The 46,543-nt window shown below is 74.7% G+C and carries 43 protein-coding genes and 1 pseudogene; 16 read left to right on the forward strand and 28 right to left on the reverse strand.

Annotation, left to right across the window (positions count from 1 at the left end; translation table 11 throughout):
* Nucleotides 1–183 (forward strand): hypothetical protein (locus H0H10_RS01100; protein WP_223179210.1); only part of this gene is annotated, 183 nt, incomplete at its 5' end.
* A 92-nt stretch (nucleotides 184–275) separates the two neighbouring features.
* Nucleotides 276–476 carry a hypothetical protein gene (locus tag H0H10_RS01105; RefSeq protein ID WP_223179211.1) on the forward strand — a complete coding sequence of 67 codons (201 nt, stop codon included), beginning with the start codon at nucleotides 276–278 and terminating at the stop codon, nucleotides 474–476.
* Between the two features lie 58 nt (nucleotides 477–534).
* Here H0H10_RS01105 and H0H10_RS01110 read toward each other — a convergent pair whose 3' ends face one another.
* The 12 genes and pseudogenes from H0H10_RS01110 to H0H10_RS01165 all read right to left on the reverse strand — a co-directional run bounded on the left by H0H10_RS01110 (nucleotide 535) and on the right by H0H10_RS01165 (nucleotide 13,474).
* Nucleotides 535–1,431: a glycosyltransferase family 2 protein gene (locus H0H10_RS01110; RefSeq protein WP_188178879.1), complete on the reverse strand. Its 897-nt coding sequence runs from the start codon at nucleotides 1,429–1,431 to the stop codon at nucleotides 535–537.
* Entirely contained in the window at nucleotides 1,428–2,354 is a 927-nt protein-coding gene (locus tag H0H10_RS01115) for a glycosyltransferase family 2 protein (protein WP_188178880.1), read from the reverse strand. Before H0H10_RS01115 ends, H0H10_RS01110 begins: the two co-directional genes overlap by 4 nt.
* Nucleotides 2,351–3,436 carry a glycosyltransferase family 9 protein gene (locus H0H10_RS01120; protein WP_223179212.1) on the reverse strand — a complete coding sequence of 362 codons (1,086 nt, stop codon included), beginning with the start codon at nucleotides 3,434–3,436 and terminating at the stop codon, nucleotides 2,351–2,353. Before H0H10_RS01120 ends, H0H10_RS01115 begins: the two co-directional genes overlap by 4 nt.
* Complete coding sequence (gene rfaE2 / locus H0H10_RS01125; RefSeq protein ID WP_188178881.1) at nucleotides 3,433–4,809, reverse strand: D-glycero-beta-D-manno-heptose 1-phosphate adenylyltransferase; 1,377 nt, start codon at nucleotides 4,807–4,809, stop codon at nucleotides 3,433–3,435. Before rfaE2 ends, H0H10_RS01120 begins: the two co-directional genes overlap by 4 nt.
* 8 nt (nucleotides 4,810–4,817) lie before the next feature.
* Nucleotides 4,818–5,417: a D-sedoheptulose-7-phosphate isomerase gene (locus H0H10_RS01130; protein ID WP_188178882.1), complete on the reverse strand. Its 600-nt coding sequence runs from the start codon at nucleotides 5,415–5,417 to the stop codon at nucleotides 4,818–4,820.
* Complete coding sequence (locus H0H10_RS01135) at nucleotides 5,417–6,634, reverse strand: glycosyltransferase (protein WP_188178883.1); 1,218 nt, start codon at nucleotides 6,632–6,634, stop codon at nucleotides 5,417–5,419. The genes H0H10_RS01130 and H0H10_RS01135 overlap by 1 nt, the downstream gene beginning before the upstream one ends.
* Entirely contained in the window at nucleotides 6,631–7,581 is a 951-nt protein-coding gene (locus tag H0H10_RS01140; protein WP_188178884.1) for a glycosyltransferase, read from the reverse strand. Before H0H10_RS01140 ends, H0H10_RS01135 begins: the two co-directional genes overlap by 4 nt.
* Nucleotides 7,578–8,567, reverse strand: a complete 990-nt coding sequence (locus H0H10_RS01145; RefSeq protein WP_188178885.1) for a glycosyltransferase family 9 protein — start codon at nucleotides 8,565–8,567, stop codon at nucleotides 7,578–7,580. Before H0H10_RS01145 ends, H0H10_RS01140 begins: the two co-directional genes overlap by 4 nt.
* 575 nt (nucleotides 8,568–9,142) lie before the next feature.
* Nucleotides 9,143–9,676: pseudogene (locus H0H10_RS01150) on the reverse strand (D-glycero-alpha-D-manno-heptose-1,7-bisphosphate 7-phosphatase); the annotation flags it as partial.
* Nucleotides 9,673–10,692 (reverse strand): glycosyltransferase, encoded by a 1,020-nt coding sequence (locus tag H0H10_RS01155; RefSeq protein WP_188178886.1) that lies wholly within the window; start codon nucleotides 10,690–10,692, stop codon nucleotides 9,673–9,675. The pseudogene H0H10_RS01150 and the gene H0H10_RS01155, both read right to left, overlap by 4 nt.
* Nucleotides 10,689–12,329, reverse strand: a complete 1,641-nt coding sequence (locus H0H10_RS01160) for a carbamoyltransferase family protein (RefSeq protein ID WP_188178887.1) — start codon at nucleotides 12,327–12,329, stop codon at nucleotides 10,689–10,691. The genes H0H10_RS01155 and H0H10_RS01160 overlap by 4 nt, the downstream gene beginning before the upstream one ends.
* Before the next feature lie 167 nt (nucleotides 12,330–12,496).
* Nucleotides 12,497–13,474: an NAD-dependent epimerase/dehydratase family protein gene (locus H0H10_RS01165; protein WP_309141700.1), complete on the reverse strand. Its 978-nt coding sequence runs from the start codon at nucleotides 13,472–13,474 to the stop codon at nucleotides 12,497–12,499.
* Between the two features lie 130 nt (nucleotides 13,475–13,604).
* Between H0H10_RS01165 and H0H10_RS01170 the strand changes: the two genes are divergently transcribed.
* Genes H0H10_RS01170 through H0H10_RS01180 form a run of 3 tightly spaced genes read left to right on the forward strand, consistent with a single transcriptional unit; the run spans nucleotide 13,605 to nucleotide 15,639 of the window.
* Nucleotides 13,605–14,390 (forward strand): polysaccharide deacetylase family protein, encoded by a 786-nt coding sequence (locus H0H10_RS01170; RefSeq protein WP_188178888.1) that lies wholly within the window; start codon nucleotides 13,605–13,607, stop codon nucleotides 14,388–14,390.
* A gap of 60 nt (nucleotides 14,391–14,450) precedes the next feature.
* Entirely contained in the window at nucleotides 14,451–14,891 is a 441-nt protein-coding gene (locus H0H10_RS01175; RefSeq protein ID WP_188178889.1) for an SRPBCC family protein, read from the forward strand.
* Between the two features lie 46 nt (nucleotides 14,892–14,937).
* Nucleotides 14,938–15,639: a bleomycin resistance protein gene (locus tag H0H10_RS01180; RefSeq protein ID WP_188178890.1), complete on the forward strand. Its 702-nt coding sequence runs from the start codon at nucleotides 14,938–14,940 to the stop codon at nucleotides 15,637–15,639.
* Nucleotides 15,640–15,667: 28 nt separating this feature from the next.
* Here H0H10_RS01180 and H0H10_RS01185 read toward each other — a convergent pair whose 3' ends face one another.
* From H0H10_RS01185 to H0H10_RS01205, 5 genes are all read right to left on the reverse strand, one after another.
* A complete protein-coding gene (locus H0H10_RS01185; protein ID WP_188178891.1) occupies nucleotides 15,668–16,819 on the reverse strand; it encodes an XdhC family protein in 1,152 nt (383 codons plus the stop codon).
* 50 nt (nucleotides 16,820–16,869) lie between these two features.
* Nucleotides 16,870–18,336, reverse strand: coding sequence for an NCS2 family permease (locus tag H0H10_RS01190; RefSeq protein ID WP_188178892.1), 1,467 nt, complete (start codon nucleotides 18,334–18,336; stop codon nucleotides 16,870–16,872).
* Nucleotides 18,337–18,550: 214 nt separating this feature from the next.
* Complete coding sequence (locus H0H10_RS01195) at nucleotides 18,551–20,935, reverse strand: xanthine dehydrogenase family protein molybdopterin-binding subunit (RefSeq protein WP_188178893.1); 2,385 nt, start codon at nucleotides 20,933–20,935, stop codon at nucleotides 18,551–18,553.
* 2 nt (nucleotides 20,936–20,937) lie between these two features.
* Entirely contained in the window at nucleotides 20,938–21,513 is a 576-nt protein-coding gene (locus H0H10_RS01200) for a (2Fe-2S)-binding protein (RefSeq protein WP_188178894.1), read from the reverse strand.
* Nucleotides 21,513–22,403: an FAD binding domain-containing protein gene (locus H0H10_RS01205; RefSeq protein WP_188178895.1), complete on the reverse strand. Its 891-nt coding sequence runs from the start codon at nucleotides 22,401–22,403 to the stop codon at nucleotides 21,513–21,515. The genes H0H10_RS01200 and H0H10_RS01205 overlap by 1 nt, the downstream gene beginning before the upstream one ends.
* Before the next feature lie 368 nt (nucleotides 22,404–22,771).
* Between H0H10_RS01205 and H0H10_RS01210 the strand changes: the two genes are divergently transcribed.
* Nucleotides 22,772–24,481 (forward strand): PucR family transcriptional regulator, encoded by a 1,710-nt coding sequence (locus H0H10_RS01210; protein WP_188178896.1) that lies wholly within the window; start codon nucleotides 22,772–22,774, stop codon nucleotides 24,479–24,481.
* 135 nt (nucleotides 24,482–24,616) lie between these two features.
* Here the strand turns inward: H0H10_RS01210 and H0H10_RS01215 are convergent, their stop codons facing one another.
* The gene (locus H0H10_RS01215) at nucleotides 24,617–24,871 is read right to left on the reverse strand and encodes a zinc ribbon domain-containing protein (protein WP_309141701.1); all 255 of its coding nucleotides are present in this window, start codon (nucleotides 24,869–24,871) and stop codon (nucleotides 24,617–24,619) included.
* 206 nt (nucleotides 24,872–25,077) lie between these two features.
* Here H0H10_RS01215 and H0H10_RS01220 point away from each other — a divergent pair, with 206 nt between their 5' ends.
* The gene (locus tag H0H10_RS01220; protein WP_188178897.1) at nucleotides 25,078–25,866 is read left to right on the forward strand and encodes a hypothetical protein; all 789 of its coding nucleotides are present in this window, start codon (nucleotides 25,078–25,080) and stop codon (nucleotides 25,864–25,866) included.
* A gap of 15 nt (nucleotides 25,867–25,881) precedes the next feature.
* Here H0H10_RS01220 and H0H10_RS01225 read toward each other — a convergent pair whose 3' ends face one another.
* From H0H10_RS01225 to H0H10_RS01240, 4 genes are all read right to left on the reverse strand, one after another.
* Nucleotides 25,882–26,511 (reverse strand): Rv1733c family protein, encoded by a 630-nt coding sequence (locus H0H10_RS01225; protein ID WP_188178898.1) that lies wholly within the window; start codon nucleotides 26,509–26,511, stop codon nucleotides 25,882–25,884.
* Nucleotides 26,512–26,826: 315 nt separating this feature from the next.
* Nucleotides 26,827–27,663 carry a rod shape-determining protein gene (locus H0H10_RS01230; protein ID WP_188178899.1) on the reverse strand — a complete coding sequence of 279 codons (837 nt, stop codon included), beginning with the start codon at nucleotides 27,661–27,663 and terminating at the stop codon, nucleotides 26,827–26,829.
* Entirely contained in the window at nucleotides 27,660–28,052 is a 393-nt protein-coding gene (locus tag H0H10_RS01235) for a TraR/DksA family transcriptional regulator (protein WP_188178900.1), read from the reverse strand. Before H0H10_RS01235 ends, H0H10_RS01230 begins: the two co-directional genes overlap by 4 nt.
* 49 nt (nucleotides 28,053–28,101) lie before the next feature.
* Nucleotides 28,102–28,431 carry a TraR/DksA C4-type zinc finger protein gene (locus H0H10_RS01240; RefSeq protein ID WP_188178901.1) on the reverse strand — a complete coding sequence of 110 codons (330 nt, stop codon included), beginning with the start codon at nucleotides 28,429–28,431 and terminating at the stop codon, nucleotides 28,102–28,104.
* 314 nt (nucleotides 28,432–28,745) lie between these two features.
* Between H0H10_RS01240 and H0H10_RS01245 the strand changes: the two genes are divergently transcribed.
* The 4 genes from H0H10_RS01245 (at nucleotide 28,746) to secD (ending at nucleotide 33,501) form a co-directional block, all read left to right on the forward strand.
* Nucleotides 28,746–29,699, forward strand: coding sequence for a HAMP domain-containing sensor histidine kinase (locus tag H0H10_RS01245; protein WP_188178902.1), 954 nt, complete (start codon nucleotides 28,746–28,748; stop codon nucleotides 29,697–29,699).
* 41 nt (nucleotides 29,700–29,740) lie between these two features.
* Nucleotides 29,741–30,466: a response regulator gene (locus tag H0H10_RS01250; RefSeq protein ID WP_373566781.1), complete on the forward strand. Its 726-nt coding sequence runs from the start codon at nucleotides 29,741–29,743 to the stop codon at nucleotides 30,464–30,466.
* Between the two features lie 124 nt (nucleotides 30,467–30,590).
* Complete coding sequence (locus H0H10_RS01255) at nucleotides 30,591–31,001, forward strand: hypothetical protein (RefSeq protein ID WP_188178903.1); 411 nt, start codon at nucleotides 30,591–30,593, stop codon at nucleotides 30,999–31,001.
* A 166-nt stretch (nucleotides 31,002–31,167) separates the two neighbouring features.
* Nucleotides 31,168–33,501 (forward strand): protein translocase subunit SecD, encoded by a 2,334-nt coding sequence (gene secD / locus H0H10_RS01260; RefSeq protein WP_188178918.1) that lies wholly within the window; start codon nucleotides 31,168–31,170, stop codon nucleotides 33,499–33,501.
* 36 nt (nucleotides 33,502–33,537) lie between these two features.
* Here the strand turns inward: secD and H0H10_RS01265 are convergent, their stop codons facing one another.
* Nucleotides 33,538–34,356: a GntR family transcriptional regulator gene (locus H0H10_RS01265; RefSeq protein WP_188178904.1), complete on the reverse strand. Its 819-nt coding sequence runs from the start codon at nucleotides 34,354–34,356 to the stop codon at nucleotides 33,538–33,540.
* Between the two features lie 169 nt (nucleotides 34,357–34,525).
* Here H0H10_RS01265 and H0H10_RS01270 point away from each other — a divergent pair, with 169 nt between their 5' ends.
* Nucleotides 34,526–35,371, forward strand: coding sequence for a (2Fe-2S)-binding protein (locus tag H0H10_RS01270; RefSeq protein ID WP_188178905.1), 846 nt, complete (start codon nucleotides 34,526–34,528; stop codon nucleotides 35,369–35,371).
* Between the two features lie 190 nt (nucleotides 35,372–35,561).
* Nucleotides 35,562–36,608, forward strand: coding sequence for a DUF2637 domain-containing protein (locus H0H10_RS01275; protein WP_188178906.1), 1,047 nt, complete (start codon nucleotides 35,562–35,564; stop codon nucleotides 36,606–36,608).
* Between the two features lie 78 nt (nucleotides 36,609–36,686).
* On the opposite strand, the gene H0H10_RS01280 is transcribed toward H0H10_RS01275, so the two are convergent.
* The 3 genes from H0H10_RS01280 to H0H10_RS01290 all read right to left on the reverse strand — a co-directional run bounded on the left by H0H10_RS01280 (nucleotide 36,687) and on the right by H0H10_RS01290 (nucleotide 40,625).
* Nucleotides 36,687–37,106: an ATP-binding protein gene (locus H0H10_RS01280; protein ID WP_309141703.1), complete on the reverse strand. Its 420-nt coding sequence runs from the start codon at nucleotides 37,104–37,106 to the stop codon at nucleotides 36,687–36,689.
* 145 nt (nucleotides 37,107–37,251) lie between these two features.
* Nucleotides 37,252–38,994 carry a pyruvate dehydrogenase gene (locus H0H10_RS01285; protein WP_188178908.1) on the reverse strand — a complete coding sequence of 581 codons (1,743 nt, stop codon included), beginning with the start codon at nucleotides 38,992–38,994 and terminating at the stop codon, nucleotides 37,252–37,254.
* Nucleotides 38,995–39,068: 74 nt separating this feature from the next.
* Nucleotides 39,069–40,625, reverse strand: a complete 1,557-nt coding sequence (locus tag H0H10_RS01290) for a protein phosphatase 2C domain-containing protein (protein ID WP_444875689.1) — start codon at nucleotides 40,623–40,625, stop codon at nucleotides 39,069–39,071.
* 970 nt (nucleotides 40,626–41,595) lie between these two features.
* On the opposite strand from H0H10_RS01290, the gene H0H10_RS01295 reads away from it, so the two are divergent.
* From H0H10_RS01295 to H0H10_RS01305, 3 genes are all read left to right on the forward strand, one after another.
* Nucleotides 41,596–42,579, forward strand: a complete 984-nt coding sequence (locus H0H10_RS01295; RefSeq protein ID WP_188178910.1) for a helix-turn-helix domain-containing protein — start codon at nucleotides 41,596–41,598, stop codon at nucleotides 42,577–42,579.
* A gap of 34 nt (nucleotides 42,580–42,613) precedes the next feature.
* Nucleotides 42,614–43,096, forward strand: a complete 483-nt coding sequence (locus H0H10_RS01300) for a DUF456 domain-containing protein (RefSeq protein ID WP_188178911.1) — start codon at nucleotides 42,614–42,616, stop codon at nucleotides 43,094–43,096.
* Nucleotides 43,097–43,309: 213 nt separating this feature from the next.
* Nucleotides 43,310–44,245, forward strand: coding sequence for an FG-GAP repeat domain-containing protein (locus tag H0H10_RS01305; RefSeq protein ID WP_309141702.1), 936 nt, complete (start codon nucleotides 43,310–43,312; stop codon nucleotides 44,243–44,245).
* A gap of 77 nt (nucleotides 44,246–44,322) precedes the next feature.
* On the opposite strand, the gene H0H10_RS01310 is transcribed toward H0H10_RS01305, so the two are convergent.
* Nucleotides 44,323–44,859, reverse strand: a complete 537-nt coding sequence (locus H0H10_RS01310) for a methylated-DNA--[protein]-cysteine S-methyltransferase (RefSeq protein ID WP_188178913.1) — start codon at nucleotides 44,857–44,859, stop codon at nucleotides 44,323–44,325.
* Nucleotides 44,856–46,247 (reverse strand): DNA-3-methyladenine glycosylase 2 family protein, encoded by a 1,392-nt coding sequence (locus H0H10_RS01315; RefSeq protein WP_223179222.1) that lies wholly within the window; start codon nucleotides 46,245–46,247, stop codon nucleotides 44,856–44,858. The genes H0H10_RS01310 and H0H10_RS01315 overlap by 4 nt, the downstream gene beginning before the upstream one ends.
* Nucleotides 46,248–46,543: the final 296 nt, after the last annotated feature.

The raw sequence follows: 46,543 nt of genomic DNA on the forward strand, positions 1-46,543 counted from the left end.
CCCCGTTCCCCGTCGTGGCCGGTGACGCAGGGGCACGGCGCACGGCGCGCCGGCCGCTGGGCCACCGAGCGCCGGGGCTCCGCGGGCCCGTACGGCGCGGACGAGCTGGTCGCGGCCCTGGGGCTGCGACCCGCCGTCCAGGGCCCGGACGGCGGCCACCCCGTTCCCCGACGTGGCCGGTGACGCAGGGGCACGGCGCGCCGGCCGCTGGCCGGCGGGGCTCCGGCGTTTGCGGTTCGGGGCCTCGGGGACCCGGTCGGCAGGAGGTGATCACCGTGCCCGAGCCCGGAAGCAAGAAGTACGACACCCGGCGGGCCAGGCTCCGCAAGGAGGCCGAGCGGTCCGGGACGTCCGACCAGGACGCCAACCGGGCGGCCAACGAGGAGCTTCAGGAAGGTGACGAATGGCGCAGCCGTGGTCCGCGGACCGAACGCGGCCGGGGACCCAAGGGCGAGCGCCCGGGGAGTTCCGGCTGACCGGCCTCCCCCGTCGGCCCCGCGTCCCCTCGGCGCGGGGCCGGTCCGTGCGGGCCGGTCACCCCGTGTAGGTGCGGGCGGTCGAGCGGCGCTGGGCCGGTTCCAGCAGACGCAGGCGGGCCTCGACCTCCGCGGGCAGCACCCGGCGTTCGCGCAGGACCCACGGGAGGGCGGCCGTCGCCTCGGCGAAGGCGCGCAGGGACGCGGTGTCGCGCGGGACGGTGCGGGCCAGGTGCAGGGTGCGGCGCAGCGCGACGCCGGCCGGGCGGCGCAGCCAGGTGAACCACAGCGTGTTGCGGATGCCCTGTGCCCGCCGGAGCGTGGCGTCCCGCACGACGGACGGGTGGTGGTGGATCGTCAGCTCGTCGGCGTAGATCAGCCACCAGCCGTTCGCCGCCAGGTCCGCCGCGAGCAGTTCCTCCTCGCCGCCGAGCCACAACCGGGGGTGGAAGCCGCCCGCGGCCCGGAAGGCGTCGGTGCGCAGCACGGTCGCGGCGGCCAGGAAGGATCCGAGCGCCGGTCCCGGCAGCCACTCCGGGCCGGGCACCGGTGAGTCGCGCAGCTCCTGGACGATGGGGTCCTCGGTGCCGTCCGGTTCGACGACGATGCGGGCGGTGACGGAGCCGACCGCGGGGTGGCGGTCGAGCAGGTCGGCGGCCCCGGCCAGCGATCCGGGCGCCCACCAGGAGTCGTCGTCGCAGAAGGCGACGTAGGGGGTGCGGACCTGGCGGACCGCCAGATTGCGGCCGACGGCGCCGAGGTTGCGGCCGGGGCGCAGCAGCCGTACGCCGGGGTGGTGGCGGGCGACGGCGGAGGCCGTGCCGTCGGTGGAGGCGTTGTCGGTGACGATCACCTGGGGTTTCTCGGGGAGTTCGGCGAGGCGGTCGAGGGTGTGCAGGAGTTCCGCGCGCCGGTTGTGGGTGATGACGACGACGGTCGTGCGCGTGTCGGTCATGCGGTCGCTCCGTCCAGGAGGCGGGCGGCACTCTCCAGGTACGGCGGCAGGGGTCTGCGGGCGTGCAGGGCGGCGGGCAGGCGGGTGAGGGCCTCGCGCAGGGCGCGGCGGGCGTGCGGGTCGGTGCGGGCCTCGGCGGCGAGGGCGCGGGTGCGGGCCAGCGCGTGCGGCAGGGAGCGGCGCAGCCAGGCGGTGAGGAGTTCGTTGCGGCGCACGACGGCCGGGCGGCCGGTCCGCGGGCCGGGGTCCGGGTGGTGGTGGGCGACCACCTCGGGGCAGTGGGTGACGCCCCAGCCGCGGGCGGCCAGGTCGTAGGCGAGGAGGGTCTCCTCGGCGCCGAAGAACAGCAGGGGGTGGTAGCCGCCCGCGTCGAGGTACGCCTCGCGGCGGACGACGGCGGCGCAGCCGAGGAAGCCGAGCACCTGGGTGCCGGGCAGGTCGGTGGCCGGGCCGAGGGGTGAGCCGGCGAGGACGTCGTTGAGCGGGTCGGGGGCGTCGGCGGGGCCGACGAGGGTGCGCGCGGCGATCAGGCCGAGGCGGGGATGTTCGTCGAACAGGCGTGCGGCGGTGCTCAGGGCGCCGGGTGCCCACCAGGAGTCGTCGTCGCTGAACGCCACGTACGGGGTGTGCAGGGCGCGGACGCCGTGGGTGCGGGCGAGGGCGCCGCGGTTGAACGGCAGGGAGAGCACGCGGACCTTCGGGAAGTCGCGGGCGAGCATGGCGCGGGTGTCGTCGGTGGAGGCGTTGTCGGCGACGAGGACGTCGGGCCGTTCGGGGAGCGCGAGCAGGTGCCGCAGGGTGACGGCGAGGCTCGCGGCGCGGTTGCGGGTGGCGATGACGACGCCGACGGGGGCGGTCCTCGCGGGGGCGGCGTGGGCTCGTTCACGGGTGGTCGACGGACCGTGGGTGGTGCCGTGGTTCATGGTGCCTCGCTAGGGCCTGTCCGGCGGATCAGGTCGCAGGGAAGGGCGGATGCCTCGCGTACGGGGGTGAGCGGGTCGCGGGTGGGCGGGCGGCCGGGGGTGAGCGGGCCGGGGGTGCCGAGTGCGTCCGGGGCGTCGAGTGCGTCGAGTGCGCCGAGCGCGTCCAGGACGTCGTCGGTGCCGATGCGCAGCAGCGCGGGGTCGGTCTCGTGGCCGTGCGGGTCGCCGTCCGGGCCCGGGTGCCACAGGGCACGGTGGCGGGGGTGTGCGGGCGGGCCCCAGCGGCTGGGGGGCACGGGGCCGAAGAGGGTGACGGAGGGCGCCGCGTGGGCGACGGCGAGGTGGGCGATGCCGGTGTCGCCGCTGACGACGGCACGGGCGCCGGCGACGAGGGCGGAGAGCCGGTCGTAGGGCAGGCCGCCGCCGAACACGTCCGTGCCGGGCAGGCCGGCGAGCTCGGCGAGGCGGGCCACGAGGTCGTCCTCGCCCGCTCCTCCGGTGACCACGACCCGGTGGCCGCGGGCGCGCAGCGCCCCGGCGACGGCCGCGTACCGCTCGACGGGCCAGCAGCGCGAGGGGGCGCCCGCGCCGGGGTGGAGCACGACGGCGCCGGGGGCCGGGGAGGGTGCGGCGGGGCGCGGCAGCCGCAGGTCGGACGGGTCGGCGTCGATGCCGTACGCCCTCAGGAGCCGGCACCAGCGGTCGCGCTCGTGCTCCTCCGCGTACCAGGGCGGGCCGTCGATCTCCGGCGTCCCGGGGTGGGCGAACGCCAGTAGCCTGCGCGGGCGCAGGCGGCTCAGCAGGCGGTGGCTGGGCGGGCCGTTGCCGTGCAGGTCGACGGCGACGTCGGGGGGCGGGCCCGTCCAGTGGAGCCTGCGCGGCACGCTCCGGCCGGGTCCGGCGGCGGGCAGCAGCCGGTCCACGGCACCGCTGGCCGCGGCGACCGGCGCGAGCTCCGCGGGCGCGGCCAGCACCAGCTCGTGGTCCGGGTGGGCGCGGCGCAGGGCCCGCAGGGCGGGCACGCCCGCCAGGAGGTCACCGAGGCCGAGGGCACGCAGCACGAGGACGCGGCCGCGGGTCATCGCGCTCCCTCCGCCGCCCGGGCCATCAGGGCCGTGGACGAGCGGCCGTCGAGGTACGGCAGCAGGACGGCCTGGCCGCCCCACTCCTGGAGCAGCGCGGCCTCCGGAAGGTCGGCGCCCGCGTAGTCGCCGCCCTTGACCCACACGTCGGGCCGCAGGTCGCCGAGGAGCCGTTCGGGCGTGTCCTCGTCGAAGACGGCGACGGCGTCTACGCAGGCGAGGGCGCGCAGTACGCGGATCCGGTCGGCGAGGGGGTTGACGGGGCGGCCCCCGCCCTTGCGGCGCCGTACCGAGGCGTCGGAGTTGACGCACACCACGAGGCAGTCGCCGAGCCGCCGCGCGGCCTGGAGGAGGCCGACGTGTCCGGCGTGCAGCAGGTCGAAGCAGCCGCCCGCGGCGACGACGGTGCCGTGCTGGGCGCGGACCCGGGCGGCGAGGGCGTGCGGGTCGTCGGTGTCGGGCGAGGGCGCCGCCGGGCGGGAGTCGGCGCGCGGCAGGGCGCCCGCTCCGCCCGCGGCGACGAACGCGGTCGCGGCGCCGACGGCGCCCTCGATGGCCTCCCCCACCAGCGCCCCGTCGGCGAGCAGCCCGGCGGCGGTGGCGGCGAACCGGTCCCCGGCGCCGCAGGAGTCGCCGTGGTGGGAGGCGGGCGCCGGGACGAGCAGCGGGTGTTCGCCGTAGGACAGCAGGGCGCCGCGGGAGCCGAGGGTGACCGCGACGGCGGCGGCCCGCCAGTCGCGTACGAGGGTGGCGGCGCTGTGCGCGGCGGCGCGCAGGCCGCCGCCGGGCCGGCCGTCCTGCGGGGCGAAGCCGTGCGCCTCCTTCTCGGCGGGCGTCACGAGCCGGGTGCCCGGCACCGGCGGGCCGCCGCGCGGGTGCGGGTCCCAGACCAGCGGCGGGCGGGCGGCGAGGACGTCCCGCAGGGCGTCGGCGGCGCCGCGGCCGTAGTCGGAGACGAGGACGGCGCGGGCGGAGCGCAGTGCGGCACGGGCCTCGTCGGTGGCCTCGCGGGCCCGGCCGCCGCCGCGGTCGAGGCGGAGGACCGGGCGGTCCTGCGCCAGGACGCGGGTCTTCTCGGGCAGCGCTCCGGTCAGCGGGAGCGGCACGAGCGTCAGCCAGGGTTCGAGCAGTTCGCGCAGGGCGTGACTGGCCGGGTCGTCGCCGGCGCCCGCGATCAGCGTGACCTCGCGGCCGTCGCGGGCCGCGAGGTAGGCGGCGAGCGCGGCACCGCCGGGCCGTACGCGTTCGGCGCACTCCGGCACGACCGTGACGACCGGCACGGGCGCGTCCGGTGCGAGCCGGTCGGCGGAGCCGGTCAGATCGCGGTCCAGCAGGGCGTCGCCGACCACCACCAGCGGGGTCCTGTCAGCCATGCGTCGCGTCACCTCCGCGTCCCCTCCCCCCGTCCGCCCTGTTCCAGCGCGGCGTCGAAGGCCGCGCACACCATGTGCACCGCGACCAGGTGGATCTCCTGGACGGTGGCCGTGGTGGGCGCGTCGACGCACAGGGACTCGTCGCTGCCCGCCATGAGGGGGTTGGGGGCCGGACCGGTCAGCGCCCACACCCGCATCCCGGCCGCGCGGCCCGCGTCGGCGGCGGAGAGCAGGTTGGCGCTGGCGCCGCTGGTGGACAGCAGCATCAGCACGTCGCCGGGGCGGCCGTGCGCGCGGACCTGGCGGGCGAACACCTCGTCGACGCCGTAGTCGTTGGCGATCGCGGTGGTGCTGGAGGTGTCGGCGTGCAGGGCGATCGCGGAGAACGGCGGCCGGTCGTCCCGGTAGCGGCCGACGAGTTCGGCGGTCAGGTGCTGGGCCTGGGCGGCGCTGCCGCCGTTGCCCGCGGCCAGCAGCCGGCCGCCGCCGGTCAGGACGGCGGCGAGCCGGTCGCCCCAGTGCTGGGTGATGTGCGCGGAGGCGCGGAAGGCGCCCAGCGCGCTGAGGAGTTCGTCGCAGTGCCCGACGACGGGCGGGTGCACGGTCATCACGCCACCTCCTGCGCCAGCGCGTGGTCGGCGAGCGTCAGCCGGTAGACCTGCTCCGCGCCGTCGGCGACGCGCCGCCAGGTGTAGTGCTTGAGGACCCGTTCACGGCCGTTGTGGCCGTACTGGCGGCGCAGCCGCTCGTCGGCGAGCAGTTCGCGGGCGGCCTCCGCGATGGCCTCGGGGTCCTGCGGCGGCACGAGCCGGCCCGTGGTGCCGTCGGCCACGGAGTCGCGGTGGCCGCCGACGTCGGTGGCGAGGACGGGCACGCCGCACGCCATCGCCTCCAGGGGCACGATGCCGAACGGCTCGTAGACCGGGGTGCACAGCACCAGGTCCGCGCTGCGCAGCAGGCCGGGCATGTAGTGCGGGTCGGCCGCGCCGAGCAGCCGGACCCGGTCGGCGACGCCGAGGCGCCCGGCGAGCGCGGTCAGGCGCCGGGCCTCGGGGTCGGCGTCCAGGCCGTCGGCCGGGGGGCCGCCCACGATGAGCAGTTCGGTGTCGGGGATCTTGGCCAGGGCGTGGACGGCCTGGTCGTAGCCCTTGCGGGGGACCAGCCGTCCGCAGGCGATGAGCCGGTGCCGTTGGCGTCGCGCGGGGGTGCGGCGGGTGTCGGCCTCGGGGTTGAAGTGCCGGGCGTCGACGCCGCAGGGCACCACGGAGACCTGCCGGGGAGGGACGCCCATGTCGCCCAGTTCGACGACCTCGTCCGTGCAGGTGGCCAGGACCCGTTCACAGTCGCGGCCGATCTGCCGTTCGATGGCGACGCGCTCGTACGGGCTGGTGTCCCGCATGCCCTGGTGGCGCCGCTTGACGGTGCCCAGGGCGTGGAAGGTCTGCACCAGGGGGATGCCGTGCGGCTGCACGCCGATCCGGGAGGCCAGGCCGGACATCCAGAAGTGGGCGTGCACGACGTCGGGCCGGTCGCGGCCCCAGGCGCGCGCCAGATGGGCGCCGAAGGCCGGCATGTGCGGGAACAGCTCGTCCTTGGGGATGATCTCCGCGGGTCCGGCCGGCACGTGCTCGACGACCCCGCCGCCCGGCAGCGGTACCCGGTCGGGCAGGTCGAGCGAGTCGCGGCGGGTGTAGACCGTGACGGCGTGGCCGCGCCTGGCCAGCTCCTCGGTGAGTCGGGCCACGTAGACGTTCTGTCCACCGGCGTCGACGCCGCCGAGCGCGGCGAGAGGGCTCGCGTGCTCGGACACCATGGCGATCCTCATCGGGTCACCTCCTTCAGCAGCCGCTCCCAGTCGTCCAGGAAGCGGGACAGCCCGTAACGGGACAGGGCCGCCGCACGGGCGCCGTCGCCGACCGTGCGCGCGTGCAGCGGATCGGCCATGAAGTCCCGTACGGCGTCGGTCAGGACGTCGATGCGGTTGGAGACCACACCGGCGCCCGGGGGTACGGCCTCGGTCACCTCGGTGGTGGCGAGCGCGACCACGGGCATGCCCAGGTGCATGGCCTCCAGCAGGGACAGGCCGAGGGAGGTCCAGCGGACGGGGTGGACGTACACGCGCCGCCGGGCCAGCTGTGCGTGCAGCTCGCTCTGGACGACGTCCCGGGTGCGGCAGCGGTCGGGCGCGACGCCGAGGTGGGCGGCGAGTCCCCCGGTGCGCATGCCGAACACGTCGAGCGGGGCGGCCCGGGCGAACTCGGGCAGCAGGTCGGTGCCGGTCGTACGGCCGCGCCGGACGGGGTCGTTGACGACGACGGCGGCCCGGTCGAGCTCGCCGGTCCAGCGGTGGCCGGGGTCGACGATGCCGTGCTCGACGACGGTGGTGGGGGCGGAGCCGTTGTCCCACATCAGCCGGTTGAAGTGGGTGACGTGGACGAGGGTGACGCCCGGGATGCCGGCGGCCGGGTGGCGGGTGTGGGGGACGTCGCCGTCGGGGGCGTTGTGCTCCAGGTACACCAGGGGCGGGCGGCGGCCCAGCCACCGGTCGACCAGGGCGAGTTCGTGCGGGCGTTGCAGCACCACGAGGTCGACGTGCTCGTCCCGCAGCCGCTCCGGCGGCACCTCGACGACGGAGTCCGGCCAGTCCCAGGTGCGGGCGCGGCCGAGGCCGTCGGGTCCGCGGTCGGGGGTGACGGGGACGAGGTAGGTGTGCGGGCCCTGCACGAAGGCCGTGGTCCACGACCCGTGCACGTGCCAGATGAGGATCCTCATGCCTCCCCCAGGAGTTTCTCGACGGCCGTGACGACGTCGGTGGCGGTCACGGTGTTCAGACAGGGGTGGCCGGGGACGGGACAGTCCCGGGCCCGGCTGCCGGCGCAGGGCGCTTCCTGGTCGCCGAGCAGCACGTAGGGGACGCCGTACGGCCGCCAGCGCTCGGCGGGCACGACCGGGGCGAACAGGGACACGACCGGGGTGCCGACGGCGGCGGCGAGGTGGGCGGGGGCGGTGTTGCCGGTGACGACGGCTCCGGCGCCGGCGAGGACGCCGGCGAGTTGCGGTGCCTCGGTGCGGCCACCGAGGTCGGTGCCGTGGTCGCCCGCGACGTAGGCGGTCAGGTCGCGTTCGCCGGGGCCGCCGGTGACCAGCACCCGGTGCCCCGCGGCGGCCAGTTCGCGCACCGCTTCGGCGCTGCGCTCGGGGCTCCAGGCGCGGGCGGGGACGCTGGCGCCGGGGTGGAGCACGACGTAGGGCCCGGGGCCGGTGAGGGCGGTGGTGCCGGGCGGGGGCAGGACGCGCAGCCGCCCGTCGTCGGGCCGGGGGAAACCCGCGGCCTCGGCGAGGTCGAGCGCGGCCTCCGTCTCGTGGGCGTGCGGGGCGCGCCGGTGGCGCAGGTCGAGCAGGGAGCCGGGGTAGTCCACGCTGTCCGCGGCGATGTACGGGACGCCGGCCAGCCGCAGTACCAGGGCAGTGGGCAGCGGGGACTGGTGGAAGGAGGTGAGGATCAGGGCGGCGTCGGCGTCGATGCGGTCGACGAGGCGGTCGATGTCCGCGCGGTCGACGCCGGGGGGCTGGAAACCGCCCCACGGCGCGTCCCACACGAGGATGTCGTCGACGCCGGGCAGCAGCCGGGCGGCGGGGGCGCCGCGCGGTCCGCACAGCAGGGTGACGTGGTCGGCGCGGGCGGCGACGGCCCGGACGGCGGGACCGGCGAGGAGGACGTCGCCGAAGCTGTCCAGACGCGTGACTAGGGCTTTCATCGCGGCCTCCCGCGGCTGCCCCCGACACCCGGACCCACGACCGGCGCGGCACCACCCCCACCGGCGGCACACCCACCCCAGCCGGACAGGGAGCCACGCCGCCCACCACCACCGGCAGAACCGGCCGAGCCACCCCGACCACCACCGCCGGCCGAACGACCGTCGGAACCGGCCGCAGAGCCGCTTCGACCACCGTCGCCGGCAGCCCGCCCCTCCCACCCGGCGGGCCCGCGCCGACCACTGCCGCCGCCGGCGGCGGAGTCCCACGCGTCCGAGGCACCGCGCCCAAGCGCCCCACCACCGGCAACGGGCCCGCCCCGGCCGGCACCAAGCTCACTCCCTCCGCCAGGGGCGGCACCGGAGACCCACGCCGCCGGCCACCCGGCCACATCCGCCCGATTGCCACCGGCGGCAGGCCCGCCGCCGCCCGGCCCGGGGCCCGGCGCGCACCGGTCCGTGGCCCGGCCGTCGGCGGCACCACCGGTGGCAGGCCGGCCGCGGTCGGACCCGGGGTCGTCCGTGACATCCCCCGTGTCCGGGGTGCGGGTTGGCTCGACGGGGTGACCGGTGGGTGGTGGGGTGTCCTCGGGCAGTCCCTGGAGCACCGTGCGTACGGCGGTCGGCAGGTCGGGGGCCACGTGGTCGGCCGCGGCGGTCTCCTCGGGGCGGGTCTGCGGGTTCGGGACGAGGATGCCGTGGGCGCCCGCCCGCCTCGCGGCCTCCATGTCGGCGCCGATGTCGCCGATGACGACGCAGTCGGCGGGGGCGGCGCAGATCCGTCCGGCGGCCCACAGCACCAGGCCGGGCTGCGGTTTGCGGCAGTGGCAGCCGTCGTCGGGGCCGTGCGGGCAGACCGCCCACACGTCGAAGGCGCCGAGCAGGTCGTCGACGCGCCGGTTGACGCGGCGGACGTCGGCGGCGGTGAGCAGTCCGCGCGCGATGCCGGACTGGTTGGTGACGACGCCGGTGCGAATGCCGCGCTCGCGCAGCAGGGCGAGTGCCTCGCGGGCCCCCTCGACGGGCCGTACCCGCTCGGGGTCGCCGTTGTAGGGGACGTCGTGGACGAGGGTGCCGTCGCGGTCGAAGAGCACGGCCTTGACGGGGCTCATGCGACCACCTCCCGCCACGCGGGGGCGCGCCGGTGCCGCCACATGCCGCGCAGCCGGTGCCAGGTGGCGGCCGGCGGGATGAGGACGCTGGTGACCAGCATGGTCGTCACCTCGTACCGGGTGCGCGGCCCGGGCGCGATGCGGGCCCATGCGAACTCGGCGGTGCCCGTGGCCCAGCCGAGCCCGGCGAGCGCGGCGGCCCGGGGGCGGCCGGCCGCGGCGAGGGCGACGGCGGCGGCGCCCGCGGCGGTGACGGCGACGTGGCGGCGGATGCGGCCCCGGGGGGCGACCGCCTTGTGCCACCAGTCCGGGCCGTGCAGGCGGCGCATGAGCGCGTCGTCGGCGTTGCCCCGCTGCTGTTTCAGCGACACCCAGCGGGAGGCGGGGCGTACGGGGTGGCGGGTGGTGCGCCGGCCCTGCCGGATGCGCCAGCCCGCGTCGAGCACGCGCAGCGCCAGGTCGGCGTCCTCCCGGAAGGCGCGCGTGAAGCGTTCGTCGAAGCCGCCGACCTGCTTGAGCGCGTCGGTGCGGTAGGCCATGTCGGCGGTGATCCAGCGGGCCCGCGCGAGCCCGGCGGTGCCGCGTTCCCAGTCGGTGGGGCGGCGTTCGCCGGGCAGCGGCACGGCGATCACGCCCTGGACGGCGGCGGTGTCGGGGGCGGCCTCGGCGAGGTCCTGCACCAGCTGGTCGCGCCAGTGCGGGCCGACCTGGACGTCGTCGTCGAGGAAGGCGGTCCACGGCGAGGTGACCGCGCGGATACCGGTGTTGCGCGCGGCGGCGGGCCCGCGGCCCCCGCTGCGCAGCACGACGGTCCGCTCGCGCAGGTCGCCGAGGACGCTCAGCGGATGCTCCAGCGCGCCGGGGCCGGCCTCGGGATCGGGCCGGTCGTCGACCAGGATGATCTCGTCGGGCCCGGGGCCGGTCGCGGCGGCCAGCGCGGCCAGGCAGTCGGCCAGCGTGTCGCGGGCGAGGGTGGGGATCACGACGGCATAGCCGGTCCTGGGGGCTCCGGTCATGCGAACGCCCTCCCCCTGCGCACCGCGAACGGGCCGATCGCCAGCAGGTCCACGGGCGCGGAGCCGAAGCACTCCAGCGCGTCGCGCGGGTCGTCGACCATGGGCCGCCCGGCCGTGTTCAGGCTGGTGTTGACCACGACCGGCAGGCCGGTGCGCCGTTCGAAGGCGGTGAGCATCCGGGCGACGAGCGGTTCGCGGCGCTCCTCGACGGTCTGGATGCGGGCGGTGCCGTCGACGTGCACGACGGCCGGGACGCGGTCGCGCCAGGCGGGGGCGACGTCGTGCACGAAGAGCATGTACGGGCTGGGCAGCGGCCCGTCGAAGATGTCGGCGGCGCGTTCGGCGAGGACCATCGGCGCGACGGGCCGGAACTCCTCGCGGCCCTTGACGTGGTTGAGCCGTTCCAGGTTCTCCGCCCGTCCCGGGTGGGCCAGCAGGGAGCGGTGTCCGAGGGCGCGCGGCCCGAACTCGCTGCGGCCCTGGAACCAGGCGACGATCCCGTCCCGGGCCAGTTCCTCGGCGACCGTCTCGGCGATGTCGTCCGGTTCCTCGTACGGGATCGCGGCCGTCTCCAGCCAGGCGCGGATCTCCTCGTCGCTCCAGCCGCGGCCGAGGTCGGCGCCGGGCATGGGCTCGGGGGCGGTGCCCTCCTGGGCGGCGGCCAGGTGCAGGGCGCCGCCGAGGGCGGTCCCGGCGTCACCGGCGGCGGGCTGCACCCACACGTGCCGGTACGGGCCCCGCGCGGCGATCTTCGCGTTGGCGACGCAGTTCAGCGCGACGCCGCCCGCCATGGTCAGGGCCTCTCCCCCGGCCTCGCGGTGCAGCCAGTGCACGAGGTCGAGGAGCAGTTCCTCCAGGACGGCCTGGGTGCTCGCGGCCAGGTCGGCGTGGGCCTGCGTCCACTGCTCGCCCTTGGCGCGGGCCGGGGCCAGGGCGGCCCAGTCGACGCCGTGGGCGCGGAAGCCGCCGTCGCCGGTGGCGTGGACGTGCTCGCGCAGCCGGTCGAGGTGGCGGGGGGTGCCGTAGGAGGCGAGGGCCATCACCTTGTACTCGTCGCTGCTGCGCAGGAAGCCCAGGTGCTCGGTCAGCTCCTCGTAGACCAGGCCGAGCGAGTGCGGCAGGGCCTGGACGGCGAGGGTGTCGAGCTTGCCGTCGCGGTAGCGGCCGGCCAGGTGGGAGGCGGACTCGCCGCGTCCGTCGAGGACGAGGACGTCGCTGTCGGGGTACGGGGAGGCGGGGCCGGCGGAGGCGGCGTGCGCCACGTGGTGCGGGACGAAGACGACCTGGTCGGGGTCGAGTCCGGGCAGCGCCTCGGCCAGGAACTCGGGTGCGCGGCGGGCGTACTCCAGCCGCAGCGGGTCCCAGGGGTCGTCGAGGCCCATGTCGCGGGCGGGGCGGGCGAGATGGGGGTCGAAGGAGTAGGCGACTGCGTCCAGGTCCTCCGGGCGTATCCCCGCGTGTTCCAGGCACCACCGGGCCGACAGCTCCGGCACCTCCCAGGCCGAGAACGGCACGGGGCGCTTGCCGTGCTTGCGGCGGCTGAAGCGCTCTTCCTCGGCGGCCGCAACGGTCCGGCCGTCGACGACGAGTGCGGCGGCCGGGTCGTGGAACAGGGCGTTGATACCAAGGATGCGCATGAGGCGTGCTCCGTCCCGGGCGACTCAGGGGTCTCTCTCGGCTTCGCGGGTGCCGCGGTGCGGCTGTCTCAAACACTTGGAGGCAGCTCACTTCCAGAAATGAACGGATATGTCACCGTCCGTAGCCATCCGCTCCCGTGCCTCACGGCCCCCTCCGGTCCGGTGCCTCACGCGGCGACGGAGTGCGCGAACCAGCCGATGGTCCGCTCCAGCCCCTCGCTCCAGCCGATCCTGGGCCGCCAGCCGAGCCGCTCCCGGGCCAGGGTGGTGTCCGGCTTGCGCCGGCCGGGGTCGTCGACGGGGCGTTCGACGAAGCGGATGCGGGAGCCTGAGCCGGTGAGCTCGATGATGCGGCGGGCCAGCTCCAGCACGGTGATCTCGTCGGCGCCGCCGATGTTCATCGGGCCGGTCTCGCCGGACGCGGCCAGCGCGAGGACGCCCTCCACGGTGTCGTCGACGTAGCACAGGGAGCGGGTCTGGCCGCCGTCGCCCGCGACGGTGAGGGGCATGCCGTCCAGGGCCTGCGCGATGAAGGTGGGCACGGCGCGGCCGTCGCCGGTGCGCATGCGGGGGCCGTAGGTGTTGAAGATACGGACGATGGCGGCGTCGGTGCCGTGCACCTGGCGGTGGGCGGTGACCAGGGCCTCGGCGAAGCGCTTGGACTCGTCGTAGACGCTGCGCGGGCCGATCGGGTTGACGTTGCCCCAGTACGTCTCGCGCTGCGGGTGCTCCAGCGGGTCGCCGTACACCTCGGAGGTCGAGGCGAGCAGGAAGCGGGCGCCGTCGGCGAGGGCCCGCTCCAGGGCGTTGCGGGTGCCGGTGCTGCCGACGTCGAGCGTCTCCAGCGGCAGCCGGAGGTAGTCGGCGGGCGAGGCCGGGCAGGCGAAGTGCAGGACGAGGTCGAACCGGCCGGGCAGCCCGCGCAGCGCGGCGGGGTCGGTGGCGTCCGCCCGGACGAAGCGGAATCCGCGCCGCCGCTCCAGGTCGGCCACGTTGCCCCGGGAGCCGGTGGCGAGGTTGTCGAGGCACACGACGTCGGTGCCGGCGTCGAGCAGCCGGCCGCACAGATGGGATCCCACGAATCCCGCTCCGCCGGTCACCAGGGCCCGGCGCCAGGGCCGGCCGCGCACGGTGCTGTCGCTCACGGGGCTCTCCTCACTCTCGCCTTCACTTGCGTGTCGGCGCGAGTAACCCGGTGGCCGCTTCCACTACCCCGAACTGGCATTCGACCGGTCGCTATACACCGCGTATATACTCGCTGTGTATAGTCCTCGCATGCCTTCTCTGACCAGGAAGATGAAGAAAACGGGGACCGGGTTGCGCGGGGCCGCGGTGTTCGCCGCGGCGGCCGCGGTGACCCTGGCACTGAGCGGCTGCACCCGACTGGAGACGACCGCACCCAGCTCCGCCCGCGCCGCGGCGGACGCCAAGGCGCGCGCCGCGTTCGGGACGGTCGACTGCCGCCGGGCCAAGTGCATAGCGCTCACGTTCGACGCCGGCCCGAGCGAGAACTCCGCCCGGCTGCTCGACATCCTGAAGGAGAAGCGGGTCCCCGCGACCTTCTTCCTGCTCGGCAAGCGGCACATCGACACGTATCCGCAGCTCGTCGGACGCATGGCCGACGAGGGCCACGAGGTGGCCAGCCACACCTGGACGCACCGGATCCTCACGGAGATCGAGCCGGACGAGATACGCGAGGAACTCCGGCGCCCGAACGAGGAGATAGAGCGCCTGACCGGGCGGCGCCCCACACTGATGCGCCCGCCGCAGGGCCGCACGGACGACACGGTGCACGAGATCTGCCGCGAGCTGGGCCTCGCGGAGGTGCTGTGGAGCGTGACCGCCAAGGACTACAAGACGACCGACTCCGACCTGATCACCCGGCGCGTCCTCGACCAGTCCTCCCGGGACGGCATCATCCTGCTCCACGACATCTACGACGGCACGGTGCCCGCCGTGCCCGGCATCATCGACGCACTCAAGAAGCGGGGCTACGTCTTCGTGACGGTGCCGCAGCTGCTGGCGCCCGGGAAGGCCGAGCCGGGGAAGGTCTACCGCTGAGGAGTGACGGCCGGGGCCGGGCGCGGCGGCCGGCCGCCCCGGTTCCCTACGATCGCTCGCGTGGTCACCTTCTTCCTGGAACGCACCGCTCCCCTCCCCCTGGACGAGGCCTGGCGGCGGCTCACCGCGTGGCACCGCCACGGCGACGCCGTACCCCTCACCCGGGTCACCGTCGTCACGCCCCCGCCCACCCGCCCGGGCACGGTGGTCGTGGCCCGCACGGGCATCGGCCCGCTCGCCTTCGACGACCGGATGGAGGTCACCGTCTGGCAGCCCCCGGGCGAGGGCTCACCGGGCCTGTGCCGGCTGGACAAGCGGGGCCGGCTGGTCCGGGGCTGGGCCGAGATCGAGGTCCGGCCGGGCCCCGGCGGCCGGACCCGGGTGCTGTGGCGCGAGGAACTGCGGGTCCGCCCGCTCCCGGGCCTCTTCGACGGCCTCCTCGCGCGCTCGGGGCGGTACGTCTTCGGACGGACGGTGAACCGGCTGCTGAGACAGCCGTGACGCACGACACCCCTCCACTCTAGTCAAAGTTGACTAGGGTGGAGGGATGGGAGAGACAACCGTTCCGATCCTGCCCTGCCGGAACCTGGAGCCCGTCCTCGGCTTCTACACGGCCCTCGGCTTCGAGGTGACCTTCCACCAGCGCAGTCCCAACCCGTACGCCGTCGTCCGGCACGGCGGCATCGAGCTGCACTTCTTCGCCACGAAGCGCTACGAGCCCGCCGATTCGTTCAGCACGTGCCTCGTCCGCACCGACGACGTCGACGGGCTGTACGAGACCTTCCGGGCCGGACTGAAGTCGGCCTACGGCCGGGTGCCGACGCGGGGGCTGCCCCGCATCGGGGCGCTGCGCGACACGTCGTTCGGGACGCGGCAGTTCCTCATGACCGACCCGGGCGGCAACTGCGTCCGCGTCGGGCAGCCCGTCGACGACGACCAGCGCCACCGCCCCGCCCCGGAGGAGACCTTCGCCCGCGCCCTGCACCACGCCTCGCTCCTCGCCGACTCCAGGGACGACCCGCAGGCGGCCGCGAAGGTCCTCGACCGGGTGCTCGGCCCGACGGACGAACGGCCGACGCCGGTCCAGCTACTGCGCCTGCTCGCCCTGCGCGCCGACGTCGCCGGCCGCCTCGGCGACGAGGAGACCGCGGCGGCCGCCCTGGACCGGGCCGCCGGGATCCCCCTCACGGAGCCCGAACGGGCCACCGTACGGGACGACTTGGCACGCCTTGAGGAGCTACGGGGCTGACACGGTGGACCGGCTGCCGAGACCTCCGCTACGCCACCGACCCGATCCGCCCCGCCGGTGACGGCTCGGTGTCGTGGTGGATCGGGGTGTGGGCGCCGGTCAGGGAGACACCGGTGCCGCCGCGGCGGGCCGCGACGATCTCGGCGGCGATCGACAGGGCCGTCTCCTCGGGCGTGCGGGCGCCGAGGTCCAGGCCGATCGGGGAGCGGAGCCTGGCCAGTTCGAGTTCCGTGACGCCGACCTCGCGCAGGCGTTCGTTGCGGTCGAGGTGGGTCCGGCGGGAGCCCATCGCGCCGACGTACGCCACCGGCAGGCGCAGGGCGAGCTTGAGCAGCGGGACGTCGAACTTGGCGTCGTGGGTCAGGACGCACAGCACCGTGCGGGCGTCGACGCCGGTGCGCTCCAGGTACTCGTGCGGCCACTCGACGACGATCTCGTCCGCCTCCGGGAAGCGGGCCGGCGTCGCGAAGACGGGGCGGGCGTCGCACACCGTCACGTGGTAGCCGAGGAACTTGCCGACGCGGACCAGTGCCGAGGCGAAGTCGATGGCGCCGAAGACGATCATGCGGGGGGCCGGGACCGAGGACTCGATCAGCAGCGTGAGCGGCGCCCCGCAGCGCGAGCCCTGCTCCCCGATCTCCAGGGTGCCGGTGCGGCCGGCGTCCAGGAAGGCGCCCGCCTCGGCGGCCACGGTGCGGTCCAGTTCGGGGTGGGCGCCGAAGCCGCCGTCGTGACGGCCGTCCGGGCGGACCATGAGCGCGCGGCCCATGAGGTCCGCCGGGCCGCGCACGATCCGCGCCACCGCCGCCGCCTCCCCTCCGGCGGCGGCGGCGAGCGCGGCGGCGGCCACCGGACGGACGGGATCGGCCGCCCGCACCGGGGTGACGAGGATGTCGATGACGCCGCCGCAGGTCAGGCCGACGGCGAAGGCGTCCTCGTCGCTGTAGCCGAAGCGCTCCAGGACCGTTTCGCCGTCCTCCAGCGCCTGCCGGCACAGCTCGTACACGGCCCCCTCCACACAGCCACCGGAGACCGAGCCGATCGCCGTGCCGCCGGCGTCCACCGCGAGGGCGGCGCCGGGCTGACGGGGCGCGCTGCCGCCGACGGCCACCACGGTGGCCACGGCGAAGTCGCGTCCCTGCTCGACCCACCGGTGCAGCTCTTCGGCGATGTCCAGCATCTGTCGGTCTCCTTTGACGGGGGATGTGTGAAGGGTTCCCGTGGGAGCGGCTAGTGCACGCCCAGCCAGCTCTCGATCGGGTTGAGGGCGAAGTAGACGAGGAAGACCGCCGTGAGGGCCCACATGAAGGCGCCGATCTCCCGGGCCTTGCCCTGGGCGACCTTGATGACGACGTAGGAGATGACGCCGGCCGCGACCCCGGGCGTGATGGAGTACGTGAACGGCATGATCACCACGGTCAGGAAGACCGGGACCGCGGTGGCACGGTCGGCCCAGTCGACGTGCCGGGCGTTCATCATCATCATCGCGCCGATCACGACGAGGGCCGCGGAGGCGACCTCCTGCGGGACGATCGCGGTGATCGGGGTGAAGAAGAGACAGGCCGCGAAGAACAGGCCGGTGACGACGGAGGAGAAGCCCGTGCGGGCACCCTCGCCGACGCCGGTCGCGGACTCGACGAAGACGGTCTGGCCGGAGCCGCCCGAGACACCGCCGACCACACCGCCGGCACCGTCGATGAACAGGGCCTTGGACAGGCCCGGCATACGGCCCTTGTCGTCGGCGAGGTTGGCCTCGGTGCCGACGCCGATGATGGTGGCCATCGCGTCGAAGAAGCCGGCGAGGACCAGGGTGAAGACGATCACCGAGACGGTCATGACGCCGACGTCGCCCCAGCCGCCGAAGGACACGTCGCCGAAGAGGGAGAAGTCGGGCATCGACACGGGGCTGCCGTGCAGTTCGGGGGCGCCGTTCACCCACTGCTTGGCGTCGATGACGCCGGCGGCGTTCAGGACCGCGGCGACGAGGGTGCCGCCGATGATGCCGATGAGGATGGCGCCGGGGATGTTGCGGGCCTGGAGGGCGAAGATCAGCAGCAGCGTGGCGGCGAAGAGGAGCACCGGCCAGCCGGCCAGCTCGCCGCCGGGGCCGAGGATGACGGGACCGCCGCCGGGCGCCGGGTTGCGGCCGACGAAACCGGCCTTGACCAGGCCGATGAAGGCGATGAACAGGCCGATGCCCATGGTGATGCCGTGCTTGAGCGGCAGCGGGATCGCGTTCATGATCATCTCACGCAGGCCGGTGACGACCAGCAGCATGATCACGACACCGTAGGCCACGCACATGCCCATGGCCTGGGGCCACGTCATGACGGGCACGACCTGGGAGGCGAGGACACCGGAGACGGACAGGCCGGCGGCGAGGGCGAGCGGCACCTTGCCGACGAAGCCCATGAGGAGCGTGGTGAAGGCCGCGCCGAACGCGGTCGCCGTGATCAGGGCCTTTTGGCCCAGGGTGTCCCCGGCGACGTCCTTGCCGGACAGAATGACGGGGTTGAGCAGCAGGATGTACGCCATCGCCATGAAGGTGGTGACGCCGCCGCGCACTTCACGCGCGACCGTGGATCCCCGGTGGGATATGTGAAAGTAGCGGTCGAGCCACGACCGGCCGGCCGGGATGCGGGAACCCGCACCCGCGTCCTCGGCGGCGGTCGTGGGCTCCACTGACTGCTGGGTCATGGTGCCGTCTCCCAAGGTTCATAGGGGCACCCGCGGTCGCCTGGGGCGATCGCGCGGGTTTTGGGATGTGCACGACCCGGGGGACGGCCCGGTACTGCACTCGGGGTGGGACCGGCGCCGGGGTTGCCGTGGAGGGGCTGTCGCCCGGCGCCGGGGTGCCGCTGCGCCCACCCGTGCCGCCCTGCGGCACGACTGCCCGCAGCGGCGGGGGGTGTTACGCCGTGCCGGTCAGGTGCTCCGGGCGTACCGGCGTCCGGTCGAGCGCCAGCCCGGTCGCGTTCCGGATGGCCGCGAGGACCGCCGGCGTGGACGACAGGGTCGGCGCCTCGCCGATACCGCGCAGCCCGTACGGGGCGTGCTCGTCGGCGAGTTCGAGCACGTCGACCGGGATGGTCGGCGTGTCGAGGATGGTCGGGAGCAGGTAGTCCGTGAAGGACGGGTTCCTGACCTTCGCGGTCTCGGGATCGACGACGATCTCCTCCATCACCGCGATGCCCATGCCCTGGATGGTGCCGCCCTGGATCTGGCCGATGACGGAGAGCGGGTTGAGCGCCTTGCCGACGTCCTGGGCGCAGGCCAGCTCGATCACCTTGACCAGGCCCAGCTCGGTGTCGACCTCCACGACGGCGCGGTGCGCGGCGAAGGAGTACTGGACGTGGCCGTTGCCCTGGCCGGTGCGCAGGTCGAAGGCCTCGGTGGGCCGGTGCCGCCACTCCTCCTCGACCTCGACGCTCTCGCCCTCCAGGACGTCGACGAGGTCGGCCAGGACCTCGCCGCCGTCGGTGACGACCTTGCCGCCCTCCAGCAGGAGTTCGGCCGTCGCCCAGGCCGGGTGGTAGGAGCCGAACTTGCGGCGCCCGATCTCCAGGACCTTCTCGCGGACCAGCTCGCAGGCGTTCTTCACGGCGCCGCCGGTGACGTACGTCTGCCGGGAGGCCGAGGTCGAGCCGGCCGAGCCCACCTGGGTGTCGGCCGGGTGGATGGTGACCTGGGTGACGCCCAGCTCGGTGCGGGCGATCTGCGCGTGGACGGTGACGCCGCCCTGGCCGACCTCCGCCATGGCGGTGTGCACGGTCGCGACGGGCTCCCCGCCCACGACCTCCATGCGGACCTTGGCGGTGGAGTAGTCGTCGAAGCCCTCGGAGAAGCCGACGTTCTTGATGCCGACCGCGTAGCCCACACCCCGTACGACGCCCTCGCCGTGCGTGGTGTTGGACAGGCCGCCGGGCAGCTGCCGTACGTCGGCGCCCTCGCTGGACTCCCACTGGCGCTCCGGCGGCATCGGCATCGCCTTGACGCGGCGCAGCAGTTCGGCGACCGGGGCCGGGGAGTCGACCGGCTGCCCGGTCGGCATGATCGTGCCCTGCTCCATGGCGTTGAGCTGCCGGAACTCCACCGGGTCCATGCCCAGCTTCTTGGCCAGCTTGTCCATCTGCGCCTCGTAGGCGAAGCACGCCTGGACCGCGCCGAAGCCGCGCATGGCGCCGCAGGGCGGGTTGTTGCTGTAGAGGGCGATGGCCTCGATGTCCACGTCGTCGATCACGTACGGACCGACCGACAGGGAGGAGGCGTTGCCGACGACCGCCGGGGAGGCGGACGCGTAGGCGCCGCCGTCCAGGACGATCCGGCACTTCATGTGCGTGAGCTTGCCGTCCTTGGTGGCGCCGTGCTCGTAGTGGAGCTTGGCCGGGTGGCGGTGGACGTGCCCGAAGAAGGACTCGAAGCGGTTGTAGACGATCTTGACCGGCTTGCCGGTGCGCAGCGCCAGCAGGCAGGCGTGGATCTGCATCGAGATGTCCTCGCGGCCGCCGAAGGCACCGCCGACGCCGGAGAGCGTCATGCGCACCTTGTCCTTGGGCAGGCCGAGGACGGGGGCCATCTGTTCGAGGTCCTTGTGCAGCCACTGGGTGGCGATGTAGAGGTGGACGCCGCCGTCCTCCTCCGGCACGGCGAGGCCGGACTCGGGGCCGAGGAAGGCCTGGTCCTGCATGCCGAAGTAGTACTCGCCCTCGACGATCACGTCGGCCCTCTTGCGGGCCTCCGCCACGTCGCCGCGGACGATCGGCTGGCGGTGCACGATGTTCTGGTGCGGGACGATCTCCGCGTACTCGTCCTTACGGCCCTCGTGGACCAGGATCGCGTCCGGCGCCAGTGCGCTCGCCTCGTCGGTGATGACGGGCAGCTCCCGGTACTCGACCTTGATCTTGGCGGCGGCGCGGCGTGCGGTCTCCGGGTGGTCGGCGGCCACGAGGGCGACCGGCTCGCCGTGGTGACGGACCTTGCCGTGCGCGAGGACCGGGGTGTCCTGGAGCTCCAGGCCGTAGTGCCTCACCTCGGTGGGCAGGTCGTCGTACGTCATGACGGCGTAGACGCCGGCCATGGCGAGCGCCTCGCTGGTGTCGATGGAGACGATCTCGGCATGCGCGACGGTGGAGCGCAGGATCTGGCCCCACAGCATGTCCTCGTGCCACATGTCGGACGAGTACGCGAACTCGCCGGTGACCTTCAGGGTGCCGTCCGGGCGGAGCGTGGACTCGCCGATGCCGCCCTTGGTCTGTGAACCCTGGGTGATTGTGGTGGGAGCACCGTTGGCAGCCATGCTCAGACCCCCTCGGACTGCCGGGCGGCCGCGAGGCGGACCGCGTCCATGATCTTCTCGTAGCCCGTGCAGCGGCACAGGTTGCCCGACAGCGCCTCGCGGATGTCCGCGTCGGTCGGGTTCGGGTTGCGCTCCAGCATCTCGTCGGCCGCGACCAGCAGACCGGGCGTGCAGAAGCCGCACTGGACGGCGCCCGCGTCGATGAACGCCTGCTGGATCGGGGCGAGTTCGGTGCCCTCGCCGGTCTGCGAGTCGGTGCCCTCGGCCTGCCACCGCTTGGCCTCGTCGAGCGACGTCCCGCCGCAGGCTCCGGTCCCGCACGAGCGCTGCTTGGCGAAGTCCGCCAGGCCCTCGACGGTCACGATGTCGCGGCCCTGCGCCTGTCCGGCCGCGACCAGGCAGGAACACACCGGCACGCCGTCCAGGCGGACCGTGCAGGAGCCGCACTCGCCCTGTTCGCAGGCGTTCTTGGAGCCGGGCAGGCCGAGGCGCTCGCGCAGGACGTAGAGGAGGGACTCGCCCTCCCACACGTCGTCGGCCTCCTGCGGACGTCCGTTGACGGTGAAGTTGACACGCATTACGCAGCTCCCTCCGAGGCGCGGCGGGTGCCGCGGTACGACTCCCAGGTCCAGGTGAGCGTCCGGCGGGCCAGGACGCCGACCGCGTGGCGGCGGTAGCTCGCGGTGCCCCGGACGTCGTCGATCGGGTTGCAGGCGGCGGAGCACAGGTCCGCGAACTGCTTGGCGACCGACGGGGTGATGATCTTTCCGTTGTCCCAGAAACCGCCCTCTTCCAGAGCCGCGTTCAGGAACTCCTCGGCGGCCTTCGCCCGGACCGGCGTGGGCGCCGCCGAGCCGATGCCGGTGCGGACCGTACGGGTCTCGGGGTGCAGGGCCAGGCCGAACGCGCACACGGCGATGACCATGGCGTTGCGGGTGCCGACCTTGGAGAACTGCTGCGGGCCGTCGGCCTTCTTGATGTGGACGGCGCGGATCAGCTCGTCGGGCGCCAGGGCGTTGCGCTTCACGCCGGTGTAGAACTCGTCGATCGGGATGCGGCGCGCTCCGCGCACCGACTCGACCTCGACCTCGGCACCCGCGGCGAGCAGCGCCGGGTGGGCGTCGCCCGCCGGGGAGGCGGTGCCGAGGTTCCCGCCCACGCCGCCGCGGTTACGGATCTGCGGGGAGGCGACCGTGTGCGAGGCGAGGGCGAGACCCGGCAGCTCGGTGCGCAGGTTCTCCATGATCTTCGTGTAGGGCACGGAGGCGCCGAGCCGTACGGTGTCCTCGCCGGCCTCCCACTCGGAGAGGTCGCCGATGCGGTTCAGGTCCATGAGGTAGTCGGGCCGGCGGTGGTCGAAGTTGATCTCGACCATCACGTCGGTGCCACCCGCAATCGGCACGGCGGTGGGGTGCTCGGCCTTGGCGGCGAGCGCCTCCTCCCAGCTGGCGGGGCGAAGGAAGTCCATGACCGGCTCTCTTCTTCGTCTCTAGGTCTCGGGGTGCAGATTGAGCCAATCCGTGTGCGGCGGGCCCGGCTCGTTCATGTGCTGTTCACGTGGAGTGGGCTCAGTACACCGCCCTGTGCTCCGCCGGGGTCAGTCGCAGAAACCATGAAGGAGTTGGCTGGCCAGGCCGGGCATCTTGTAGATTCGTATGAACGGAGGCCATCAGTAACCTCCTCGTTTTCCTCTGGAAACGCGCGACACGGCCGCGTGACCTGGAACACAGCTCGGAAGCGGGCGAGCACGGCTCGCCGGCCCGCCGAAACGGGCTCCTTCCCAGAGCCCATCACGACCAAGAGAACATTTCGAGACAAAGAACGGCGGCAACGAGAATGCGGCTGCGCGCACTGCTGGACACCGACGCGCTGGGCCTCAAGCTGCTCGGCGGCGAGGACGAGCTGGACCGCGCCGTCCGGGGCGTCATGACCACCGACCTCCGGGATCCCAGCCGCTATCTGTCGGGCGGGGAACTGGTGCTGACGGGCCTGGCCTGGCGCCGGGACGCCGCCGACTCCGAACCGTTCGTACGGATCCTGGTGCAGGCCGGCGTGGCCGCCCTCGCCGCCGGCGAGGCCGAGCTGGGCGATGTGCCGGAGGACCTGGTGGTGGCGTGCGCGCGGCACCGGCTGCCGCTGTTCGCCGTGAACGAGTCGGTGGCGTTCGCGACCATCACCGAGCACGTCGTCCGGCAGGTCTCCGGCGAGCGCGCCGGGGACCTCGCGGCCGTCGTGGACCGGCACCGCCGGATGATGACCTCGGGACCGGCGGGCGGCGGCCCCGACGTGGTCCTGGACCTGCTCGGCTCCGACCTGGACCTGCGGGCCTGGGTGCTCTCCCCCACCGGCCGCCCGATAGCGGGCCCGAAGGCCGCCGGTTCGGCACTGCCCGCCGACGTCTGCGCGAAGCTCGCCGGGGAGCATCTCGCCGCCACCCGCGCGGGCCGGCGCGCCCCGCACCGGGTGGCCCTGGGCGGGACGACCTACAGCCTCTTCCCGGTGCGCAGCACGGGGCACCGCCCGGCGGCGGCCGGGAACGGACGGACGCCGCAGCCCGCGCGGGACGTGCGCGAGACGGTGCTGTCCGACTGGCTGCTGGCCGTGGAGGCGGACGCCGGCGACTGGGCCGAGGAACGGCTCGACCTGCTGTACGGCGTCACCCAGCTGATCGCCGTCGAGCGGGACCGGCGGGACGCGGCGCGCACGGTGCGGCGCCGGCTCGCCCAGGAGGTGCTGGAGCTGGTGCAGACGGGCGCGGCCCCGGCCGAGATCGCGGCCCGGCTGCGGGTGGCGGCGCCGGTGCTGCTGCCCGGCCTCGGCGCGGCCCCGCACTGGCAGGTCGTCGTGGCCCGCGTCGAGTGGGAGGACGGCGCGGACGACGGGGACCGGACCGGCCCGGTCGCCCAGGCACTGCTGGAGGAGATCCTCGTCGACCCGCTCTCCACGGGCCCGGAGCACTCCGACCGCATCGCCGTCGCGCACGCCGGCGGCGAGGCCATCGCGCTCGTGCCGCTCCCGGCGGTCTCCAGCGAGCACGACGGCTCCGAGGCCGGGATCCTCGCCGACGCGCTGCTGGAGTCCGTACGGGACCCGCTGACGGCCGGCCTGGACGGCGACGGACGGGTCACGCTCGGCGTCAGCGCCGCCGTGCACTCGGCGGAGGGGCTGCGCGGCGCGCTGGAGGAGGCCCGGCACGCCCGGCGCGTGGCCGCCGCCCGTCCGGGCCGGGTCTGCGCGGCCGGCCACCAGGAGCTGGCCTCGCACGTGCTGCTGCTGCCCTTCGTCCCCGACGACGTCCGCCGCGCCTTCACCGCCCGCCTGCTGGACCCGCTGCGCGACTACGACCGCCGCCACCGCGCCGAGCTGATCCCGACCCTGGAGGCGTTCCTCGACTGCGACGGCTCCTGGACACGCTGCGCGACCCGGCTCCACCTGCATGTCAACACACTGCGCTACCGGGTGGGAAGGATCGAGCAGTTGACGGGCCGTGACCTCTCACGCCTGGAGGACAAGCTGGATTTCTTCCTGGCCCTGCGCATGAGCTGAAACCGGTCCCACGACTTTGTCACCACCGCGGCCGCGAACGGCCGATCATGCGATCGGCTACTCGCACCTCGTCGCGCTCCCGACTGCCCCCTACGACAGGACGGTCACGGGTCGCATCCACCCTCTCCCTGGGGTTCAGGGGGAGGGTGCGGGTGCGGTGACAAGCACCCACGCCGAGCGTGCGCGGTCGCGCACGTTGACCCCGGCGACGACATCGGCGGGGCCCGCGAGCCCGCACCGACGACAGCGGAAACGGTCCCGGTCGGGCCGGTTGGCCCGCTCGGTGTGCCCGCAGCGCGGGCAGCGCTGCGACGTGCGGTGTGCGTCCACCTCGAGGAACGGCACTCCGGCACGCCTGGCTTTGTAGGCGAAGGCGACTGCCGCACGCACGACCGCAGCTCACCCGATGATCACCAGCGTCAGCGATCAACAGGACAAACGTTCCCATGCCCGACACCGCCGTCCAGGCTTGGACCCCGGGCGTCCGCATCCGACCCTTGTGAAATTTTTCACCCATCCCTCTTGGCCGGGCCGGGCGATCCGTGCTGAGATGCCGCCACCACTCGACAGCTCGATGGCGTGCTTGGGAGGGCGACGTGGCGCATTCCGCCATGGCTGGTTCTGGTTGGGGAACGACCGAAGGTGACGATCCGCTCCAGACCGCGGTATGGCGGCTGCGTTCGCGCGCCTGCTGGGCCGACGCCGCGGCCCTGCTGCAGCCGGTCACCGCGGCCACCGCGCTCCAGCGGGCCGCGCTGCTGGTGGAGCGGTGTCTGTACACCGAGCAGGGCTGGGAGGAGGCCGAGGACGCGCTGCGCACCGCCGAGGCGCTGGCCCACGGCGACGACGAACGCGGGGCCGCGGCCTGTGAACGCGGTCAGCTCGCCTACGCGGCCACGCTGCACGGGGTGCGCGACCGGGCCGACGAGGCGCGGGCGGCACTGGGCCGGGCGGCGGCGCTGATCGCTCCGGGGGCGCCGGGGCGGGCGCTGCTGGACTTCCGGCGGGGGCTGCTGGCGGAGAACGTGACGAGGTCGCCGCAGGCCGCCCGGGCGGCGTACCGGCGGGCCCATGCCGGGGCGACCGCGCACGGCGACCCGCTGCTGCTGTCGTTCACCTGGCGGCACCTGGCCGGGCTCGCCCTGCGGGACGGCGAGCTGGCCGAGGCGCGGCACGGCTTCGCCGAGTCCCTGCGCATCCGCGAGGAGCTGGGCTACCTGGTCGGTACGGCCCCCGCGCTGGCGTCGCTCGCCGACGCGGAGGCCGAGCCGGAGGCGTCGCGGCTGCGGGAGGAGGCGCGCCGGCTGTTCCGGCTGCTCGGCGGGGTGCCGACGTGGCTGGCGCGGCAGCTCGCCCCGCCGGCCGCGGGCGCGGCGACGGCCTGATGGCCTGACGGCCTCTCACGGGTACCTGCTCCAGCGCGGGGCCGTCCTGGACCAGGCCGCGTCCCACCCGGCGAGGTTGCGCCGTTGCAGCACCAGCCCGGCGATCCCGTACGCCGCCGCTCCGGCGAGGGCGACGGCGAGGAAGGCGAGGATCGCCCACCCCATGGTGCGGCTGCGGATCTGGTCGGTGGTCAGCGGGGGTTCGGTGATCGCTCCCTGTTCGTCGGCCCAGACGAGGACGGTGCTGTCCGCGGGCAGCCCGGGTTCGACGTCGGTCTTCCCCGTCCGGACGTCCCCGTCCGCGTCCGTGAAGCGGACCTCGACCGGGTACCGGGTCTTCTTCGCCTCGTCCGACCCGGGCTCCGGGTGGCGGGGGGCGTCGTGGACGAGGACCGCGGGGACGTGGTCCCTCGTCCGGGCCTGCCGCTCGGCGGTGTCGCGGTAGTGGTGGTAGGCGGCGTCACCGGCCGAGAACATGGCCGCGGGGGCCGCCGCCAGCACGGCGAGCACCAGTCCGAGGCCGATCCACGCCTGGAGCACGTCGGTACGCCGCCGCAGGGGGTTGCGCCGCCACCGCCACAGCAGGAGATGCGGGTGACGTCCGCGAGCCGGGGGCGGCTGCGCCCTGGGTATGTCGCCGGCCACGGTCTTCCTCCTTCCAGAACACGGAACCGACACCACCGGCCGCGCACCGGGCCGGGGGCCGACGTCCGGCGGGGCTGCGAAAAGGTCGTCGTCCGGGGCCGGGGACGGCCGCGCGAACGCCCGGGCATACGTGATCCGGGAGTCGGGGCGGCCGTGTGCGGGGCGTCTCGGCGGTCACGGGCTCCTCCTTCCTGGGCGGGGGCCACGAGGTCGGGGCGGTGGGGCCGGCACCCGGCCGCGGGAGGCCGGCCGGGTGCCGGTGCGGCGGCCGTACCGGCGAGGCCGCCGCCGGGGCCGCCCCTGGCGGGGACGGGGTCAGTACGGCCGCGGACCCGGCGGCGCGTCGTCCGCGGCCGTGGTCGAGGGGTGGGAGTGGGCGGCCTCCAGCAGCTTCGCGGCGCCGCGGACGGCGGCGGTGTGCGGCGCCGGCACCGTCCTGAGCGGCGCGTGCAGTCGGCCGGTGAGGTGGCGGGTGATCTCGGGGCGCAGGGCGCCTCCGCCGGCCAGCAGCGTTCCCCGGCCCAGGGCGTCGACGGTGAGGGACGTACGGTCCTGCCGCAGCATCGAGGTCACCATGTCGGCCACGGCCTCGCCGATCGCGGCCGGCGTGGCACCGTCCCCGAGGTCGCCGGTGCCCAGCGCGGTGCGGCGGGCGTCGAAGACGGCGCCGTCCACCAGGAGCACCACTTCGGTGAGATGGGCGCCGATGTCCAGCACGAGCAGCGGCCGGGACAGGTCGGCCCCCGCGGCCAGGGCGACGGCCCGGGCGCTGGGGACGGTCAGCACACTGCGCGGGCGCAGCACCTCCACGGCCGTACGGGCCTGGGTCCGGTAGGCGAACCCGTCCAGCACCGGCGCGGTCACCACGACCAGGGGCCGGGTCAGGCGGGGCAGCCGGTGGCCCAGCAGCCGTTCCAGCATCCGGGCGGTTCCCGGGGCGTCGACGATGGTGCCGCGCTGGATCGGGTACACCGCGCCCGCCCCCGGGAAGGTGACCGTGGGCACGTCGAGGATCAGGCCGCGGCCGGCGATCCAGGCCCGGGTGCGGGCGCTGCCCATGTCGAGGGCGACGCCGCTGCACTGCCGGCACAGCGGCCACGACCGGTGCCCGCCGGGGCCGGGGCGCGGGCGGGGACGGCGGATCACGGTCATCGTCCGGCCTCCCGGACCTGCTGGCAGCGGGCGCAGTAGCGGGCCTGCGGCACTATCGCCAGGCGTTCGCGGGCTATGGGCCGGCGGCACAGATGGCACAGGCCGTAGTCGCCCTCGGCCATGCGCCTCAGGGCCGCTTCCACGTCGGCCAGCACCATGCGCGCGGAGGCCGCGAGCTTCACCCGGACCTCGGCCCGCGCGGCGGACGGCCGCCGGCCCGGGCCGCCGGAGCAGGGGGCGTCCGCGGCGGCGATCTGCCGCAGCTGCTCCTCGCGGAACAACCGCTGCTCGTGCAGGTTCTCCTTGAGTGCGGCGAGGTCGTCGGGCGTCAGGCGCAGGTCCTCGGGCGCCGGACGCGTGTCGTGGTCGCCGATGATCTGTTTGTTCACCACTAACCCCTTGGACAGGGCGGGAGACGAAGGCTCGACGGACGGGTGCTCAGGCGGCGGCGCGGCGCTGGCAGGCGACGCAGTACCGCGTGTAGGGCAGGATCTCCAGACGTTCCGCCGGGACCGGCTTGGCGCACCCGAGGCAGGTGCCGTAGGTGCCGCCGTCGATGCGGGCGAACGCCTCGTCGATCTCCTTGAGCACCCGCTCGATCGCCGCTTTCTGCGCGGACATCAGCTGGTCGTCCCCGCTCTTGCCGGTCTCGTCGAGGGCCTGCAGCTGGGTCATCCGGGTGTTGCGCGCGTGTTCGAGGCGCTGACGGGCCTCGTGGGCGGTCAGCCGCTCGGGGCGGGGTTCGGTGCGGGAGGCGTCGAGCGACACGATGGGTTCCTTCCTCGGGGCGGCCTGGTCACCCTCCACGTTCGTCGGCCGGGCGCCGGAAACCCATCGGGCGCAGGCCCCATTTGCCGGGGGCCGGAGTATCCACACCGCCCCCGGACGGCGGCGGCGCCATGGGTGTGCCGCGCCGCGGAAATGGGGGTCGGACCCCATCGACCCGGCGCGGCGGAAAGGGCAGGCTGGTCGGCGGGCTCGGTCGTTCCACAGGGCCGCAGCTCCGCCCGGGGTGCGCGATGAACGACAGTGGAGGCCAACCGCGTCGCATGTCGCACGTCGCACAAGGAGGCGTACCCCCGGTGTCCCTGTTCTGGCGGATCTTCGGGCTCAACGCGGTGGTGCTGGGCACGGCCACGGCACTGCTGTTGTGGGCCCCGGTGACCGTCTCGGTGCCGGTCCTGCTGACCGAGGCCGTGATCCTGGTGGGCGGCCTGGCCGTCATGCTGGTCGCCAACGGCGCCCTGCTGCGCTGGGGCCTGTCCCCGCTGGACCGGCTGACGAAGCTGATGACCACCGTCGACCTGCTGCGCCCGGGACAGCGGCTGCCGGTGCCCGGCGGCGGCGAGGTCGCCGAGCTGATCCGCACCTTCAACGCCATGCTCGACCGGCTGGAGCACGAGCGGGCCACCAGCAGCGCCCGCGTGCTGCTCGCCCAGGAGGCGGAGCGGCGCCGCATCGCCCAGGAGCTGCACGACGAGGTCGGGCAGAGCATGACCGCGATCCTGCTGGTGCTGGGGCGGGCCGCCGACGAGGCCGGCGGGCCGCTGCGCGACGAGCTGCACCAGGCGCAGGAGATCACCCGGGAGAGCCTGGACGAGGTCCGCCGCCTGGTGCGCCGGCTGCGGCCCGGGGTCCTGGACGACCTCGGCCTGATCAGCGCGCTGACCTCGCTCACCCACGACTTCGCCACCCACACCGGGCTGCATGTGCGGCGCCGCTTCGACCCCGACCTGCCCGCTCTCGAACCCGAGACCGAGCTGGTCCTGTACCGCGTGGCACAGGAGGGTCTGACCAACGCGGCCCGGCACGCCGACGCCGAGCGGGTCGAGGTGAGCCTGCGCCGCGCCGACGGTGCGGTGGTGCTCACCATCGAGGACGACGGCCGCGGCATCGAGGCGGCCCGCGAGGGCGCCGGCATCCGCGGCATGCGCGAACGGGCCCTGCTGATCGGGGCCGCCCTCGACATCACCTCGGCACCCGGCGCCGGCACCCGGATCCGGCTCACCACACCCGTCCCCAGGAAGCAGCCCTGACGATGCCCGACTCGACCCGGCCCGACCGGCCCCTGCCCGACCTGACCCTGCCCGATCCGGCCTCCCCCGCCCCTTCCCCGGACGGACCGCCACGCTCCGAGCGGCCGGGATCCGCCCCGGCCAGGATCCGCATCCTGCTCGCCGACGACCACGCGCTCGTACGCCGCGGAGTGCGCCTCATCCTGGACCGCGAGCCCGATCTGGAAGTCGTCGCCGAGGCCGGCGACGGCGCCGAGGCCATCGACATGGCCCGCGCCCACGCCGTCGACCTCGCGGTGCTGGACATCGCGATGCCCCGCCTGACCGGACTGCAGGCCACCCGCGAGCTGGCCGCGCTCAAGCCGGGCCTGCGCATCCTGATGCTGACGATGCACGACAACGAGCAGTACCTGTTCCAGGCGCTGAAGGCGGGGGCCTGCGGATACGTCCTGAAGTCGGTGGCCGACCGGGACCTGGTGGCCGCCTGCCGGGCCGCGATGCGCGACGAGCCCTTCCTGTACCCGGGCGCGGTCACCGCCCTCATCCGCAACTACCTCGACCGGGTACGGCACGGCGAGGAGGCCGCCGACCACATCCTCACGCCGCGCGAGGAGGAGGTCCTCAAGCTGGTCGCGGAGGGCCACTCCTCCAAGGAGATCGCCGAGATCCTGTTCATCAGCATCAAGACGGTCCAGCGGCACCGGGCCAACCTCCTGCACAAACTCGGCCTGCGCGACCGCCTCGAACTGACCCGCTACGCCATCCGGGCCGGGCTCATCGAGCCCTGACCCCGTCCGGTCCCCTCGACCGCCCGGGGTCTCCGGCCGCCGCTCCCCGGCCGGGGACCCCGGGCCCACGGCCCACCCTCCCCCGCCCACCGCGTCCGAGCCTCCGCCACGAAAGGGACGGTGCATGCGCCCCGCACCCCGCACCGCCCCCACCCGAGGTCACCGTCTCGCGGTGACGCTCACGGCGCTGCTGGCCGTCCTGCTCATCCTCGTCCCGGCGTCGTCCGCCGAGGCCCGCGTCGCGCCCGCCGGGGCGGCACCGGTCCGGGCGGCCACGACCGTCCCCCACCCGGAGTCCGGCCACCACGCCGACGACACCTGTGCCACCGTCTGCGCCGCCCAGGCCAGGGCCCGGCACGACCACCTCGGCGAGCGCCCGGCGCCGCCGGACCACCTCACCACCTCCCCGCGCGGCACGGACGCCGCCCCGGCCGCCCACGGGCGCACCCCGGCGGCGTCGGGTCCTGCGGCGCCGTCCCCCGGCCGCACGAGCCACGACCGCGGGCGGGCACCTCCCGCACCCTCCGGCACCTGAATCCCGATCCCTTCCTCTCCCTTCCTTCTTCACGTCGCGGCCGCGCGGGCCGCCGCCGCGGCGTGCCTGCCGGAGGTCCCTGGTGAAGTCGAAACCGAAGCCGAAACCGACGTCGAATCAGAAGTCGAAAACGAACGCGAAGCCGAACGCGAAACCCAATCGCCCCCTGCGCACCCGCGCGTTCCTCGCCCTGGCCGTGATCGCCGTGGCGCTGTACGTCGCCGTCACCGTGCCCGTCCGCCTGGGACTGGATCTGCGCGGCGGCACCCAGATCGTGCTGGAGACCCGCTCCACCCCCACCACCACCGCCGACCGCGCGGCCACCGACCGCACCGTGGAGGTGCTGCGCGGCCGCATCGACGCGCTCGGCGTCGCCGAGCCGACCATCGTCCGCTCGGGCAGCAACCGCATCGTCGTCGAGCTGCCGGGCGTCCAGGACCCGCAGCAGGCGGCCGACGTCCTGGGCCGTACCGCCCAGCTCACCGTACACGCCGTGCTGGGCACCGCGGACCGCGCGGAGTCCGGGGATGGCGGCGCCGGGGAACGGGTCCTGCCGGACGAGTCCGGTCAGCCGCTGCGCCTGAAGGCGGCCGAGCTGACCGGTCAGGACGTCAAGGGCGCCGACGCCCGGTTCGACCAGCAGAGCGGCGCCGGATGGCACGTCACCGTCGACTTCAAGGACGGGGGCCGCGACCGGTGGGCGCGGGTGACCGGCGAGGCCGCCTGTCATCCCGCCGGCGACCCGAAGCGCCGGGTCGCCATCGTGCTCGACGACAAGATCATCTCCTCGCCGCAGGTCGATCCGTCGGTGGCGTGCAAGGCGGGCATCGCCGGCGGCTCCACGCAGATCACCGGTTCCTTCGACGACGCCGAGGCCCGGGAGCTGGCGCTGCTCGTCAAGGGCGGTGCGCTGCCCGTGCCGGTGGAGACCGTCGAGCAGCGCACCATCGGCGCCACGCTGGGCGAGCGGGCCATCTCGGCCGGCGCCTGGGCCGCCGTCATCGGCACCGCGCTGACCGCGCTGTTCATCATCGTGGTCTACCGGCTGATGGGCGCCCTGGCGACCGTCGCCCTGCTCTGCTACGGCCTCATCTCGTACGCCGCGCTGGCCGCGCTCGGCGCGACGCTGACGCTGCCCGGACTCGCCGGGTTCGTCCTGGCCATCGGCATGGCCGTGGACGCCAACGTCCTGGTGTTCGAACGCGCCCGCGAGGAACACGCCGCGCGCAGCCGCCCCAGTCCGCGTTCGGCGCTCACGGCCGGGTTCCGCAGCGCGTTCAGCGCGATCGCCGACTCCAACATCACCACGCTGATCGCCGCCGCCCTGTTGTTCTTCCTCGCCTCCGGGCCGGTGCGCGGCTTCGGCGTCACCCTCGGCATCGGCGTCCTCGCCTCCATGATCAGCGCCCTGGTCATCACCCGGGTGCTGGCCGACTTCGCCGCGAGCCGCCCGTCGGTCTTCCGCCGGCCCGGCATCACCGGCATCGCGACCACCGGCCCCGTCCGCGACCGTCTGCTGCGCCGCGACCCCTTCCTGATGCGCCACCCGCGCCGCTGGCTGGCCGCCTCCCTCGCCGTCCTGGCCCTGGCCGCCTCCGGCATCGTGGTCCGCGGCCTGGACTTCGGCATCGAGTTCACCGGCGGGCGGCTCATCGAGTACTCCACGACCGCCCCCGTCGACGCCGAACGGGCCCGCACGGCCCTGGCGGACGCGGGCCTCCCGCGCGCCGTCGTGCAGACCTCCGGCGACACCGGCCTGACCGTGCGCACGGAGGAGCTGACCGACGCGCAGGCGGCCGCGGTCGAGAAGACCGTCGGCGGTCTGGGCGGCGGGGCGGAGAAGGTCCGCGACGAGCTGATCGGCCCCAGTCTGGGCGAGGAACTGCGCCGGGACGCCCTCATCGCCCTCGGGCTGGCCCTCGGCGCCCAGCTGCTGTATCTCGCCGCACGCTTCCGCCTGCGGTTCGGCACGGCCGCGGTCGGTGCGCTCGCCCATGACGTGGTGATCCTCGTCGGGGTGTTCGCCTGGCTGGGCAAGCCCGTCGACGGGGTGTTCCTCGCCGCGCTCCTCACCGTCATCGGCTACTCGGTCAACGACTCGGTGGTCCTCTTCGACCGGATCAGGGAACTGCTGGGGCGCGACCGGAAGACACCGATGCCCCGGCTCACGAACCGGGCGATCCTGCAGACCCTGCCGCGCACGGTCAACACGGGCATGGGCGCGGTCCTCATCCTCGCCACCCTGGCCGTGCTCGCCGAGGACTCGCTCACCGACTTCGCCCTCGCCCTGCTGATCGGCCTGGCGGTCGGCACCTACTCGTCGGTGTTCACCGCCGCCCCGCTCGTCGTCGAGCTGAGCGGCCGCGACGCCGGACCCCGGTCCCGGGGCCGGGGCCGGGGCCGGGCGGGCCGCAAGGCGGCGCCCCCGGCGACACCGGCCGCACCGCGCCAGGAGCGCCAGGAAGGGCAGGAGCGGCAGGAACGCCAGCAGGCGCCGTAGGCGCACGGCGGGCGGCTCCCCGGGAAGGCGGCGTCCTCAGAGGGCTTCCGCTCCGGTGAAGTGCTCCCCCACCAGGGTCCGCACCACGTCCAGGTCGCCGGCGATCAGCGCGTCCAGCAGCGCCGTGTGCTCGTGCGCGTCGGCGACCAGGTCGGCCCGTCCCCGTGCCGCGGGGGCGCCGGCCGGCGGCCACTGCGCGCGGCGGTGCAGGTCGTCCGCGACGCGGACGACCTGGTCGTTGCCGGAGAGCGCGAGCACCGCGCGGTGGAAGGCGCGGTCGGACTCGGCGTAGGTCGCCCGGCAGCCGGAGGACGCGGCCCGGACGGTGGCCTCGGCGAGGGGGCGCAGCCGGGCCCAGCGATCGGCGGGCACCGTGCGGGCCAGCCGCAGCAGCACCGGGACCTCGATCAGGGCCCGCACCTCGGCGAGTTCGGCCAGTTCCCGCGCGCCGCGCTCGACGACGCGGAACCCCCGGTTCGGGACGACCTCGACGGCGCCCTCCAGGGCGAGCTGCTGCATGGCCTCCCGCACGGGCGTGGCCGAGACCCCGAACCGCTCGCCGAGCGCGGGCGCCGAGTAGACCTCGCCGGGCCGCAGCTCGCCGGCCATCAGGGCGGTGCGCAGGGCGTCGACGATCTGGCCCCGCACGGAGGACCGCTGGACCAGGGGGCCGGGCCGCGGAGGGGCCGGTTCGGAGTGCGTGTGCTCGCCGCGCGCGGCCGGGGCGGCGTCCGCCGGGGCGCGCCGGCCGCGGTCCACGTCCGCGGCACCGGGCTGGACCGGCACCCGGACCTGTCCGGGCGCCGGGCTCCCTCCGGTCCCCGTTCCGGCGGAGCCCTGCGTGCCGTGCTTCACGGGGTCCTCCCGGGGACGTGTCGGTACTTGAGGTCATTACGGCGGGTTGTCGTAGGGCCGTCAAGCACCATAAGCGCACCGGCCGTCAGTTCAAATCCCGAGGATCTTGGGTAAGGTAAGGCTTACCTTCAAGCAGTTGGTCGTCCCGACGTGGATCGGTGGTCCCCGCATGCCTGTCTCCCGCTCGGCCGTGGCGGACTCCTACGCGCGCCTGTCCGAGGTGCTTCCGGGGCTCGGCGTCACGGAGCTCGGCGCCGGGGACGAGGTCCCCGACGGCGGCGGCTGGGTGGCCGCGGCCACGCTGGCACAGGGCGGGGCCGGGCTGGAGTCCTTCCTGGCCTGGGACGACGCCCAGGTGGTCCGCGACTACGGACAGAAGGCCCGGCCGGACGTGGTCGCGAGCTTCGGACTGCACCGCTACGCCTGGCCGGCCTGCCTGCTGGTCACCGTGCCGTGGTTCCTGCACCGCAGAGTGCCCCGCTACCCCGTGGCGAACGTCGCGTACGACCGCACCGCCGCGGACCTGCCGCTCGGCCGCATGGCCGCGCGGCCGGAGGGATTCGCCTGCCTGCCCGGCGACCCGGCCGCCGCCCTGCCCGGCGCCCGCGTGGTCGCCGGCGAGGAGGAGCTGCGGGCGGAGGTGCGGGCCGCGGTCGCCGAGCACCTGGAGCCGGTACTGGCGGGCTTCGGGCCGCGCATGCGGCGGCGCGGACGCGCCCTGTGGGGGATGGCGACCGACGAGGTCGTCGAGGGCCTGTGGTACGTCGCCCATCTGCTCGGCGAGCAGGAGCGCGCGCGGCACGAGCTGGAGCTGCTGCTGCCGGGCGCCACCCGGCCCTACGTCGGCACGGCCGCCTTCCGGGAGCTGAAGGGGCCGGACGGCCGGCCGCTGCACACCCGGGACCGGGCGAGCTGCTGCATGTTCTACACCCTGCGCCCCGAGGACACCTGCGCCACCTGCCCGCGCACCTGCGACGCGGACCGCATCGACAAACTTCTCGCCACGGCCGGCTGACACCTCGCCGGCGCAAGGTTCTGATTCGAACTCAACTTCCGTCTGCCACACGGGCGTTCGAGAAGAACCGCGCCCTGGGCGCCCCCTTGCAGTCCCTTGGCGGCCTCTTGCCCCGAAACCCCCTGAGCCCCGGCGGGTTTGGGCCACGATGGCGGGCGTTACGCCCTATCCCACTGCAAGGGACCCCCAGATGAGACTGACCGACATATCGCTGAACTGGCTGCTTCCGGGCGCCGTACTGCTCCTGGGCATGCTGGCGGCGGTGGCGGTGCTCGCGCGCGGCAGGCGATCCTCGGGGAAGGACGCGAGCGCGGACGACTCGTGGGAGCGTGCCGAGGAGCGCCGCAGGCGCAAGGAGGCCGTCTACGGCACCGTTTCCTATGTCCTCCTCTTCTGCTGTGCCGCGGTCGCCGCGGCGCTCTCCTTCCACGGTCTGGTCGGCTTCGGCGAGCAGAACCTCGGCCTGAGCGGCGGCTGGCAGTACCTGGTCCCGTTCGGCCTGGACGGGGCGGCGATGTTCTGCTCCGTGCTCGCGGTGCGCGAGGCCAGCCACGGTGACGCCGCGCTCGGCTCCCGGATACTCGTGTGGACCTTCGCGTTCGCGGCCGCCTGGTTCAACTGGGTGCACGCGCCCCGGGGCGTCGGTCACGCGGGTGCCCCCCACTTCTTCGCGGGCATGTCCGTGTCGGCCGCGGTGCTCTTCGACCGGGCGCTGAAGCAGACCCGCCGGGCCGCCCTGCGCGAGCAGGGCCTGGTGCCGCGCCCGCTGCCGCAGATCCGCATCGTCCGCTGGCTGCGGGCACCGCGCGAGACGTACCGCGCCTGGTCGCTGATGCTGCTGGAGGGGGTGCGCAGCCTCGACGAGGCGGTCGAGGAGGTGCGCGAGGACAAGCGCCAGAAGGACGAGGCCCGGCAGCGCAGGCGCGAACAGGAGCGCATGGAGCGGGCGCAGCTGAAGGCGATCAGCCGCGGCCACCGGGGCTTCGCCGGCCGCGGCGGCCGGCAGGTGGAGGTCGAGGTGCAGGCCGTGGAGCGGGGCGCGGACCGCGCGGCCGCGGAGCCTGCCATATCCCCCCAGGAGCCGTTGCCCGTACGCCACCGTCCCTCCCTGCAGGCAGTCCGGAGCGGGTCTGACCCGGTCACCGTCGACCTCACCGCGGAGGACGACACCCAGGCCCTGCCCCGGCTGGACTCCCTGGAGCGCAAGCTCAAGGACCTGGAGCAGCAGTTCGGCTAGGCCGGCCCGCCGTGGGCGGCGGCCGGCGCGAGCCGTGCGGACGAGGGGCGTGACCGGCCGGTCGCGCCCCTCGGCACGTCACGCCGCCTCGGCGTCCAGCTCGAACCAGACCGACTTGCCCACCCCGTGCGCCCGCACGCCCCACGCGTCCGCGAGGGACTGCACCAGCAGCAGGCCCCGGCCGTCCGTGCTCTCGCCGGGGTCGGGGACCCGCGGCCGGGGCATCCGGCCGACGAAGTCCCGCACCTCCACCCGCAGCCCGCGCGGGCCGACGGTGGCCGTCAGGACCGCGTCGTCGTCGGTGTGCACGAGCGCGTTGGTGACCAGCTCGCTGGTGAGCAGTTCCGCGATCTCCGACCGTCCGGGCCTGCCCCACTGCCGCAGCAGCTCGCGCAGCGCCCGGCGGGCCTCGGGCACCGCGCGCAGGTCCGCCCGCCCGAGTCTGCGCCTGAGCCGGGGCGCGGCCCGCCTCTCCGTGTCCCCCGTCCGCGTGCCGATGTCGCTCCCCTTCCCCTCGAACACGTTCACGGGAATCCTTGCCCGTGCGGACCCCGGGCAGTCATGCCGAATCCCCGACGGCCGGGTGTTCGGCCACGCGGAGGGGCGATGTGGCCGGATCCCGCCGGGAGCACGGCCGCCCGCGTCACGGTCGCGGGACGTTGCGCAGGTTGGACCGGGCCATCTGCAGCATGCGGCCGACCCCTCCGTCCAGGACGATCTTCGAGGCGGACAGGGCGAAGCCGGTCACCATCTCGGCGCTGATCTTCGGCGGGATGGAGAGGGCGTTGGGGTCGGTGACGACGTCGACCAGGGCCGGGCCCTTGTGCTTGAAGGCGGACTTCAGCGCCCCGGCGAGCTCCTTGGGCTTCTCCACCCGCACCCCGTGGGCGCCGCACGCCCGGGCGACGGCGGCGAAGTCGGGGTTGGTGTTGGCCGTGCCGTGCGAGGGCAGGCCGGCGACCAGCATCTCCAACTCGACCATGCTGAGGGAGGAGTTGTTGAACAGGACGACCTTCACCGGCAGGTCGTACTGGACGAGGGTGAGGAAGTCGCCCATCAGCATGGAGAATCCGCCGTCGCCGGACATGGAGACGACCTGCCGGTGCCGGTCGGTGAACTGCGCGCCGATCGCCATCGGCAGCGCGTTCGCCATCGACCCGTGCGAGAAGGAACCGATGATGCGGCGGCGCCCGTTGGGCGAGATGTAGCGGGCGGCCCAGACGTTGCACATCCCGGTGTCGACGGTGAAGACCGCGTCGTCGTCGGCCATCTCGTCGAGCACGGCGGCGACGTACTCGGGGTGGATCGGGACGTGCTTGTCGACCTTGCGGGTGTAGGCCTTGACCACGCCCTCCAGGGCGTCGGCGTGCTTCTTCAGCATCCGGTCGAGGAACTTGCGGTCCTTCTTCTCCTTCACGCGCGGGATCAGACAGCGCAGGGTCTCCCGCGCGTCGCCCCACACCGCCAGGTCCAGCTTGGAGCGCCGGCCCAGGTTCTCGGGCCGGACGTCGATCTGGGCGATCTTCACGTCGTCGGGCAGGAAGGCGTTGTACGGGAAGTCCGTGCCGAGCAGGATCAGCAGGTCGCACTCGTGGGTGGCCTCGTAGGCGGCGCCGTAGCCGAGCAGGCCGCTCATGCCGACGTCGAACGGGTTGTCGTACTGGATCCACTCCTTGCCGCGCAGGGCGTGCCCCACGGGGGACTTGACCTTCTGCGCGAACTCCATGACCTCGGCGTGCGCACCCGCCGTGCCGCTGCCGCAGAACAGGGTGACCTTGCCGGCGGCGTCGATCAGCTTCACCAGCTTGTCGATCTCCTCGTCGCCGGGGCGGACCGTCGGCCGGGAGGTGACGAGGGCGGTCTCGGCGGCCTTCTCGGGGGCGGGCTGGTCGGCGATGTCGCCGGGCAGGGAGACGACGCTGACACCGGATCGGCCGATCGCGTTCTGGATGGCGGTGTCGAGCAGCCGGGGCATCTGCTTGGGGCTGGAGATCAGCTCGCTGTAGTGGCTGCACTCGCGGAAGAGCTGGTCCGGATGGGTCTCCTGGAAGTAGCCGAGGCCGATCTCGCTGGAGGGGATGTGCGAGGCGAGGGCGAGGACGGGGGCCATGGAGCGGTGGGCGTCGTAGAGCCCGTTGATGAGGTGCAGGTTGCCGGGGCCGCAGGAGCCGGCGCACGCGGTGAGCTTCCCGGTGATCTGGGCCTCCGCGCCGGCCGCGAAGGCGGCGGTCTCCTCGTGCCGCACGTGCACCCAGTCGATGCCCTTGTGGCGGCGCACGGCGTCCACGACCGGGTTGAGGCTGTCGCCGACGACGCCGTACAGGCGCTCGACTCCGGCGCGGACGAGGATGTCGACGAACAGTTCGGCGACGTTCTGTTTGGCCATGGTTCTCGCGTGCCCCTTCGGTCTCCCGTGCTCCCTGGCATTCCCTGCCCTCCATGGAGGCACAGCGAGCGCCGTCACGCCTCCCAAACGGCGGCGGCCGTGCGGTCGTCGGCGTAGCCCTTGACCCGGACCCGGGTGTCGGCGAGGAACGCGGCGAGGCCCGGCGGGGTGGGGCCGGACCACCGGCGGGCGAGGAGTCCGCCCAGTTCGGGCTCGCCGGCCAGCGGCTCGGCCAGGCCCGCGGTGCACATCAGGAGCACATCACCCGGGCGGGCGACGGAGGCGCGGAAACGGAAGGGCCTCGGGGGTGGTCCTGGGGAGGCGTCCTCGTAGGGGCCGGGCGGTGTGGTGATGCCCAGGTCCATGGTGAGCCGGTCGCCCTCGGGCGTCCCGGAGGACTGCGAGCCGAAGCCGACGACCGGCTCGCCGGTGACGTCCCCGGCCCGTGGCTCGATGTCCTGCCAGGCGCCGTCCCGCAACCGGAACAGCCCGCCCTCGCCGGCGCCGAAGAACACGCGCGTACGGCACCGGGGATCGGCGGGCAGCAGCAGGCAGCGCAGGGTGGCGGCGTACTCGTCCGGGTCGAGGCCCTGCTCGGCGGCACGGGCCCGGAGCTTGCCGAGGCTGCGGTCGGTCAGGCGGTGCAGACCGGACTTCAGGTCGCCGCGCCGGGCGGCCCGCAGGTCCTCCACGAGGCGGGCCCGGCTGCGGCCGACGGCCCGGCCGATCCACTGGCAGGCCTCGGCGGCGGCCCGGTGCGCCCCGGGCGTGCCGCGGGTACCGGTCGCCATAGCCACCAGGATCAGCGCCTGCTCCCCCGCGCCGAAGCGGGCGGTGAGCAGCGCGTCGCGGCGCGGGTCGCCGCGGTAGCGCGCGGAGTCCCCGCGCACGGAGACGGCCCGCAGCGTGCAGGCCCCGTACCGGGCGCCGTCCAGCACGGTGTCCGCGACCAGCTCGTCGAGCCCGTCGGGGTCGGCGGCCGGCAGCGCGGTGGGTTCGGGATCGTAGGTGGGCGGTCCGGAGCCGACGTGATCGGGCGCCGACTCGACGTCGGCGAAGTCCACGGGGACGTCGCTGACGTCCGGGACCGTTGCGGGGCCGGGGCCGTCGACCGGGCCGCCTTCGGCCCCTCGCGGAGCCGGAACGAGCCGTCCTGGGACCTCCGGGGCGGCCGGGGCGCCCGGGCCGGCCGGGGCCGCCGGGGGGTCGCCGAAGCCCGCCTCCGACGACGCCTCGACCGCGCTCGGGGGTTCGCCCCCGGGTGCGGCCGGGGGCTGCGGGGGCGGGGGCGGAGGCGGGTCCGCAGGTATCCGGGGCCCGGCGGGCGGCCACGGCCCGCCGCCCTGCCCCGTGCCGTCGTACGAATCGGGCTCCGCCGTCCGCGGGATCCTCGGGCCGGGCGGGAAGGTCACCGGCCCGCTCGGTGCACCGGCCGGCGGCTCCCAGGGTGCACGCCCCGCAGACGGACCAGCACGTCCAGGCCCAGCCCCGGCACCGCCGACCCGGCCCGAAGGGCTCCCGCCGCCCGCGCGGCCCGCAGGATCCCCGCCGGCACGCCCCGCAGTGGGCCCTGCATCGACACGGCCCGGCACGACTCCCCTACCGCCGGCCTGATCCGGTGGGGCACCCACACCACCGGCACCGCCCGGAGCGGCGCCTCCGCCGTTACGGTCCCGTACGGAGCCCGTGCCATCGACACGGCCCGGACCGGCACCTCCACCAGCACGGCCCGGACCGGCCCCCGTGCCGCTGGCCTGATCCGGTAGGGCTCCCGTGCCACCGGCACCGTCCCGTACGGACCCCATGCCGTCGGCATCGCCCGGACCGGCACCTCCACCGACGCGGCCCGGTACGGCTCCCGTGTCCCCGGCCGCGTCCGGTGGGGCGCCCACGCCGTCGGTGCTGTCCGGAGCGGTGCTTCCGCCGGGACGGTCCCGGGTCGGCCCCTTGCCGTCGGTGCGGGCCGGTGCGGCGTCTTCGCCTGCGCGGGGCGGAGGGACGGTGGGATTCGCCGGGCCGGTGGGCGTCACGGGGGCCGGCGGGTCCGTCCGAGGGGCGTCGGGGGGCGCTCCGGAGGCCGCCGGAGGCGTCGGTGTCCGCCAGGGGGGCCGGTCGGTGGTCGGTGGTGGTTGCCGTTCGTCCCAGGTTCCCGGAGCCGGGCCCGGTGGGCCCTCCACCGCCTGCGTCGCCGAGGCGAACCGGTCCTCCAGGGAATCCGGCGCGGTCGTGGGGCCCGTGTCGCCGGTGGAGTCGTCGTACAGCCTGCCCCACCATTCGTCCTCATGGCCGGTGGGCCTTCCCCCCTGCTGGCTCATGCCCCCAATTGTCCACCGCACAGGGCCCGGTGAAACGGCGCATCCGGAAATTCCGGCGGTCCGCGGCGCACCGGACCGCGTGTCGGGTGAGGGGTCGAACAGCGATGCGCTGGAGGCCGCCGGACGGCCCCACCCCCCACGGGAGGACCGCCGGCGACGGTGACGCCACCTTGGCAGAGTGACCGGCGGTACGGCGATGATGTCCCGAGGCGGGTTTGCGCCGTGGCCGTTTTCCGCCACGGGGCGGCATCGCGAGGTCACGGGTCCGAGGGAGGGGCGGCACCTGATGCTGGGAGTGCTGGGGCTGGAGGAGACACACGAGTCGGCGTACCGGGCGTTGGTGTCCGTGGGCGCCGCCGACGTGCCCGATCTCGCACGGCGGCTGGCGCTCGGCGAGCAGGACACCGAGCGGGCGCTGCGCCGGCTGGAGCAGAACGGCCTCGCGGCCCAGTCCCCGGCCCGTCCCGGCCGCTGGGTGGCCGCGCCGCCCGGGGTGGCCCTGGGCGCCCTGCTCACCCAGCAGCGGCACGAGCTGGAGAAGGCGGAGCTGGCGGCGGCGCTGCTGGCCGAGGAGTACCGGGCGGCGGTGGCCGAGCCCGCTGTGCACGACCTGGTCGAGGTGGTGATCGGCGCGGCGGCGGTCGCCCAGCGCTTCTTCCAGCTCCAGCTGGGCGCGAGCGAGGAGGTGTGCGCGCTGGTCACCGGCAACCCGGTCGCCGTCACCGGCATGGAGAACGACGCGGAGGAGCAGGCCACCGGCCGCGGCGTCCGCTACCGGGTGGTGGTCGAGCGGTCGGTGCTCGACCTGCCCACCGGCATCACCGAGCTGACCGCCGCGCTCGGCCGCGACGAGCAGGTACGGGTGGTGGACCGGGTGCCGACCAAGCTGGTGGTCGCCGACCGCTCCCTCGCCCTGGTGCCCCTCACCGCGCACTCCGCGGAGCCCGCCGCGCTGGTCGTGCACGCCAGCGGCCTGCTGGAACTGCTCTCGGGCCTGTTCGAGTCGGTGTGGCGCAACGCGCTGCCACTGCGGCTGGGCGTCTCGGGGGTGACCGAGCAGGACCCCGACGGCCCGGACGGCACCGACCTGGAGATCCTCTCCCTGCTGCTGGCCGGCCTGACCGACGCGAGCGTCGCCAAGCAGCTCGACCTGGGTCTGCGGACCGTACAGCGCCGGGTGAAGCGCCTGATGGAGCTGACCGGGGTGACGACCCGGCTGCAGCTCGGCTGGCACGCGTACGAGCGGGGCTGGGTGGCCCGCCGGCGGTGAGGCGTCCGGCCGCCCCCTCGGGCACTCTGGACAGATGGGAGCGTGGGACCTCCTGCTGACCGGCCTGGTCATCCTGCTGGGGCTGTGCGGCGTCCTGCTGCCCGGTGTGCCCGGCTCGTGGCTGGTGTGGGCCGGGGTGCTGTGGTGGGCCCTGAAGGATCCGCAGCCGCTCGCCTGGGCCGTGCTGGTGGGCGCCACGGTGGTGCTGCTCCTCTCCCAGGCGGTGCGCTGGACATTGCCGCCCCGGCGCATGCGCGCGGACGACGCCGACCGCCGTCTCACGGCGTACGCGGGTGCCGGGGCCTTCCTCGGTTTCGTCCTGGTCCCGGTGCTCGGGGCGATACCCGGCTTCATGGGGGGCATCTACCTGGCCGAGCGGTCACGGCTCGGCCGGCACGGCGAGGCGATGGCGGCGCTGAGGACGGCCATGCGCTCGGGCGGCTCCAGCACGCTGACGGAGCTGTTCGCCTGCCTGCTGATCACGGGCGCGTGGCTGGGCGCGGTGTTCGTCGGCTAGTGCCCCGTTTTTGACGTGCCGTCACGGCCGGCACCGGAATGGTTGTACGCCTCACGTTGCACTTTCGTTCCACTTCTGTACCGCTTCGTATGCCGTAAAGAAATCTTGTTGACATGTAAAGGACACGTGTAAGGATCGCGGAGTAATCCCTGGATCTTGCAGGGCCGTACCGCGGCCCGCGATCCGTTCCTCATGACCAACTGGAGGACCCACGTGGCCAAAAGCTCCGGCCTGAACACGCGTCGCACGCTGGCACGTGTCACGGCTGCGGCGCTCACCGCCGCTCTGGTGGCGACCGGCACGTCCGCCGCCGTCGCCGCCGACGCGCCCGGACGTTCCGCCTCGCAGGCCCCCGTCGACGTGAAGCCGTCGGGCGCCTCGAAGTTCGGCACCGGCGCCGAGTTCGACGAGTACGCCCCGGTCAACGCGCTGTACGGCAAGGACGGCAACGGCGAGCTGTGGGGGTACATCCCCAACTTCGAGGGCGGCCTGGACCAGGATCGCATCTGGTCCGGCTCCGGCTGGGACGACGCGCGCTTCATCACGCAGGTCGACCACGACGACGACGGCAGCTCGGACGGCATCTGGGACGTCACCGGCAGCACGCTGTCCTACACCTCGTGGGGCACCGACTACCAGCTGACCGTCGGCAAGGGCTGGAACATCTACAACCGCCTGCTCTCGGCCGGCGACCTCGGCGGCGCCGGCGCCGACGACCTGATCGCCCGGGACGGCTCCGGTGTGCTGTGGCTGTACCTCGGCTACGGCAACGGCAAGCTGACCCAGCGCTACAAGGTCGGCGCCGGGTGGAACATCTACACCCACATCGCCGGCCAGGGCGACCTCACCGGTGACGGCAAGGACGACATCGTCGCCAAGGACAGCTCGGGCGTGCTGTGGCTCTACAAGGGCACCGGCAACTACAAGGCGCCGTTCACGTCCCGCAGCCGTATCGGCGGCGGCTGGAACACCTACAACAACCTGGTCTCCGTCGGCGACATCGACATCGACGGCATCACCGACCTGGTCGCCCGTGACAAGACGGGCGCGCTGTACCTGTACAAGGGCACCGGCAACGCCACAGCCCCCTTCAAGTCCCGCGTGAAGATCGGCAGCGGCGGCTGGAACACGTACAGCATCCTGTTCTGACCGGGACGCACCGCCTTCCCCGAAGGCACCGCGGCGGGCCGCTCTCCTGTGGAGGGCGGCCCGTTCCGCTGTCCGGACTAGCAGGCGGCGCCCGGCACCGCGCCCTCCAGCGCGAGCAGCGCGGTCTTGCGTTCCAGGCCGCCCGCGTACCCCGTCAGGGAACCGTCGGCGCCGATCACCCGGTGGCACGGGCGGACGACGAGCAGCGGGTTGGCGCCGATCGCGCCGCCGACGGCCCGTACGGCGGCGCGGGAGGCGCCGATGCGGGCGGCGATCTCCCCGTACGTCGTGGTCGCCCCGTAGGGGACGGAGTCCAGCGCGGCCCACACCCGCTCCCGGAACGCGGTGCCCTCGGCGCGCAAGGGCAGCCGGAACTCGCGCAGTTCCCCGGCGAAGTAGGCGGCGAGCTGCGCGGCGGCCTCGCGGAACGGGCCGGTGTCGGCCCGCCAGCCGGCCTGGACGGTCCGGCCGCCCTTCTGGCCGGGCACGGACAGGGAGGTCAGGGAGCCGGACGGGTCGGCGGTGAGGAGCAGCCGGCCGACGGGGCTGTCGATCTCGGTCCAGTAGGTCGTGGTGCCGGCGGTCGCCGGGGTCGCGGTGGTCGCGGTGGTCATCGGTTCTCCAACTCCCCTGCTGTGCGCAGGTGCTGCAGTGCGTAGGAGCGCCAGGGGCGCCAGGTGTCGGGCAGGTCCGCGCCGGGCGGGGCGACGTCCGGGTCGCCGAGGGCGCGGGTGCGGACGGCGGCGGCGGTACGGGCGTCCAGGCCGGGCAGGCCGAGCAGCGCCCGCTGCGCGTCGTCGCGGTCGGCCCCGGGGTCCAGGCGTACGGCGCCGTCGGCGAGGGCGGCGGTGAGCGCGCCCAGGGGGCCGCCGGGCTCGGCCCCGGCGAGGACGGCCGGTTCGGGAAAGAGGTGGGTGAGGCTGCCGCAGGGGGCGTCCAGTGCCTTGCCGTACCGCTGGACCAGCCGCTCGGCCTCCGCCCGCCCCACCAGCGCCCGCACGGCCAGCTCCTCGGGGTCCGCGGTGCCCGGCGAGCGCAGCCCGGGGCGGGCGGCGACCAGCGGGGCGAGCCGGGGGTCGGCACCGAGCCGTTCGTCGACGGCGTACGGGTCGGCGTCGAGGTCGAACAGGCGCCGCAGCCGCTGCACGGCGGTGGTCAGGTCGCGCAGGTCGGTGAGGTGCAGCCGGGCGTCGAGCCAGCCGCCGGTGCCGGTCCTCGGTGTTCCGGGCCGCTCGTCGACGGCGACGATGCCGGTGCCGTAGGGGAGGCGGAGGGTGCGCCGGTAGACGCGCCGGCCGGGCGTGCCGGCGACCTCCTCGACACCGGCGACGGCCTCCCGCTGGAGCAGGTCGAAGACGGGTCCTGCCTGGTAGGGGCCCCGGTGGGCGAGCCGCAGCGGGATCCCGGCGGACGGGGTGGGCGTCCGCCGGGAGGCCCGGCCGCCCGCCGGGGCGGCGGCGCGCAGCTCGCTGGGCGTGGCCGCGTACACGGCACGGATCGTGTCGTTGAACTGCCGGACGCTGGCGAATCCCGACGCGAACGCGATCTCGGTGACCGGCAGGCCGGTGGTCTGCAGCAGGATGCGGGCGGTGTGCGAGCGCTGGGCGCGGGCCAGGGCCACCGGCCCGGCACCCAGCTCGGCGGTGAGCTGGCGCTGCACCTGCCGGGCGCTGTAGCCGAGCCGGGTGGCGAGCCCGGCGACGCCCTCGCGGTCGACGACGCCGTCGCCGATCAGCCGCATGGCCCGGCCGACGACGTCCGCGCGCACGTTCCAGTCCGCGGACCCGGGCACGGCGTCCGGACGGCACCGCCGGCAGGCCCGGAAGCCGGAGCCCTGCGCGGCGGCGGCCGTCGCGAAGAAGCGCACGTTGCGGCGCTTCGGCGTGACCGCCGGGCAACTGGGCCGGCAGTAGATGCCGGTCGTCTCGACGGCGAAGAAGAACGCCCCGTCGAACCGGGCGTCCCGGCTCCGCACGGCCTCGTACCTGCTGTCCTCGTCCATCACACCGCCCAGTCTGCCCCGCCCCGCACCACAGCACTGGCGGAAATCGGACACGACACCCCGCCACCGCTCCCGATGCCCGGCCCCCGGCACCGACCCCCGCCCCGAGCCCGGTGGCCCGACCGAAGGCCGGAGGCCGCGACCGTGACCGGTGCCCGCGACCGGTGGCCGCCGAATGGCGACCGGGACCGGAGGCCAGAGGCCGGGAAACCCCCACCGGGCCGCCAGGCGGGCCGGCGAGACGCCGACGGCGGTGACCGGCGGCCGGGCACAGTGGCCCGTGGACAGGACCGGCC

Origin of the sequence: Streptomyces griseicoloratus, assembly GCF_014534645.1 — a bacterium.
Lineage (GTDB): Bacteria > Actinomycetota > Actinomycetes > Streptomycetales > Streptomycetaceae > Streptomyces > Streptomyces griseicoloratus.

Excerpts from the sequence above, each read along its gene's own strand:
- H0H10_RS01110 (WP_188178879.1), bottom strand. The coding sequence starts at position 1,431 with ATGACCGACACGCGCACGACCGTCGTCGTCATCACCCACAACCGGCGC.
- H0H10_RS01115 (WP_188178880.1), bottom strand. The coding sequence starts at position 2,354 with ATGAACCACGGCACCACCCACGGTCCGTCGACCACCCGTGAACGAGCC.
- H0H10_RS01120 (WP_223179212.1), bottom strand. The coding sequence starts at position 3,436 with ATGACCCGCGGCCGCGTCCTCGTGCTGCGTGCCCTCGGCCTCGGTGAC.
- rfaE2 (WP_188178881.1), bottom strand. The coding sequence starts at position 4,809 with ATGGCTGACAGGACCCCGCTGGTGGTGGTCGGCGACGCCCTGCTGGAC.
- H0H10_RS01130 (WP_188178882.1), bottom strand. The coding sequence starts at position 5,417 with ATGACCGTGCACCCGCCCGTCGTCGGGCACTGCGACGAACTCCTCAGC.
- H0H10_RS01135 (WP_188178883.1), bottom strand. The coding sequence starts at position 6,634 with ATGAGGATCGCCATGGTGTCCGAGCACGCGAGCCCTCTCGCCGCGCTC.
- H0H10_RS01140 (WP_188178884.1), bottom strand. The coding sequence starts at position 7,581 with ATGAGGATCCTCATCTGGCACGTGCACGGGTCGTGGACCACGGCCTTC.
- H0H10_RS01145 (WP_188178885.1), bottom strand. The coding sequence starts at position 8,567 with ATGAAAGCCCTAGTCACGCGTCTGGACAGCTTCGGCGACGTCCTCCTC.
- H0H10_RS01155 (WP_188178886.1), bottom strand. The coding sequence starts at position 10,692 with ATGACCGGAGCCCCCAGGACCGGCTATGCCGTCGTGATCCCCACCCTC.
- H0H10_RS01160 (WP_188178887.1), bottom strand. The coding sequence starts at position 12,329 with ATGCGCATCCTTGGTATCAACGCCCTGTTCCACGACCCGGCCGCCGCA.
- H0H10_RS01170 (WP_188178888.1), top strand. The coding sequence starts at position 13,605 with ATGCCTTCTCTGACCAGGAAGATGAAGAAAACGGGGACCGGGTTGCGC.
- H0H10_RS01180 (WP_188178890.1), top strand. The coding sequence starts at position 14,938 with ATGGGAGAGACAACCGTTCCGATCCTGCCCTGCCGGAACCTGGAGCCC.
- H0H10_RS01185 (WP_188178891.1), bottom strand. The coding sequence starts at position 16,819 with ATGCTGGACATCGCCGAAGAGCTGCACCGGTGGGTCGAGCAGGGACGC.
- H0H10_RS01190 (WP_188178892.1), bottom strand. The coding sequence starts at position 18,336 with ATGACCCAGCAGTCAGTGGAGCCCACGACCGCCGCCGAGGACGCGGGT.
- H0H10_RS01195 (WP_188178893.1), bottom strand. The coding sequence starts at position 20,935 with ATGGCTGCCAACGGTGCTCCCACCACAATCACCCAGGGTTCACAGACC.
- H0H10_RS01200 (WP_188178894.1), bottom strand. The coding sequence starts at position 21,513 with ATGCGTGTCAACTTCACCGTCAACGGACGTCCGCAGGAGGCCGACGAC.
- H0H10_RS01205 (WP_188178895.1), bottom strand. The coding sequence starts at position 22,403 with ATGGACTTCCTTCGCCCCGCCAGCTGGGAGGAGGCGCTCGCCGCCAAG.
- H0H10_RS01210 (WP_188178896.1), top strand. The coding sequence starts at position 22,772 with ATGCGGCTGCGCGCACTGCTGGACACCGACGCGCTGGGCCTCAAGCTG.
- H0H10_RS01230 (WP_188178899.1), bottom strand. The coding sequence starts at position 27,663 with ATGACCGTGATCCGCCGTCCCCGCCCGCGCCCCGGCCCCGGCGGGCAC.
- H0H10_RS01255 (WP_188178903.1), top strand. The coding sequence starts at position 30,591 with ATGCGCCCCGCACCCCGCACCGCCCCCACCCGAGGTCACCGTCTCGCG.
- H0H10_RS01270 (WP_188178905.1), top strand. The coding sequence starts at position 34,526 with ATGCCTGTCTCCCGCTCGGCCGTGGCGGACTCCTACGCGCGCCTGTCC.
- H0H10_RS01275 (WP_188178906.1), top strand. The coding sequence starts at position 35,562 with ATGAGACTGACCGACATATCGCTGAACTGGCTGCTTCCGGGCGCCGTA.
- H0H10_RS01285 (WP_188178908.1), bottom strand. The coding sequence starts at position 38,994 with ATGGCCAAACAGAACGTCGCCGAACTGTTCGTCGACATCCTCGTCCGC.
- H0H10_RS01295 (WP_188178910.1), top strand. The coding sequence starts at position 41,596 with ATGCTGGGAGTGCTGGGGCTGGAGGAGACACACGAGTCGGCGTACCGG.
- H0H10_RS01300 (WP_188178911.1), top strand. The coding sequence starts at position 42,614 with ATGGGAGCGTGGGACCTCCTGCTGACCGGCCTGGTCATCCTGCTGGGG.
- H0H10_RS01310 (WP_188178913.1), bottom strand. The coding sequence starts at position 44,859 with ATGACCACCGCGACCACCGCGACCCCGGCGACCGCCGGCACCACGACC.
- H0H10_RS01315 (WP_223179222.1), bottom strand. The coding sequence starts at position 46,247 with ATGGACGAGGACAGCAGGTACGAGGCCGTGCGGAGCCGGGACGCCCGG.